This is a genomic window from Enterococcus sp. AZ163, from assembly GCF_050498925.1.
GTDB lineage: Bacteria > Bacillota > Bacilli > Lactobacillales > Enterococcaceae > Enterococcus_A > Enterococcus_A ferrettii.
The window spans coordinates 1-57,671 of record NZ_JBIPAO010000003.1; the positions used below are offsets into that span (position 1 = coordinate 1).

General features: G+C 40.5%; 47 protein-coding genes, 1 pseudogene and 2 other annotated features. Of the genes and pseudogenes, 8 read left to right on the top strand and 40 right to left on the bottom strand.

Annotated features, from left to right (window positions below; all coding sequences use genetic code 11):
* Nucleotides 1-193: 193 nt before the first annotated feature.
* Nucleotides 194-1,246: an ornithine carbamoyltransferase gene (gene argF, locus IGI46_RS21680; protein WP_429965774.1), complete on the bottom strand. Its 1,053-nt coding sequence runs from the start codon at nt 1,244-1,246 to the stop codon at nt 194-196.
* Nucleotides 1,247-1,329: 83 nt separating this feature from the next.
* On the opposite strand from argF, the gene IGI46_RS21685 reads away from it, so the two are divergent.
* Complete coding sequence (locus IGI46_RS21685; RefSeq protein ID WP_429965773.1) at nt 1,330-2,106, top strand: MurR/RpiR family transcriptional regulator; 777 nt, start codon at nt 1,330-1,332, stop codon at nt 2,104-2,106.
* Here IGI46_RS21685 and arcC read toward each other — a convergent pair.
* The 5 genes and pseudogenes from arcC to IGI46_RS21710 form a co-directional block, all read right to left on the bottom strand.
* A pseudogene (gene arcC / locus IGI46_RS21690) lies at nt 2,084-3,015 on the bottom strand (carbamate kinase). The gene IGI46_RS21685 and the pseudogene arcC sit on opposite strands and share 23 nt — an antisense overlap.
* 12 nt (nt 3,016-3,027) lie before the next feature.
* Nucleotides 3,028-4,035, bottom strand: a complete 1,008-nt coding sequence (gene ptcA, locus IGI46_RS21695; RefSeq protein ID WP_429974229.1) for a putrescine carbamoyltransferase — start codon at nt 4,033-4,035, stop codon at nt 3,028-3,030.
* 14 nt (nt 4,036-4,049) lie between these two features.
* Nucleotides 4,050-5,144 (bottom strand): agmatine deiminase, encoded by a 1,095-nt coding sequence (aguA, locus tag IGI46_RS21700; RefSeq protein WP_429965771.1) that lies wholly within the window; start codon nt 5,142-5,144, stop codon nt 4,050-4,052.
* Between the two features lie 39 nt (nt 5,145-5,183).
* Entirely contained in the window at nt 5,184-6,560 is a 1,377-nt protein-coding gene (locus tag IGI46_RS21705; RefSeq protein WP_429965770.1) for an APC family permease, read from the bottom strand.
* Between the two features lie 474 nt (nt 6,561-7,034).
* Nucleotides 7,035-8,555: a hypothetical protein gene (locus IGI46_RS21710; RefSeq protein WP_429974230.1), complete on the bottom strand. Its 1,521-nt coding sequence runs from the start codon at nt 8,553-8,555 to the stop codon at nt 7,035-7,037.
* Between the two features lie 403 nt (nt 8,556-8,958).
* Here IGI46_RS21710 and IGI46_RS21715 point away from each other — a divergent pair, with 403 nt between their 5' ends.
* Together IGI46_RS21715 and IGI46_RS21720 are read left to right on the top strand one after the other, a co-directional pair.
* Complete coding sequence (locus IGI46_RS21715) at nt 8,959-9,270, top strand: hypothetical protein (RefSeq protein ID WP_429974231.1); 312 nt, start codon at nt 8,959-8,961, stop codon at nt 9,268-9,270.
* 60 nt (nt 9,271-9,330) lie between these two features.
* Complete coding sequence (locus tag IGI46_RS21720) at nt 9,331-9,537, top strand: hypothetical protein (protein WP_429974232.1); 207 nt, start codon at nt 9,331-9,333, stop codon at nt 9,535-9,537.
* Between the two features lie 100 nt (nt 9,538-9,637).
* On the opposite strand, the gene IGI46_RS21725 is transcribed toward IGI46_RS21720, so the two are convergent.
* The 15 genes from IGI46_RS21725 to IGI46_RS21795 all read right to left on the bottom strand — a co-directional run bounded on the left by IGI46_RS21725 (nt 9,638) and on the right by IGI46_RS21795 (nt 32,791).
* A complete protein-coding gene (locus IGI46_RS21725; protein ID WP_429974233.1) occupies nt 9,638-11,095 on the bottom strand; it encodes an NAD-dependent succinate-semialdehyde dehydrogenase in 1,458 nt (485 codons plus the stop codon).
* 218 nt (nt 11,096-11,313) lie between these two features.
* Entirely contained in the window at nt 11,314-12,882 is a 1,569-nt protein-coding gene (locus IGI46_RS21730; RefSeq protein ID WP_429974234.1) for a C39 family peptidase, read from the bottom strand.
* 156 nt (nt 12,883-13,038) lie between these two features.
* Entirely contained in the window at nt 13,039-15,075 is a 2,037-nt protein-coding gene (locus IGI46_RS21735; protein WP_429974235.1) for an ABC transporter permease, read from the bottom strand.
* Nucleotides 15,068-15,832: an ABC transporter ATP-binding protein gene (locus tag IGI46_RS21740; protein ID WP_429974236.1), complete on the bottom strand. Its 765-nt coding sequence runs from the start codon at nt 15,830-15,832 to the stop codon at nt 15,068-15,070. The genes IGI46_RS21735 and IGI46_RS21740 overlap by 8 nt, the downstream gene beginning before the upstream one ends.
* 88 nt (nt 15,833-15,920) lie before the next feature.
* Nucleotides 15,921-16,934 carry a sensor histidine kinase gene (locus IGI46_RS21745; RefSeq protein ID WP_207701954.1) on the bottom strand — a complete coding sequence of 338 codons (1,014 nt, stop codon included), beginning with the start codon at nt 16,932-16,934 and terminating at the stop codon, nt 15,921-15,923.
* A complete protein-coding gene (locus tag IGI46_RS21750; protein WP_429966087.1) occupies nt 16,931-17,602 on the bottom strand; it encodes a response regulator transcription factor in 672 nt (223 codons plus the stop codon). Before IGI46_RS21750 ends, IGI46_RS21745 begins: the two co-directional genes overlap by 4 nt.
* Before the next feature lie 140 nt (nt 17,603-17,742).
* Nucleotides 17,743-23,148 (bottom strand): SpaA isopeptide-forming pilin-related protein, encoded by a 5,406-nt coding sequence (locus IGI46_RS21755; RefSeq protein WP_429974237.1) that lies wholly within the window; start codon nt 23,146-23,148, stop codon nt 17,743-17,745.
* 342 nt (nt 23,149-23,490) lie between these two features.
* The gene (locus IGI46_RS21760) at nt 23,491-24,453 is read right to left on the bottom strand and encodes a siderophore ABC transporter substrate-binding protein (RefSeq protein ID WP_429974238.1); all 963 of its coding nucleotides are present in this window, start codon (nt 24,451-24,453) and stop codon (nt 23,491-23,493) included.
* A gap of 16 nt (nt 24,454-24,469) precedes the next feature.
* A complete protein-coding gene (locus IGI46_RS21765; protein WP_429974239.1) occupies nt 24,470-25,228 on the bottom strand; it encodes an ABC transporter ATP-binding protein in 759 nt (252 codons plus the stop codon).
* On the bottom strand, nt 25,225-26,193 hold the full coding sequence (locus IGI46_RS21770) for an iron chelate uptake ABC transporter family permease subunit (RefSeq protein WP_429974240.1): 969 nt from the start codon (nt 26,191-26,193) through the stop codon (nt 25,225-25,227). The genes IGI46_RS21765 and IGI46_RS21770 overlap by 4 nt, the downstream gene beginning before the upstream one ends.
* Complete coding sequence (locus tag IGI46_RS21775; protein ID WP_429974241.1) at nt 26,190-27,137, bottom strand: ABC transporter permease; 948 nt, start codon at nt 27,135-27,137, stop codon at nt 26,190-26,192. The genes IGI46_RS21770 and IGI46_RS21775 overlap by 4 nt, the downstream gene beginning before the upstream one ends.
* Before the next feature lie 495 nt (nt 27,138-27,632).
* Entirely contained in the window at nt 27,633-28,172 is a 540-nt protein-coding gene (locus tag IGI46_RS21780) for a methylated-DNA--[protein]-cysteine S-methyltransferase (RefSeq protein ID WP_429974242.1), read from the bottom strand.
* 15 nt (nt 28,173-28,187) lie between these two features.
* On the bottom strand, nt 28,188-29,636 hold the full coding sequence (locus IGI46_RS21785) for an AlkA N-terminal domain-containing protein (protein ID WP_429974243.1): 1,449 nt from the start codon (nt 29,634-29,636) through the stop codon (nt 28,188-28,190).
* A 284-nt stretch (nt 29,637-29,920) separates the two neighbouring features.
* Nucleotides 29,921-31,438, bottom strand: a complete 1,518-nt coding sequence (locus IGI46_RS21790; RefSeq protein ID WP_207704071.1) for a PTS transporter subunit EIIC — start codon at nt 31,436-31,438, stop codon at nt 29,921-29,923.
* A 27-nt stretch (nt 31,439-31,465) separates the two neighbouring features.
* On the bottom strand, nt 31,466-32,791 hold the full coding sequence (locus tag IGI46_RS21795) for a 6-phospho-alpha-glucosidase (RefSeq protein ID WP_429974244.1): 1,326 nt from the start codon (nt 32,789-32,791) through the stop codon (nt 31,466-31,468).
* Nucleotides 32,792-32,965: 174 nt separating this feature from the next.
* Between IGI46_RS21795 and IGI46_RS21800 the strand changes: the two genes are divergently transcribed.
* Both IGI46_RS21800 and IGI46_RS21805 read left to right on the top strand, forming a co-directional pair.
* Nucleotides 32,966-33,748, top strand: a complete 783-nt coding sequence (locus IGI46_RS21800) for a MurR/RpiR family transcriptional regulator (protein WP_429965754.1) — start codon at nt 32,966-32,968, stop codon at nt 33,746-33,748.
* Nucleotides 33,741-34,508, top strand: coding sequence for a MurR/RpiR family transcriptional regulator (locus IGI46_RS21805; RefSeq protein WP_429974245.1), 768 nt, complete (start codon nt 33,741-33,743; stop codon nt 34,506-34,508). Before IGI46_RS21800 ends, IGI46_RS21805 begins: the two co-directional genes overlap by 8 nt.
* An 88-nt stretch (nt 34,509-34,596) precedes the next feature.
* Here IGI46_RS21805 and IGI46_RS21810 read toward each other — a convergent pair whose 3' ends face one another.
* The 15 genes from IGI46_RS21810 to IGI46_RS21880 form a co-directional block, all read right to left on the bottom strand.
* Nucleotides 34,597-35,433: a MetQ/NlpA family ABC transporter substrate-binding protein gene (locus IGI46_RS21810; RefSeq protein WP_429965752.1), complete on the bottom strand. Its 837-nt coding sequence runs from the start codon at nt 35,431-35,433 to the stop codon at nt 34,597-34,599.
* Nucleotides 35,434-35,463: 30 nt separating this feature from the next.
* On the bottom strand, nt 35,464-36,678 hold the full coding sequence (locus IGI46_RS21815) for a M20 family metallopeptidase (protein WP_429965751.1): 1,215 nt from the start codon (nt 36,676-36,678) through the stop codon (nt 35,464-35,466).
* Between the two features lie 15 nt (nt 36,679-36,693).
* Entirely contained in the window at nt 36,694-37,530 is an 837-nt protein-coding gene (locus IGI46_RS21820; RefSeq protein WP_429974246.1) for a MetQ/NlpA family ABC transporter substrate-binding protein, read from the bottom strand.
* 15 nt (nt 37,531-37,545) lie between these two features.
* Nucleotides 37,546-38,226 carry a methionine ABC transporter permease gene (locus tag IGI46_RS21825; RefSeq protein WP_429974458.1) on the bottom strand — a complete coding sequence of 227 codons (681 nt, stop codon included), beginning with the start codon at nt 38,224-38,226 and terminating at the stop codon, nt 37,546-37,548.
* The gene (locus IGI46_RS21830; RefSeq protein ID WP_429974247.1) at nt 38,226-39,302 is read right to left on the bottom strand and encodes a methionine ABC transporter ATP-binding protein; all 1,077 of its coding nucleotides are present in this window, start codon (nt 39,300-39,302) and stop codon (nt 38,226-38,228) included. The genes IGI46_RS21825 and IGI46_RS21830 overlap by 1 nt, the downstream gene beginning before the upstream one ends.
* Nucleotides 39,303-39,356: 54 nt before the next feature.
* Nucleotides 39,357-39,594 (bottom strand) — a binding site (T-box leader).
* Between the two features lie 40 nt (nt 39,595-39,634).
* Nucleotides 39,635-39,871, bottom strand: a binding site (T-box leader).
* A gap of 162 nt (nt 39,872-40,033) precedes the next feature.
* Nucleotides 40,034-41,662, bottom strand: coding sequence for a hypothetical protein (locus IGI46_RS21835; RefSeq protein WP_429974248.1), 1,629 nt, complete (start codon nt 41,660-41,662; stop codon nt 40,034-40,036).
* On the bottom strand, nt 41,659-42,372 hold the full coding sequence (locus IGI46_RS21840; protein WP_207704115.1) for an ATP-binding cassette domain-containing protein: 714 nt from the start codon (nt 42,370-42,372) through the stop codon (nt 41,659-41,661). Before IGI46_RS21840 ends, IGI46_RS21835 begins: the two co-directional genes overlap by 4 nt.
* Before the next feature lie 1,469 nt (nt 42,373-43,841).
* Entirely contained in the window at nt 43,842-44,876 is a 1,035-nt protein-coding gene (locus tag IGI46_RS21845; RefSeq protein WP_429974249.1) for a hypothetical protein, read from the bottom strand.
* 774 nt (nt 44,877-45,650) lie between these two features.
* Nucleotides 45,651-46,271, bottom strand: a complete 621-nt coding sequence (locus tag IGI46_RS21850; protein ID WP_429965747.1) for a histidine phosphatase family protein — start codon at nt 46,269-46,271, stop codon at nt 45,651-45,653.
* A gap of 81 nt (nt 46,272-46,352) precedes the next feature.
* Entirely contained in the window at nt 46,353-47,387 is a 1,035-nt protein-coding gene (locus tag IGI46_RS21855; RefSeq protein ID WP_429965746.1) for an NADH:flavin oxidoreductase/NADH oxidase, read from the bottom strand.
* A 15-nt stretch (nt 47,388-47,402) separates the two neighbouring features.
* Complete coding sequence (locus tag IGI46_RS21860) at nt 47,403-48,023, bottom strand: endonuclease III domain-containing protein (protein ID WP_429965745.1); 621 nt, start codon at nt 48,021-48,023, stop codon at nt 47,403-47,405.
* 123 nt (nt 48,024-48,146) lie between these two features.
* A complete protein-coding gene (locus IGI46_RS21865; RefSeq protein WP_429965744.1) occupies nt 48,147-49,109 on the bottom strand; it encodes an ABC transporter substrate-binding protein in 963 nt (320 codons plus the stop codon).
* A gap of 577 nt (nt 49,110-49,686) precedes the next feature.
* A complete protein-coding gene (locus IGI46_RS21870; protein ID WP_429965743.1) occupies nt 49,687-50,343 on the bottom strand; it encodes a CatA-like O-acetyltransferase in 657 nt (218 codons plus the stop codon).
* Nucleotides 50,327-50,929 carry a helix-turn-helix domain-containing protein gene (locus IGI46_RS21875; protein WP_429965742.1) on the bottom strand — a complete coding sequence of 201 codons (603 nt, stop codon included), beginning with the start codon at nt 50,927-50,929 and terminating at the stop codon, nt 50,327-50,329. The genes IGI46_RS21870 and IGI46_RS21875 overlap by 17 nt, the downstream gene beginning before the upstream one ends.
* Nucleotides 50,930-50,995: 66 nt before the next feature.
* The gene (locus IGI46_RS21880; RefSeq protein ID WP_429965741.1) at nt 50,996-51,820 is read right to left on the bottom strand and encodes a class I SAM-dependent methyltransferase; all 825 of its coding nucleotides are present in this window, start codon (nt 51,818-51,820) and stop codon (nt 50,996-50,998) included.
* A gap of 337 nt (nt 51,821-52,157) precedes the next feature.
* Here IGI46_RS21880 and IGI46_RS21885 point away from each other — a divergent pair, with 337 nt between their 5' ends.
* Nucleotides 52,158-52,469 carry a DUF2316 family protein gene (locus tag IGI46_RS21885; RefSeq protein ID WP_429965740.1) on the top strand — a complete coding sequence of 104 codons (312 nt, stop codon included), beginning with the start codon at nt 52,158-52,160 and terminating at the stop codon, nt 52,467-52,469.
* Nucleotides 52,470-52,527: 58 nt separating this feature from the next.
* On the opposite strand, the gene IGI46_RS21890 is transcribed toward IGI46_RS21885, so the two are convergent.
* Nucleotides 52,528-53,112 (bottom strand): DJ-1/PfpI family protein, encoded by a 585-nt coding sequence (locus IGI46_RS21890; RefSeq protein ID WP_429974250.1) that lies wholly within the window; start codon nt 53,110-53,112, stop codon nt 52,528-52,530.
* Between the two features lie 143 nt (nt 53,113-53,255).
* Here IGI46_RS21890 and IGI46_RS21895 point away from each other — a divergent pair, with 143 nt between their 5' ends.
* The gene (locus IGI46_RS21895) at nt 53,256-53,684 is read left to right on the top strand and encodes an Lrp/AsnC family transcriptional regulator (RefSeq protein WP_429965738.1); all 429 of its coding nucleotides are present in this window, start codon (nt 53,256-53,258) and stop codon (nt 53,682-53,684) included.
* On the opposite strand, the gene IGI46_RS21900 is transcribed toward IGI46_RS21895, so the two are convergent.
* The 3 genes from IGI46_RS21900 to IGI46_RS21910 form a co-directional block, all read right to left on the bottom strand.
* A complete protein-coding gene (locus IGI46_RS21900; protein WP_429965737.1) occupies nt 53,681-55,366 on the bottom strand; it encodes a hypothetical protein in 1,686 nt (561 codons plus the stop codon). The two genes, IGI46_RS21895 and IGI46_RS21900, sit on opposite strands and share 4 nt — an antisense overlap.
* Nucleotides 55,367-55,698: 332 nt before the next feature.
* On the bottom strand, nt 55,699-56,292 hold the full coding sequence (locus IGI46_RS21905) for a hypothetical protein (protein ID WP_429974251.1): 594 nt from the start codon (nt 56,290-56,292) through the stop codon (nt 55,699-55,701).
* On the bottom strand, nt 56,282-57,034 hold the full coding sequence (locus tag IGI46_RS21910) for a DUF4947 domain-containing protein (RefSeq protein ID WP_429974252.1): 753 nt from the start codon (nt 57,032-57,034) through the stop codon (nt 56,282-56,284). The genes IGI46_RS21905 and IGI46_RS21910 overlap by 11 nt, the downstream gene beginning before the upstream one ends.
* A 40-nt stretch (nt 57,035-57,074) precedes the next feature.
* On the opposite strand from IGI46_RS21910, the gene IGI46_RS21915 reads away from it, so the two are divergent.
* Nucleotides 57,075-57,203: a hypothetical protein gene (locus IGI46_RS21915; RefSeq protein WP_429974253.1), complete on the top strand. Its 129-nt coding sequence runs from the start codon at nt 57,075-57,077 to the stop codon at nt 57,201-57,203.
* Nucleotides 57,204-57,671 lie beyond the last annotated feature (468 nt).

Sequence of the window (57,671 nt, forward strand, 5' to 3'; positions counted from 1 at the left end):
GCCCAGCTCGGCACAAATCAATCCATGAGATAAAAAGAAGGTTGCTCCTAACACAACAAAGCAAAAGATTAATGAGGGGCCCATGGATGCCTGAGAAGCAATCAATTCCAGTGAAAACACTGCCGCAAAGGACAGCGAAACAATGTCAATAAACCCCAGTTTTTTTACATCTTCTATTGTTCACTCACTCCTTTTAGTTGAGTCTTTGATCTAGAAAGGCACGCATTTTCCCTTCGTAATACGCCTTAGTCTGATCATCTGCCCGTTTCAATTGTGGATACAAATACCATGCCAGTAATCCCCGCTGAACATGCAAGCGGTTTTCTGCCTCCTGGAAGACCAATGAGCGTGTTGGATGATCTAGAACCTCACTAGTAATTTCCACTTCGCGATTAGCTGGCAAACAGTGCATAGCTTTACAATGATCGGGAGCCATTTCCAGCATTTCCATGTTTAATTGATAACGAGGATAAAAGGCTGCTGTTCGTTCCTCTTTTTCATCCTCATACCCATAATAGTACCAAACATCAGGAATAATAAAATCGGCTTTTTTTACAGCTTCTTCCACATTTTCAGTAACGGTCAGTGTTCCACCAGTTTTTTGCATTTTCTCCTCTACCTTTTTGATTTCTGCATCGCTGATAGAATACTGCTTTGGTGAAGCAATTGTATAATGCAAGCCTAATGACGCAGCCAAATGTGCATGTTCCATTGCCATGATACCGTTTTCGCCAGAATCGCCGACAAAAACTACTTCAACTTCCTCCAACGATTTACCTTTTGGCAGATGTTCCATCATGGTCAGTACATCAGCTAAGCCTTGCGTCGGATGAATGTAATAAGTCATAGCATTAAACACTGGAACAGAAGCGTATTTAGCCAAGGTTAATACCAGCTCATGATCCTCTGTCCGCAGCATAATTCCGTCACACATACTGGACAGAACCTGTGCAGTATCCTTAATGGCTTCATGAGACCCAAAATGAATCTCCCCTGGTTTTAAATAAAGACCATGTCCACCAAGTTCGGCCATAGCAGTCTCAAAAGAAACTCGGGTTCGGGTGGAAGGCTCTTCAAAAATCATCGCTAAGGTTGCTCCCTTTAATAATTGCGGCACTGCATTTTGATGGGCAGCTTCCTTTAGCTGAATGATCGTCGTTAAGATGTCCTGGATTTCCTCTTTGGCTAAATCATAATTATCTAAAAAATGCTTAATTGGATATGTTGGTGTATGTGATAGTTTCATTTGTTACCCCTCCAGTTTATTGTTGTAGGCAGTTTCGCCTCAAAAAGAACTACGCTATAATGAAATAGAAAGCGGGTGATCGGATGACAGCGACCAAAGATTTTTATTCAGCAGCGAATCAGCATTTTACGGAGCTCAATGATTCAGAAAAGCGTATCTTTAATTACATTCTGAAAAATTTTGATCAGATAAAATTCTACAGTATTCGCGAATTAGCCTTAAGATGCTACGTCTCCTCCACCACTATTTTTCGTTTTGCTAAAAAATTGGGCTTCAACGGATATAGTGATTTTATTGAAAGTTTGACCGTAGTACCCGAAGCTCCGCAAACGATTCCCCATTCGATTAAGCAAAAAGATTTTAAAGATGAATATTTAAAAAACATTGTTGAATCTGTTCGAGTCACTGACCAAACCAAAATTGAACAATTTAACCAGCTATTAGATTTGAATCCGGTACTTTACTTAATGGGTGAAGACCTTGATTTACAAGCCTTGCATTATGTTCATTGGTTGTTTACTGCACAAGGTTTTCGCGCAGTTTTGTTGCAGGATCAGGCTGCCGTTCAAAATGCATTGCGACATATTACTGACCAAGATATTTTCTTTGCCTTTGCCTATACTGGCGACAATAGTTCGATCGTCGAAGCGATTGAACGAGTGAGGCAAAATTCTCGTGCTACCATTGTCACCTTTACACGTGCCGTAACCAATGTTATTCAAAATTTGTGTGATATTGATTTTTACGTGTTCAGTGACGAAATTGGGCTGGATCACTTGGATCTCACTTCACGCATTTCCATGCTGGCTATTGTCGAGCTGATTTTCTATCATCGCTTCAATCGCACGCTTGACGAATGATAGTACCCGTTTCAGCTGAAATTGCTTGCGCCACCTGCTCCAAGTCGGCAATAATTGCGGTTTTCCCCGATTCGCTGGCCACAAACTCACAGGCTGCTTCTACCTTTGGCAGCATACTACCAGCAGGAAATTGTCCTTCTGCAACATATCGCTGCATTTCCTTTAGACTAACTTCTTTTAAAGCTTGCTGATTTTCTTTTCCAAAATGAATATAAACATAGTCCACCGCTGTCAAAATGATAAAGGTATCGGCATCGATTAAGGTGGCCATTTTGGAAGCCGCAAAGTCTTTATCAATTACGGCATCCACTCCTTCATAGCGATTCCCATGATAAACCACCGGAATCCCCCCCCACCACAGGCAATCACCACCTGATTAGCATCTACCAATGTTTTCAAACTCACTTTTTCATAAATATCTACCGGCTTAGGTGAAGAAACCACCCGCCGCCAGCCCCTGCCTGCATCCTCTTGATAGATTTCCCCAGTTTTAACCATCAACTCTTTGGCTTGCTCTTCAGAATAGTAGCTGCCAATCGGTTTTGTTGGTTTTTGAAAGGCTGGATCCTTGCCATCCACCACCACCTGAGTCAACATAGATATGACTGGAATATCATCTACGCTTCGGCTAACCAGTTCTTCGTCAATCGCCTGCTGCAAATGGTACCCAATATATCCCTGACTCATGGCAATACACTCTGCAAAAGGCATGACTGCTTCACTAATCATTGCTTCAAAGGCTAGTCGGATTTGACCAACTTGAGGCCCATTGCCATGAGCGATCACTACCTGATGCCCCGCTACAATCAAATCAGCAATTGAACGAGCTGCCAACTGTGCCCGTGATAATTGTTCATTAGCGGAATTTCCTAAAGCATTCCCCCCTAAAGCCACTACAATTTTTGCCATTTTATTTTTCGCCTATTCTAAGGTTTCTAAAAAACTATCCAGCTTCTCTTTAGCCGCCAGCTGTTCGTATTCTGTTCCAACATTTTGATACTTAGTTAAATACACTAGCAGTCCTCGCATTGCTGTTAAGCGGTTTTCCGCTTCGTCAAAGGCTAAGGAAATCGCTGAATCCAACACTTCATCCGTCACTTCTTCTCCACGGGTTGCTGGTAAACAATGTAAAAATTTTACTCCAAGGCTGCATTGCTCTAACAACTCACGATTCACTTGATACTTCGGCATGAAAATCTGATGCCGTTCTTCAGGCGACAATTCACTTTCATACAGACCGTACCATACATCTGTGTAAACAAAATCGGTACCTGGCAAAGCTTGCAATGGATCATCGGTAACCAGCCAGCTGCCGCCATTCTCTTGAACATTCTTTTCTAAAATTGCTCGGTAGTCAGCATTTAATTGATACCCCTCTGGACCATAATGAACAAAATGCATTCCAAGCTTAGTAGTTATAAAACCTAATGAAGCACAAACCTGTGTTGCGTCACCCACAAAGGTTACTTTGCAATCCTCTAAACGTTTCCCTTCTGGTAAATGTTCAACGATGGTACACAAATCGCCAATTTCCTGGGTTGGATGATTATAATCACTCATGGCATTCAGTACTGGAACACTCGAGGCTTTAGCTAAATCGACTACGGTTTGATGTTCAATCACCCGTGCCATCACCACATCAACTAAACGGGAAATAACTTTTCCTGTATCTTCAATCGTTTCATGTCCACCTAGCTGAATCATACCCGGTCCCAAATATTGCGCATGTCCACCCAGCTGTTCCATGGCTGTCTCAAAGGAAACACGGGTTCGAGTCGAACTTTGTTGGAAAATCATGCCTAAGGTTTTCCGTCGCATCAATGGCGGATAGTAGCCTTTTTTTACACAATCTTTGATTAAAAGTGATAAGTTGATGGTGTCCAATAATTCTTTTTTTGAAAAATCCTGTGTGTCGATAAAATGTTTCATAGTCTGCCTTCCTCCTATCCTTTTGGCTGCTGCTGAGTAATGCAGTGAATATTTCCGCCGCCGTAAACAATTTCCCGCGTTTGTACTCCGACAATTTCTCGATCTGGGAACATTTCCTGAATTTGCTTCAACGCTAATTCATCGTTAGGATCACCATACTGAGGTGCAATGATGGCACCATTGGTAATCAAGAAATTCATGTATGAAGTAATGCAAATATCCTCTGCATGTCTAGGAATACTGCCTGTCACTGAATCTACTTCATATTCAGCTCCATAAGTCACCGGATTCACTGTCGTACATAACTTATGAACCTTCAGCTTCCGACCTTTCGCATCGGTTTGATTGCTTAAAAATTGATAGGTTTCCTGTGCCACCTGATAAAAAGGATGATCCTTTTCTTCGGTATAAATACACGCAGCCTCACCTGGTCGAACGAAGCAGGCAACATCATCAATATGTCCATTGGTTTCATCAGGGTCAATACCATCTCTTACCCATAGGACTTTTTCAACGTTGAGATACTCTTGCAGCATATTTTCTATTTCTTCCCGATTTAAATGTGGATTACGACCTTCTGACAATAGACACATTTCCGTGACCATCACTGTTCCTTCGCCATCAACATGAATCGAACCACCCTCTAAAATAAATTCCGGGGTGTGATACGTATCCACATATTCAATTTCACAAACCTTCTGGGCAACTTTTTGGTCATAATGCCAAGGAAAATACAAACCATCTACTAAACCGCCCCAAGCATTAAAGTCCCAATCCACCGCGCGAACATCTCCTTGGTCGTTCACCACAAAGGTTGGCCCACAATCCCGCATCCAGGCATCGTCGGTGGTAACCTCCACTACTCGAATATCCTCTGACAAGCTGTTGCGGCAATGTTCAAATTGATTGGCCGATACACACATGGTCACCGGTACAAATTTAACAATTGCCTCAGCCACCGAAACAAATGCTTTTTGCGCATCCTTCCCGCCATTTTTCCAATTGTCAGGTCGTTCTGGCCAAATCATCCAAATTTGTTTGTGGGGTTCAAATTCTCCCGGCATACGGAAGTTGTCCTGTTTAGGTGTTGATGAAAGTCGCTTTGCCATGTAAAACACTCCTATTCTTTAGTTAAAATTTATTTTTGATTAGATATCCAAAATCTCCGTTTTAGCCGATTTCATAGCATAATGGATCAGCCATTCTCCACAACCAATTGAAAGCAGCAACCCTATTATTAAACTGGCTACGTATAAAAGCGGCTCCTCTCCCTCTGGTGGTAATAGAAAAGAGAAACTGCTGAAGATTAGAAAGAAACAATGTACCCCCGCCACTAGATAGGCCACTGGTTTACCAAAAGGTACTTTAAAAGGTCGTTCAATAGCAGGGTCAAGCCGACGTAGTTTTAAAAAGGTAAAGCTCATTACGATATAGGGTAAAAAGAAAATAATTGAAGTAAAAGCCAATAATGTCCAAAACAGGTTCTCACTAGTACTGGCAGTGACCCCGTAAAAAATCAGTAAAGCCGTTGAAACAATTCCTAATAAAATGGCCGAGCCGACGGGTGCATAGCTTTGATTGGTTTTCGCAAAAAATTTGGGTAGCTCTCCACCTTCTCCGGCTTCCAAAGCAACTTTATTTCCACCCAGTGCCCAGCCAAAAACATAGCCTAAAAAGCCAACAAAAGTTACCATACCAATCATGTTTACCAGCCATTTACTGCCAAACATGGCTACCACCGTATCGAACAAGCCGGAGGTTTCACTAATCGTCGAAATCGGCAAAACAACTAAAATAGCGGTAGCAGCTAATATATAAAAGAGAATCGTAAAAAAGCCGCTGAGAAAAACTGTTTTTGGAACATTTTTGCTCGGATTATCCATTTCTCCAGCTGAACAACTGATCAAATCAAATCCGGTTACGCTGTAAACATAAACTGGAATCAATGCCACAAAGCTTAAATTAAAGCTTGGTAAAAATGAATCGCTGGCAAAAGAATGGTTTACCCCTTGTGTAAAGGTGTAATACAGCCCCCCAACCAACAAGACCAAGGTCACTGCAATTTTGCTAATAGAGCTGATAATTGGCAGCCACTTGGCTTTTTGCAGATCAATACAATTGAAGAAAACGACAAACCAAACACACAAAATACAAATTCCGACAATCCCCCAGACTGAAAGATTCGGTAAAAACATTTCCTTGATAATTGAAACCATTACCACTGCAGTGGCAGGAATGAACCCTGCGACATTCAGCCAATACCACCAGGTCGTACGTGCTGCCCACTTATCCCCATAGGCTCGTTTTACCCAGACATAAATCCCCCCTTGATCTGGATAAGTAGAACCTAACTCGGCACAGATCAAACCATGGGACAAAAAGTACGTTAAACCGATAAATAAAAAATTGAAAATAAGTGAAGGCCCCAACTTTGCCTGTGAAGAAATTAGTTCCAGTGAAAACACCGAAGAGAAGGCTAAGGCTAAAATATCAAAGAAACCCAATTTCTTTTTTGCACCACCCATCTAATCACCTCTTTTCCTTTTTTGAAAGCGTTTGCTTTTCTTTCTTTTACTTTAGCATTGCCGAAAGTGCTCGTCTATTGTCTAGGCAGGGAATGTATCAACGAAACATTTTTTGGAGATCGTTACTTAATGAGTAACGTTGTAGTAACACCATTAAAAGTTGACTATAAAAGCTTTTTTTATTATCCGTTGTTATTCCACATATTTTTTTATAGCTGTTTCTTAGGTACAAAAACAAAAAGAGATACAGGATATCCTGCACCTCAGTAAGTGTATTAGAAAAATATTTTTATTCTTCTTCCTTTGAAGTAACTGCCAGTACCATAAAGGAGAGGGTTGCAATCAAATAAAAAATAAACGATTCCAGTCTGATTTTATCTTAACAATCGAACCAAGAATCGTTTATGTTTTTTGTGCTTTGTTGTAAAAGTAAACGCTTAATCTTCGCTGCCATTACTCAAAAACTATTTTTACTTAGCTTGTTCGTCTACTTAATGCCGCTTCAAGATTATCAAAACAATCATCCACTTGTTGTTGTGAGAGATTTTCGTCTGCAAGAACATTCCAAGCATCTCCCATTGCGTTATGATAAGCTGTGTAATCTTCACGAGGTCCAAAGTCTGCTGGCCCCAGCCCTTGAGACGAATCATATAATGCTTGAAGATCTGTCTTATCTGCTATTAAAATCAGATTATCTAATGCAACTTGTAGCTTATCCAATACTGGTTGTGTCGTTTCTTCTATTGGACGTTCACTATCGAGAATACCTTTCGCTGCATTTAAACAGTTATTTAGTTCGTTCCAAGAAGCTAACGTATAGTCGGCCGAATTCTTGGTCATACCTGTGTCATATAGTCTCTGTAATTGATCTAACAATGTCTGCGATGCATCTGCTTTTGCTGAATCTACCATTCCCTGCAACCTATTCAAGGCCTCATCAACTTCAGATTGAGAACTATTTAAATCATTCATTCTCATATACGCACCCGAATATGCTTCATGAAATAATAAATAGGTTGGTCGATCCTCATAATGGTGTGGTCCTATGCCTGTTGCACTTAGATGAAGATCTTTTAGCGCCTGGAACTTTGCACGTCCAACTAATTCATTAATCCTTTCATTCAGATCATTTAGACTGTCATTTACCTCTTTTTGGGTCGCATCTTCTCGAGCTTCAATGTCCTTGGCCGCATCTTTCGAAGCCATTAATTTATCCCAAGAAATTGGTGTATAGTCGTCTGCTTTTAAACCGTCTAGAGATTTTAAAGCATTCGTCAGTTTGTCTTTATTCACTTTGTTGTAATTAAAGACGATTTCCTTACTGGAAGTGATGTTTTTGATTTCTTGCCTACTACTCCCCACAAGCTCGTAGCCAGAGAAATTCTCGGCATTCGCAATATAGTTAAATCCTTCCTTAACTCTAGTAGTTGATTCTTTCAGTACTTTTGTCCCACTTTTATGAACAGTTTTTATATTGAAATAATCATTGGACCCGTGATGTGCATAGAAAGCGACTTTTTCGTCTTTCCAGCCAACTTGAATCAAATGCCTCTGCTCATTTAGATTAATTGTAAAATTATGGGCACCCGATTTAGTATTGGGGTTATATGCTCTGTAAACAGGAATTCCAATAGGCTTTTCTTTGTTGCTGGTATCAACTGATTTGAATGCTTCTCCTTCTTTGCGCCAGCCTGCTTTTTCCAAATGGTTATATTCATTTACGTCCATCGTATAATGGTGATCTCCGGCATTTGGATTATATAATCGGTAAACGGTTATTCCGCTGCCAGGAGTTTCCCACGCTATTCCTTCATCATGCCAACCAACATTTACTAAAAGGTCTCTTTCACTTGAGTTCTGCGTATAGAAGTGTTCTCCGCTGTTGGGATTGTATACCCGAAATAGTGTCTGAGAAGCTGCCTGTGCCTCATTTGAAGTAAAAAATAGTGCCAGTCCAGAAAGAAAAAGTATGCTCAGCAACAATTTTTTTCTCATAAAAAGTCCTCCAATTTTTATAAGCATTTACACTTAAAATAATATATGTTGCATTTATTATTGTCAATACATGGTTAAATATTCAATTTCATTAAATAAAATTAATTAAATGGCAAATTATCCTACTATGAACTAGCTTATTTATAAAGAACATCAAAGAAACTACTTTATTGCGCATTTGAGCACATGTTCTTCAACTTCTTCAGCTAACTGTTGGTTATTTAAAAATCTTCTCATGCTAAAAAGAGTTTCTTAGAGACAGATACTCTTTTAATCTGAAATTCTCCTATTCAAATCGCACGAAGCATAAAGTGAAATTTTTTAAAAAAATATATTTACAAAGATTTCTTTTGTGTTACAATTAGGTTACAAAAAAATTACTAAAAAGACAAGGAGTAGAAACATGAAAAAACTAGGAAAAGTAGGACTTATTATTGCGATGATTTTTGTATTGGCTGGGTGTCAAACAAAGCAGAAGGAAGAAGCAAAAAAAGCTGAGCCAAAGATAACTCAAACAAAGAAAAAAGCGAAAAAAACGACCACTACGTCAACTTCTGAAAAACAGCAAACGGGTGATACAACACTTGTGCCACAAGCACCTGTTAGAAATGAACCCGCAGCAAACCCGGAGGCAGTAGTAGACAGCCAAGTAAACAACACCAACCCTGTAAACACACCACAGGACCAAACAGCAAGTCCTGCTCAACCAGTGTAGCCAGAAGAGTTTGAAAAGCCTGGTGTTTATTCTCGTGAAGAGTGTATTCATTTTGCACGGATGACTATTAGCATGGGCGGCGTTGATGCAACTCAATTTACTGAGGATCAATTATACAATTATTACGATCAGTGCGCACAGCTCGGTGCAGACTATAGCTACCTTTTGGGATTAGTCGCTCAAGATACTGGTGGTGATAAACAAGCCATGATTGAAAACTATCATCTGGTACATGGCTTGAATCCAGATGGAACAACACCGGAGTAAATCGATTTTTCTTTATAGGACTCTCGTTAAAAGCACCTTTATTTTGTAAAAGATAAAAGCTTCCTTATCCCGAATTTTTGGGATAAGGAAGCTTGATGAATTATTTTGCTGTTCGAATCGTTACAAATTTTACTACCACGTATTCTTCCACGCCATAGATTCCATTTTCGCGACCGAAGCCTGAGTGCTTGATTCCGCCGAATGGGGTAGCCGAATTAGAAATTTCTGTATCGTTTACACCTACCATGCCATATTCCAATTTGTTGCTGACATTGTCAATGGTATGGATATTGGTAGCGAAGAAATAAGAAGCTAGACCAAATTCGCTGTCATTTGCATCCTCAATTACTTTTTCTTCGTCTTCAAATTCGATTAAAGGAATAACTGGTCCAAAGGTTTCTTTATAAAAAATATCCATTTCTTTGGTCACACCATCAAGAACAGTTGGTTCGAAGAAGAAGCCATTTGCATATTCGCCTTCATTCATTTCACTGCCGCCAACCAAAACCTTTGCTCCTTTGGCTGTCGCATCTTCCATTTGTTCGACAACCTTTTCGACACCTTCTTGATTAATCAGTGGTCCAGTCGTTGGATCATCCAATCCATTACCCACGGTCACCTCTTTAACCTTTTCAACGATCATCTTCGTCGCCTTCTCTTTAATATCTTTGTGAATAAAGATTCGATTTGGCGAAGTACATACTTGTCCGTTGTTGCCGAACTTAGTTTCAACTAATGTTTCAACTGCTAATTCTAGATCAGCATCTGGGAAAATAATAAATGGTGCATGTCCGCCTAATTCCATCGATACCTTTTTTAAGGTTGGTGCAGATTGCTCATTTAATGTTTTACCTACTTCAGTTGAGCCGGTAAACGTGATTTTCTTCACCGTATCTGATTCAGAAAGAATTTCGCCGATCGTAGCTGCATCTCCTAGCAAAATGTTAACTACACCTTCAGGAAATCCTGCCTTATCAAAAAGTTCCATTAAAGCTAAGGCTGAAAGTGGTGTATCCTCCGCTGGTTTAAGCACAACCGTACAACCAGCCGCGATTGCAGGAGAAATTTTTCGAACAATCATGTTTGACGGGAAGTTCCACGGTGTAATTGCACCAACTACTCCAACTGGCTGTTTGCGTACTTGCCATTGGTTGGTTGATGGTGAGGGGATAATTTCTCCCATTACTCGCTGACCTTCCGCTGCATTCCAACGCAAGTTCTCAACGTTGGTTTGAATTTCTCCTTTGGCTTGTGAAAGCGGCTTGCCTTGTTCCATCGTCATGATAGTTGCCAGACGTTCCGCATCCTCTTCCACTAAATCTGCCATTTTATTCATTAATTCAGCTCGTTTTGCTGGTGCCATAGCCGACCATTTAGGTAATGCAGCCTCCGCTGCTTCAATTGCTGTATTCGTTTCTTTTTCTCCGCCTTGATGAACCTCAATCAATGTTTCACCAGTTGCCGGATTAATAACAGGCCGTTTGTCTTCTGAGCCTTCGATCCATTTGCCATTAATATAGAGACGAGTTTCGACTTGTGGTAAATCTTTTTTTGCCATATGTCTAATTTCCTCCTTATTATTCGGTGCTTGGTACGTTAATCACCGTAACATGGATAAAATGAAAGCACAAAAATGATGCCTGTTATTGAATAAAAACTCGTTTCCTCTTAATAACTTGGAAAAAGTTTTTTCTACTTGGTTAACGTTTAAGCGCCAAATCAAAAGCCAATCAAACAGATGAATTTCTGCTTAATTGGCTTTTGTGTACTTAGCTTTTAATTAATCCCGATGGCTCTTCCATCCCATTCGCGATTAAAATCTGCGACTGAAACCCAGGCAACCGCTCCCTTGTCATAGGCCATGTTTTTACCACCAGTACCCGCACCGGCATTAGCACTATAATACAACGGATCATGTACCAAGAATTTATTGTCTTTGTAACCAACAACTACCTTGCAATGGTTTCTGTTCGTGTCGTTTGGTTTTTGATAAGAAGAGTAGCCATAATAAAGTACAGGATTACCACCCATAATTCGGTCTACAATTGCTTGTGTATTCGTACCCGTAATGTTGGACACGTTGTTATACCAGCGTTTAGCATAATTAGTCAGTGATCCTGGTGTGATGACCCAACCAAATCCAGCTCCAGTATAAACATTCCCCTGCTGTCCACCTTTATCACTAGGATACATTGGAAGATTATCTTGTACATATTTCAAATCAACATTTGCTCCTTTATAACGCAGCAGCATCGTCATGGCCGCACCGGCACAGCCCCATGGTGACATGACGGGAACATATTGACTCACGTAAGGAACTGACAGCGCTCGTTCTACTGGAGCAATCGGTTGTGCTCCTCCTAGTGTATGCCAGGAAATCCCTTCATAACGCCAACCAGCACGAGTCAAAAAGTCTCGTTCATTGGCATCCATTGTATAATGATGAGCGCCTGCGCCTCGTGTATTCGGATTGTACACCCGATACATAGGCATCCCAGTCCAAGGTGTATGCCAGGCAATTCCCTCATACCGCCAACCGACTGATTTAAGATGATCTCGTTCAGCACCATTTAAGGTAAAAAAGTGTTCGCCAGAATTCGGGTTATAAATCCGGAATAATTCTCTTCCAGATCCGAGTACCCGCATACTAATACCTTCGTAACGCCATCCTAGTCTTACTAAGAAATCTTTTTCGTTGCCGTTCATAGTATGCAGATGTTCACCAGAGTTCGGATTGTACACTCGATAAATCGGAATCGTCGCTTCTGCTTTTGGTGCTGCCGCTTGAGGAGCAGCTTTTACCGCTGGAGCCGCAGCAGGAGTTGTACTGTTTGTCGTTGCTTGAACAGCTGTTTTATCCGTACTGTCTTTGTTATCGGCCGGTTTATTTAAAGTTTCCTCATTAGTTTCTTCAACTGGTGCTTCTGCTTTTTCTTCTGTAGTATCAGGAACTGTTTCTGCTGATTCATCCATTGATGGGTCAACGGTTTGTTCCTGTTTATCTTCAGCTGGAAGAGACTCTTGTTCATTTTTTGGTGCTTCCTCAGTAGAGTCATCTGTAGTAGGCGTCTCTACCGTTGGTTGTTCTATCACAGGTATTTCTGGCAGAACTGCTTCCTTGGAATCCTCTGCGACTGTTTCACCAACACTTTCCTGAGAGTCAACAGTCGTTGGTGCATCAGTGGGCGGTGTTTCTACCACTGTCTCTACTGTCGTTGCTTCTGCTGCATGAACTGTTTGTTCCTGAACAGCTAAACCGCCAACCCCTAAAAGCCCCAGAAATACAATAGGTGCTACTAACCAGGTTTTTCCCTTTTTGTACATTTTAAACCGCTTCTTTTCCATAATAACCTCCTTGTTTTTTAACAAAATAAACACCCTAAAACTATTATACATTATAATATGGGTTTCTATTAAAAAACAAAAGGCAATTAGCGAAATTGTTTATAAACAGCCGCTGTTTTTGAAAGGGAAACCTAATCGAGAACGATACAAAGACGATTATCTGTGCTTTTCAATATTTCTCGTAAACCCGATATAAGTTACTAGGAAGTAGGCCAAGTAAATGATTAAGAAAACCAGCAATGCCAAGCCATAAAATCTAACGGGCGTTCCCTGAACACCTGTGTAATAAACGAAACGTTCACCAGCAAACATGCCAATAAATATACTCAGAATTATCGAAATCAGCAGTGGACACAAGTAATAAATACTTAGCTGCTTTAACACCACTTTTTCCGTTTCTTTTTTGTTTAATCCCAACTGGCGTAAAATGTCGTAACGTTTTTTGTGCTTGGTAGAATCACTTAATTGCTGAACTGCCAAGATGGTCAAGGCCGCACATAGGAAGACGATCCCTAAATACGCCAACATGAAACAGATTGATACAATCACAAAACTGGCTTCCTTTTTGATATTGTCTCTAACGATTGTTGTCCCGGACATCGTTAAAATCTGATCACTGCCATTGCCATAACCCATAGCATAAAGATCCCCATATTGATCCGTTTCAATGAAATTCTTATCTAAGGCTTCCAAATTCTTCTGCAAATTCGCTGGTGCCTCATCAGTAAGATTGGCAATCATTACCCCGTAATAAGGTGTCATTTGGTCAGCTACTTGATCTGGTACCACCAGGATGTAGTCTGCACCATTCATTCCGTTCTGAGCAAAAGGTTCCATATTGGTATCCTGCAGTGATAATGTTTTGTGATTAGCAGTAATAGTAACCGCCTTTTTTACCGACTGCCATTGTTTTTCTAATCGGCGTTTGCCATGTAAAATATAATTTCCCGATTTCAGGCGAACTTGGCTGTAACCAGCTTGCTTTCTTAGGTGATTGTAGTCACTAAGTCGCATAAAAGTATCTTCGCCAAAATAAGTGCCATCAGTCCAGCGACCGTCGATTTTTTTCCCCTTTTGCGTTCCATCAACATGCTGATACAGATAGTCGTTCATCGTTGCCGTCCCATCACGGTAAATCTGGTATTGATAAAGTTCTTTAATGGAAGCTTTTTTTTCAATAGTAGCCCTCTCTTTAGTAAATGCATAATTAGGATTGGAGTTAGCTATAGAAATGTCAAAGGGCTGCTCCAAGGTTACTTGGTTCTGTTGATAATCTGCAAACATCATTACTACCATCCACGTTAGTAATGCCCCGGTGAATAAAATCGTCAAAGTTCCCATGGTAACACGCATTGTTTTAATTTTTGATGACAGCTGCCGCAGGACAAACAGAGTATCTTGTTTATAAATCAACGGCGATTTCTTCTGAATGAAGCGAATAAAGAAAGCCGATAAGCCAAAATACAATAAATAAATGGCGAGAACTAAGCCCAGCGAATAGAACACGCTGCTCTTTAAAGGCATATTCGAAGTTAAGATCAGGACATTGAAGACACAAATGTATATCAGTGAAAGAAAGACCAAAATGCCTTTACGCGTATTTTTCTCGTGAACAATTTTCTCATTTTGCTGATCCGCATGCAGCAGCTGACGGATGCTCATCTTTTTGATTTTTCGTCGGACGTTTTTCATTGCTAGTAAATAAGCCAATGCTTGAATGCCAAAGGTCAGCAAAAGACACCAAGGATTAAAATCTGGAGAAATCTTGTACTCCGCATCCAAAATAGAATAAAAAATGTTTACAAACAACAGCTGAAACAAATACCCAGGGATAATTCCTAAAATAATCGACAGAAAACCTAGCAGATAGTTTTCTCTCCGAAAAAGTTTGATTATTTCCTTTTTAGTCATTCCCAGCAACAAATAGGTGCCGAATTCCTTACTGCGTTTTTCCAGCATGAAGTTAACAATATAGCGAACCAGCCACATGACAATTCCAATAATGAAAAAGGAAGCCATACCAATCATGACGCCAAAAACTATCATATCAGCATACAAAGCTCGCATATCTTTGGAGAAAATCATACCGTGAAAGGCAAACATCAGACTGGAAATAATCGTCATGGTACCCACGTAAATCATATAATCCTTGGCAGAACGCTTAGTATTGCGCCAAATGAGGGTATTAAACATTGCCCCCACCTCCGCCAAACACTGACAGCACATCTAAAATATCATTCAAAAACTCCCGGCGGCTTTTGGTGCCACGGATTAATTCATGAAAAATCTGACCATCCTTTAAGAATAAAATTCGTTTGCAATAACTGGCGGAAAAAGCATCGTGAGTCACCATCAAAATTGTTGAATGAAGATTTTCATTCATAGTTACGAAGGTCTCCAGTAAGGTTTGGGCCGATTTCGAATCCAAGGCACCCGTTGGTTCATCTGCCATAATAACTAGCGGTTGGTTGGCAATTGCCCGGGCACAGGCACAGCGCTGTTTTTGGCCACCGGAAACTTCATAGGGAAATTTATCCCCAATCGTGTCAATACCCAGCTGCTGCAACAAACGCTTCACCTTTTTTTGAATATCTTTGGCCGGGCGACTTTGCAGGCTCATCGCCAGCATAATATTTTCTTCAATTGTTAAGGTATCCAGCAGATTAAAATCCTGAAAAACAAAGCCTAGATTTTCCTTACGAAAGGTCGCTACCTGTTCCTCATTTAAGGTGCTAATGTCGCTGTCGCGAAAATAAATATGGCCTGCTGTCACGGTATCGATAGTGGAAAGGACATTCAATAGCGTACTTTTCCCGGAACCGGAAGCCCCCATTATGCCAGTAAATTCTCCTTCATTCACGGCGAAGCTCACGTTGTCCAGTGCTTTTGTGACATTGTTTTTAGACCCATAATATTTTTCGATTTTTTCAACTTTTATCAGTGTGTTCATTTTTCGCTCTCCAATCTATATCCTGTGTTGTTAAGTTCAGTTTATAGATTTTCTTAGTTAGTTAATATAGAACTAGCTGTAGTGAAGATTACAGTTTTGAAAGATAAGTATTTTTAGGGAAGCTTAAGGTAACAATAGTATACGCTCCTTCTTTAGAGTCGATTTCTAAGCCCAGCTCCAGTTTTTTACAGAGTTTTTGGCACAAATACAAACCGATACCAGTGGTTTTTTCCCGCTTACGGCCGTTTGTTCCAGTGAATCCCTTGTCAAATACTCTTCTTAGCTCTGTCTCAGGGATTCCGATGCCATTATCCTTTAAAGAAAGTCGAGTTGCGTGATCCGTTTCTTCTATTATAAAGGCGATTGCACCTGATCCATCTTTTTTGTATTTCAGTGCATTAGTAACCAGCTGGCCTAAGATAAAGGCTACCCATTTCTCATCGGTTTGAACGAAGACCGAATTTACTAAAGGGTCTACAGTCATTTGATGTTGAATCAGCAAGTATTTGCTTTTCCCCAAAACTTGCAGTACCACTTGACGTAGATCCGTTTCCTTAATAGCATAATCCTTATAGACCTCTTCAGAACGAGCATAGAAAAGGGCCTGCTCAACCATTTCGTCCATTTCAGTTAAATAAATTTCTAGTTTGCGGCGCAATTCATTGGTTTGATTGTGAGCCGTTAAACGCATCCCGGTAATCGGCAGCTTTACCTCATGAATCCATCCTTCAATAAATTCTCGATAATCCTGCTGTTCTTCCTCTATTGCCTGAATTTTTTCAATTACAGCCTTATTAGATTGACGCAAAATCTGCTGATACAATTGATCCTCCAAGCGCCAGCTTTGACCCATGAACTCTTGAATCAAATACGGTTTTTCCAAATTATCCAAAGTGTTAATAATATCTTGAAAATACCTTCTCCGCTGATGATAACTGATAACTAGCCAAACAATTAAAATTGTCAGCCAAAAGCAGGTGATTAAGCCACAAGTCAGCCCGCTGTTGCCGATTGCCAGCAAATACAGCAGCAATAGAAACAGACTGATCCCATTTAACAGCAAAATAAGCAGCTTATCTCTCAAAAAGTTTGCAATTGTCATTCTCTGCTCCTTAATTTGTACCCGGCACCTCGTTTAGTTTCAATAAAGTTAATCACATCAATCTCGGACAGGCGTCCACGAATACGATTGACAGTGACGCTTAAGGCGTTGTCATCGATGAACACTTCGTTATCCCATAAATATTCAATTAAATCTAAGCGCGGGACTACTTCCTCCTTATGTAAAAACAAATAATGCAGCAGCTTGCATTCATTCTTAGAGAGCTCTACAGTTCTAGTCCCTGCTTGTAGTTTGTAGGATCGGATGTCCAGCCGTACCCCGTTATGCTCCAAAACTGACTCCTCAGGCAATTTTGTCCGACCCGTCCGCTTCAAAACAGCCGAAATCCGCGCCAGTAAAACCGATGGATGATAAGGCTTGGCAATAAAGTCATCGCCGCCCATTAAAATACTATTGGTTTCAGTCATCGCATTGCTGTCACTGGTCAAGAAAATAATCGGCACCTCCATAGTACGACGGATTTCTCCACACAAAGCCTGACCATCCTGTTCCGGCAAATGAATATCTAACAAAATTAGATCTGGTGCTAACTGCTGAACCTGCAGAGCAACAGCTTCAAATTTTTCAATAGCAACCACTTCGTACAGTGAATTCCGCAGCAAAGCAGCCAGTTCTTCTCGGATTTTAGGTTCGTCCTCAATAATCATGATTTTCAATCGGTATCCCTCATTTCTCGGCAGCCATTATCTTTTATTCTATGATAGCATTGGCTTTTGTAAATGAACATCCTTTTCCAGAATCAGCCAAAAAGAACCATCCAGCAAAAAGTGCTGGATGGTTCTAAGGTTTAATGACGTTTTCTTCTTACGTAAACTACTCCAACTACAATTATCAATAGAGCTCCGATAATTAATAGAATTGGTGCATTTTGACTCCCTGTTTTAGGAAGATAGGTGCGGTTCAGGCGCTGAGTACTTTGGGTACTTTGCGTACTGCCGCCAGATGTTGTTGGAAGCTTTGTTTCTGTTTCTTCCTTCGTATTTTTCTTCGTTAATGTCAGTGATTCTTTTTCATCTTTGACTTCGAAGGTTACTGGCGTATTGTCTAATACGTAACCTGCTGGAGCTTGTGTTTCTACCAGCTGATATTTACCCGGTGCTAAGTCCTCCAGCACGAAGGTTCCGGCTTCATTAGTAGTCAGATTCTTTTGCAAAGTTTTTCCTTTGTCATCCTGCAGCTCAAAATCGGCTTTGGCCAGGCGTTCAGAGGTTTGACTATCTATCTTGTTCAGAACAACCGTGTTAGGCAGAAGCTTATTGGTTTTCTTGACTTGGACTTCATCTTTTCCTTTAATCGTAAAGGTTACTGGCGCAGCATCTAGTTTATAACCATCCGGTGCTTTAGTTTCTATGAACTGATAATCTCCTTCTGGTAATTCCTTGACTGCTAAGCGTCCGTTGTCATCTGTTGTCATTTTATCAACCATGGTTTTTCCCTTAGTTGACTTCAAGGTAAATTCTGCTCCCGGTAAAGCTGCTCCCGTCACATCGTCTACTTTTTCTAAAAGAACACTGCCTTCTATTCGCTTATTCGTTTTCACCAGCTCAATTGCTTTCGCTTCAGTAGTCACTGTAAATTTGACTGGTGTCTGGTCGGCTTCATATCCGGTTGGTGCCTGGGTTTCTACTAGCTGGTAGTCCCCTGCTGTAAGATTTTCAAGCGATAATTTGCCTGATTCATCGGTTGCTAAATCTGATTTAAGCTGTTTCCCTTGTCCGTCTTGCAATTCGAAAACGGCTCCGGACAATGCTTCGCCAGTTTTGGCATCCGTTTTGATTAATATAGCTGATCCTAGTTTAGCTGGTTCTGCCTTGTTAATCATCTGAACTTCAGCAGCTTTTGCTTGAGCTTTAGTGATAGTAAACTCAACCGGCGTTGCATCGAGTTCATATCCTGTTGGTGCTTGGGTTTCCACTAGTTGATAATCTCCCGGCGCCAAATCCTTAATTGTTAATTTGCCGTTCCCATCGGTAGCCAGATTCGATTGCATCTCGGTTCCGTCACTGGAGTTCAACTGGAAGATTGCACCTTTCAGCATTTGATCCTGTTGTTCATTTGTCTTGGTTAAAACAACGGAACCTGTAGACAGAGTATTGGTTTTCTTCAAATTAACTACTTGGCCCTGCCGTTCAGTAATAGTAAATTTAACCGGTGTTACGTCTAGCTGATACCCTTCTGGTGCCTGGGTTTCTACTAGCTGGTAATCTCCTGCTGTAAGATTTTCGAGCGATAATTTGCCTGATTCATCGGTTACTAAATCTGATTTAAGCTGTTTCCCTTGTCCGTCTTGCAATTCGAAAACGGCTCCGGATAATGCTTCGCCAGTTTTGGCATCCGTTTTGGTTAATATAGCTGATCCTAGTTTAGCTGGTTCTGCCTTGTTAATCATCTGAACTTCAGCAGCCTTTGCTTGAGCTTTAGTGATAGTAAACTCAACTGGCGTTTCATCTAGTACATATCCGGTTGGTGCTTGGGTTTCCACTAGTTGATAGTCTCCCGGTGCCAAATCCTTAATTGTTAATTTGCCGTTCCCATCGGTAGCCAGATTCGATTGCATCTCGGTCCCGTCACTAGAGTTCAACTGGAAGATTGCACCTTTCAGCATTTGATCCTGTTGTTCATTCGTCTTGGTTAAAACAACGGAACCCGTAGACAGAGTATTGGTTTTCTTCAAATTAACTACTTGGCCCTGCCGTTCAGAAATAGTAAATTTAACCGGTGTTACGTCTAGCTGATACCCTTCTGGTGCCTGGGTTTCTACTAGCTGGTAATCCCCTTTTGTTAAACCAGTGATTACAATGCTTCCATCGATATCCGTCGTATATTCGTTGTCGTCTGCTGCTGTTCCATCTGCTTTTTGCAGCTGGAAGACGGCATTTTTAAGTGGTTCACTTGTTAATTTATCGGTTTTAACTAACTCAACACTATTAGGAATAGTTTTAGCATTAGTCACCTTAATAGCATTCATATTCTCCGTTAAATTAATCAATTTGCCAGTTGCATACTCGGCATTGATTTCATAACCGTTTGGTGCCTTGCTTTCCTTCAGAAGGTACTCTCCTAATGGTAACCCAGTGAAAGTAACTTTCCCATCCACATTGGTGTCGGCCTTCAAGCCGGTTTCATCGCCGTCAGCTGTCAGGATTTCAAAGGTAGCTCCTTCTAATACTTTGGATTCATCCTCTTTATCTACTTTTATAACGGATAAATCGGCTGTTTTCACCACACCAGAACCGCTGCCGCTAGTAAAGTTTAGATTTACATTGGCACTGGACTGACGATAGTAAATATTCAATCCGCCATAGCTTGCAGAATCCACCTGAGATTGGTTTTTCACCAAGCCTGGGAATTCGCTAATCGTATTGTAGGTAACTTTGATATTATTTTCAGCTTTGTAATCAGAGAACGTCAGCTTGAAGGAGTTATCTCCAAAGGTTAGACGGTAATGATCAGTACTAATTTTTTCACCAGTTGACGCGTCTGTAACAACAAAGGAAGTCGGATCATAGGCTGCATTGGTCGTTCCTTGTGTTAAGGTATCGGAAATCACCGGATCTTCCACTGACATATTGGAAGAAATATTTCTCGTTTGCAGTGTCCAGTTAGCGACATTCTCCTTAGTTGGATCCTTAGCCGCTGATTTCTGCAGAGCATAATCATAATTGCTAGCATAGACAGTATACTGATAATCCACCGGTGTTTGCGAATCATACGTCACTTCGGCCTTATTATCTAAACGTTGATAAACATACCAGTCTCGTTTCACACGGGTTTTGTATTTTACATACACCCGTTTTTCTCCAAGCTTGGCAAATTCCAAATTGACTTGATTATTCTCAGTATCAATTTTGGTTGGGTAAGCATCATCGCCTTCTGGTACTAAGTTGTAATCATAACGCAAATAGTTTTGAATGTTGGTCAGCATTGATTCACTGGTCACTTCTTCAAAGCGTAGAGAGCCTGGTACCAGCTCAGTGCCAGCTGGCAAAGTATCTGCCATTTTGGTCATGTTGAACTTGGTTCCTTTCGAGTTCAACAAAACCAGCCAGTCTTGATACAAATACTGATCATCCATTGTAGAAGCTCGGCCTAGTTTAGCACCGCCAGTGTAATAAGGATCGGTAAAGACGCCTTTAGCTTCATACTCGATCACGCCTGGTGTATCTCCATAATTTAATGTTGCTTTATTTTTAATATCTGTACGCTGATCTGAGGTTTCCAGTTTCGTCTTAATTGTAATGACTAAGGTATCATCCAGTTGCTGATAATCTCCCAAGAAATCAATTCGAACGCCGCCGTTGAAGCTGTCTGGTGCCCCATTCACATTCGGTTGTACACCGGCTGGAGAACCATTCTCATCAAACCCTGTCAGCTTGTAATCCACGTTTTCGGTTAAAGGAACAAATTCCGTATCAGAAACTTTTTTCTTCACCGTTAAATCAGTATAGGACTTAACTGCCCCAATAAAGTAATCGTGAACTACCGGATTCTTCATGCGATATTTTTCGGCATTGATCGTAATTGTCCATTCCATTGTACGATTGAAAACATCAATTGTTCCAGATTCTTTGGATAATAAATTAGGAATTAGACTAACCTGTGCTTCTTTGTTAACTGTTCCATTAGAGATTTTGTTCTTGATCACTCGTTCTGTCGGATCGGTGATCTTCGTAGAATATCTGACAATATATGCCTGAGTAGTATTCGCTTTCGGTTGCAGGGTTAACGACCCATCTGTCTTAGAAACGACCGATAGCTCATTAGTACCGTCCCCTTGAGTGTTGACCTCGTAATCATTGCCGCCATTATATGTGAAGCCTACCTTTTCAACAGATAAGGAGCCTGGTACAAATTCGACCCCTTGGTCAGCTAAGTTAGTTGTTAACTGAGAGGCAGTGGTCAATGGCTGCTCGTTGAAGTTGTACTTAATTTCCCAATCAATGTTGCCGGTATCCTTGTTGATAGTTCCCTTTGCCTCCAGTGGCTGCAAGGTTACAAAGCTCTTGCTTGCTGAAGAAGAACTGATATTGGTGGTATCTTGATAGGTATACCCATACGCATATAAATAGTTATACTCGGCGCCAGCAATGGATTCGTCCACGTAATTCTTACCATCTACACCAGTAACAATTGATTCAACAAAAACTGCCTTCTTATTCATTGGTTTCGTCAGTTGAATTTCCGCGGCAACCTGATTGGTACCCGCATTTTTTAACGATACCTTGTAGTCGCTGTCAACTGTCAGCAAAGTTTTTTCTCCAACCAAGGCACCGTTGAAATCCACGTCGCTGGTATATACCTTAATGGAATCAAAAGAAAGTTTACTAGTATAATTGTACGCTTCCACTCGAAACATTCGATTATCTTTATTGGTTCGATCTAAATTAAAAGCAGAATTGATTTGAACAGATTTAGGATTCAAATCGTCCATGGCTACTGCTGTAGTATTTTTCCCAGTATCTACACTAGAGGTCATTTCTAAATTGAAAATAGTTTGTGTAGGTGTTGTGTCAAATACGACTTTTTGTGTCTCTTCATCAATGCCGTTAACTTTCTCAAGAGAAGTCGTCAAGGTTAATTCATATTCTTCCGCTGCGACATTATCCTCTAAAAAGGTAATAGTTAATTCTTTTGTAGCAGCATTGATTTTCCAGTTTGCTGATGTCATAGGACTGAAATCACCGGATAAATCCTTGGCGATGGCAATCTGTTGAGGTAATTGGGTCGTGAAGGTATCCCCAGCCTGATAATTCTTATTAGCAAACGAGAACTTCAGGTTTAGTTTAATCCCTGACATGTTAGGCAATGTATCTGATGGTTGAACCTCATCGCCATTAATTTTATAAAGCTTCGCAGACGTAAAGATATTATCCGTAATGGCTGTACGTAATGTTTTAGTTGCAGCAGCAGGTGCTTTCTCTTTAGCTGCAGATATCGACGGTTCTGTCGTATCTGTGCTGCTTTCTTTGGTTAAACTGCTACTTTCCTTATTCACACTGCTGCTCGCTGCTATACTCCCCTGACTGCTGACAGTCGTAGAAGCAGTTGTTGTCTCTGTCGATTTCGTTACTTCAGAAACCTGCGAGTCCTTTGTTCCAGATTCGTCTGTTCCCTGTGCATAAGTGAACGTTGGAACAATGACTTGTAAAATTAACAAAACTGTTAAACTTATAGCTATAAATTTTCTTTTCACTTCCCCACACCTTTCTAACTCTCTGTATATTATATTTAACAATAAAATAACTTTTTTGTTCGCTGATTAACATGTTTTATTATCATTTACTAATTCAGCGATTCTTTTTCTATGTATAAGAAATAAATAAAAAACCACAATTCTCAACCGATAAAAGTTATATGCAAGTATCATACTTTGATTTCCCCTTTTTTTATGAGTTTCTCCTCTAAAAATAAGTTATTTATACATGCTAAAAAAGCCGTTCAATTAATCACTTTAAACAGCTCTAGCCTTATTTTCGATTGAAAGCTATTCAAAAAGGCCAAAACAGTTGTTTTGGCCTCCCTAAGTATAATTTTCCTATTCGAACGCTTTGTTTACATCCTCAAGCATCAGTTTTACTGATTCTAGTCCCCCTCCGCTTAAGTACCAAACATCTGGCTGAAGTGTGATCACTTTGTTTTCTTTGCCAGCAGTTGTTTGGGCAACTAATTCGTTCCCAGCCACATCATTGTCAGTGCTATCTCCACCAATCGCTTTAGTGCGATCTACAACAAATAAAATATCTGGATTTTTATCTAAGACATATTCATAGGAAACGCTTTGGCCGTGAGTAGATGCTTCAATTGCATCATCAGCTTCGGCAAAACCAAAGGTGTCATAAATAATACCAAAGCGAGAATCTTTACCATAAGCGGAAAGCTGGCCTTCATTCACCAAAACAGTTAAGGCTTTATCTTTACTTTCTTCAGCTTTAGTTTTGGTTTCCTTGATACTTGTTTCTAAAGCAGCCAATTGTTCTTTGGCTTCAGATTCTTTGTCAAAGATTTTTCCTAAGGTTTCCACGTTGTGCTTAATAGAGTTCCAAGTGTCAGAAGTGTCTACCTCCAAATACATGGTTGGAGCAATTTCTTTTAGTTGATCTTGGAAATCGCTTTGACGACCGGAAATGATGATCAAATCTGGCTGCATTTGATTGATTTTTTCCAAATCTGGTTCCTTGATACCTCCAGCTGAATCAATCCCTTTGTAATCTGACAAGTAAGCCGGCAGGTTATCTGTTGCTGCACCTACGATACTGTCACCAGCGCCCAATGCATCGATCGTATCCAATGAACCATTATCAAATACCACAACTTTTTTAGGATTTTTAGGTACAGTTATTTTCCCGTTGCTGTCGGTAACCTCTAAGGTTTCCGCTTTAGCTGCGCTGCTTTGCGCCGTTCCGCTGCTTGAATCCGCGGTTCCATCATTGGACGACCCGCATCCTGCTAAACCAAATCCTAACAATAAAATTGACAAACTAACCATATATTTTTTCACATTTATTTCCTCCAATTTAATTAAAATACATACAAAAGCGCTTGCCCTCAAGCTCGCAAATTTTGACGTTCATTTCATATAAAGGATCCAACACACTGCACTGGATCATTTCATCGGTGGTACCATGAGCAAAAATCTGTCCTGCCTTCATAGCTACAATTTCATCCGCATAACTGGCAGCAAAATTAATGTCATGAATCACCAAAAGAATCGTTTTTTTCTCCTCATCGACTAGACGCCGTAAAGTTTGCATCAGCTGAACCGCATAATTCATGTCTAGATTGTTCAACGGCTCATCCAATAAAATGTACTCCGTATCCTGAGCCAAAATCATAGCAATATAAGCTCGCTGCAGCTGACCGCCAGATAAGGTATCAATTGTATCATCAGCCATTTCAGTTAAGCCCAGCTTGTCCAGCGCATGATCAATCAATTGATAATCTGCTTGGTTCAGGCGACCTTTGCTGTAAGGAAATCGACCGAAGCTCACTAGTTCACGAACAGTAATTCGTAGACTTAAGCCATTGCTTTGCTTAAGAATCGACAGCTTTTTTGATAGTTCATTGGATCGCCAGGCTTTTACCTCATTGTGATCCAAATATATTTCACCAGTATCAATCTCAATCAAACGACTAATCATTGACAGAAGCGTACTCTTACCAGCACCATTGGGACCAATAAAAGCGGTCAGCTGTTTCTCTTTAATCGGCAAACGAACTTCGGTAATAACCTGCTTGCTGCCGTAATTTTTCGATACATCTTTGACATCGATCATCCTTGACGCCTCCTTTCACGAATAATTTTCCAAATAAAATAGACGCCGCCGATAAATTGCGTTACGACACTGACCGTTGTTTTCAAATGGAAAACCTGCTCTACTAGAAACTGACTGCCGACTAGAAAAATGATTCCTAGCAGTACCGCCGTTGGAAAAAGGTAGCTATGGCGATAGGTTGGCATCAGCTGATAGGCAATGTTAGCAACAATAAACCCCAAAAAGGTTATTGGTCCTACTAATGCTGTAGCGGTTCCTGTCAACAGACTAACCAAAAATAAAATTAGAATCTGGAAGCGATTTAACGAGAGCCCTAGATTGGTAGCCTGATCTGCTCCTAAATGCAGAACATCCAAGTAGCGATTTACCCCATATAATAGAAGCGAACCCGTCAAAATAATCACTGCTGCCAGAATCAAATGGTTGGTGTTGACGTTGCTGAAGCTGGCAAACAGCCGACCTTGCAGCAGGTCATACTCATTCGGATCCATCATCACTTGAAGGAAGCTGCTGGTGCTGCTGAATAATGTGCCAAAGATCATCCCTAGCATCAGCAAAATAAACAGATCATTTTGCCGCCGCTGCAAAAGCACCTTGGCCAGCAGTAAACTTAACAATGCCATCAGTAAAATACTGATTAAAAATAAGGGCGTTTGTTCCTGTGACAGCATTTTTACACCGCCAACCGTAAAAAACAAAATGGTTTGGATTAAAACGTATAAAGAATCCAAGCCTAAAATATTCGGAGTTAAAAATTGATTCTGGGTCAGCGTCTGAAAGCTGACCGTTGCCATACCTGTTGCCAGCGCTACTAGTAAAAAGGCCGCAACCTTTTTGCCCCTCAGCATCCAGGCAAATTGAAAATTCCCATAGGTGTTATAAGTTAAGTAAAGCCCGCACAACCCAATGGCCACCAAGATTAATACCGCAATCGTTGTTCCTTTTTTTAAGGGAAAAGCTCTCATGCCTGCCGCCTCCTAACCAGTAGATAAATGAAGATAATACTGCCTAGAACGCCTACTGTCAGGCTGACTGGAACTTCGTAAGGCGCAATGACCACTCGCGAAATCATATCACAAACTATTAAAAACAAACTGCCCGACAAAGCAGTAATCCACAAGGTTTGCTTTACGTGATCGCCATAAATCAACGAGACAACGTTGGGTACGATGACTCCTAAAAACGGTACTGTTCCTACCATTATCAAAACCAAACCACTAGCTGCCGCTACTAAGGCAATGCCAAAGGTTTGAGTTAGCTGATAGTTGATTCCCAAATTGACAGCTACATCTTCACCCAAGCCTACAATTGTGAAAAGATAGGCAAAAATATAGATCACAAAGAATAGTGGAATAGTCAGATACAACAATTCATAGCTTCCCTTGGTTACTAAAGAAAAGTTGCCCTGCAACCAGGAGGACATGTTTTGAATCAGCTCAAACTGGTAGGCAAAGAAAGTTGCTACCGAGCCGATGATGTTGCCAAACATTACACCTAACAGTGGAAGGAACACCGGATCTTTTCCCGGCAGTAGCCGACTCAATGCCAGAAAAACCATTGTTCCTAAAAAAGCAAAGACAAAAGCTGCTAAGGTTCGCATCGGGGTTGAAGCATTTGGTAAGAAGAGCATCACCAATAAAATCCCCAGACGTGCACTGTCCATTGTCCCGGCCGTAGTCGGCGAAACAAACTTATTTTGGGTTAAATGCTGCATAATTAAACCACAAATGCTCATGGTTGCTCCTGCTAGAATCAAGCTAACGGTTCGCGGAATCCGCGTAGTTGCCAAAACCAGCCATTGCTCCTGATTCCCCTGAAGTAATTCCTGCAGCATTAAATCCTTTACACCTAAGAAAATCGAGAAACCACTCAAGAGGAATAAAAGAGCAACAATCCATCTTTTTTTCAACGAATCACTCCTTATCTAACTGATAATGATTCTCATTCTCCCTCTCATTTCTAAAGTTTAGGTGAATTTGTCTGAAAATGCAAGATTTTTTTTGCTATTAGGTGAGAATTGTTGTAGGTAACTTTTTGAAATACTCTTTCGTTTACAATTCCAATTAGAATAAAAAATATTTTTAAATCCAAGTAAACATAGCATTAAGCCCTATAAACAGCAGCTGCTATTAAAGGTGCCTTGTTCCATCGAATCGTTGAATTTGATACAGAGATACGAGTTCTAAAGCGAAGAGAGCATGAGTATTAAGTTAATTGATACTATCGATGAATGAGCATAACCACTGCGTACTTGATAAATTAAATCGCACTTATTACAAAAACTTAAACGACGACAGGAAATTCAAATGAAATCACCGATATTGCAGGTGGTTTTCAAAACAGACAAAAAAAACAGACATGAATTCAGCATTCACGTCTGTTAATAAACTCTCCGTTTTTTAAGTCACAAAGCAGTACCTTTAGTAGGAATCAAAAACTTACTAGTATCCACACCTTCATGTTGAAGAAGATAAATTTTTTTAGTGAGTCCCCCGGCGTATCCAGTTAAACTGCTGTTTGTTCCCACTACTCGATGACAAGGAATGATGATCGAAAGCGGGTTGTGACCGACAGCTCCGCCAATTGCCTGAGCAGACATGGAAGTTTTGTTTAATTTTTCGGCTGTACGTTGAGCAACCTCCTTATAGGTCATCACTTCACCATAAGGAATTTGACACAATACTGTCCAAACAGTTTGCCGAAATTCGTTGACGACCGGCTTCAAAGGCAGGTCGAAAATAGCAGGTTTTTCATTGGCAAAGTAAGCATCCAACCAATTTTTGGTTTGAAGAAAAACCGGCAGCTGCTGATTTTGAGTGATTGCTTCCGATAAACCTGCACCATAATATTTTTGATCCTTCATCCATACCCCCACTAGCGTTTGGTCGGTTGCAGCTAAGGTTAAGGGTCCAATCGGTGAAGAATAATCCGTCACATAATGCATCTGCATCTTCCCTTCTTATAATGAATTCCACAAGCTGACTGTAGCGTAACTGCGCCACGGTCGCCAATTTTCGGCTAGCTGCAGCATTTCTTTCGGCTTTAATGGTGCTAAAGCCTTCTTAATTCCAACATCCGTTTCCAGAAAAGCATCCGGCCAGCTCAATGCACGCATTGCTAAGTAATGGGCGGTCCAGTGGCCAATACCGGGAATCGCCAACAGCTTTTCTACTTCTGCTTCAGGAGTGGCTTGAGGGCCAAAACGAATCGTCCCTGCTGACAACCTTTCAGCCAAACTTTTAATCGTTCGCGAACGCGTGGCAATTACACCCAATTGGCCCAAATTTTCTTCAATTGTTCCTTCCAACGTCAAAACCGTTTGCGGCGTAGGAAAGGTGTGCGTTAATTCAGTGAAAGGTGTTTGAATTGGCGTTCCAAATTTTTGAACAATTCTGGCAGCCAATGTACTAGCAGCTTTCACTGTGATTTGCTGTCCAAGAATCGCTCGCACGGCCATTTCAAACGGATCAAGGCAGCCAGGAATACGCGTCCCGCAAGCAAAATTTTCCATATGATTAAGGGTCTCATAAACAACTGTCGGATCACAATACAAATCAAACAATTGACGAACTCTGCTTAACACCTGCGGTAAAACTGGCAGCAAGCTTTCACTAAGGGTTACTGCCAACAAATTTTTGCCTTCCATGGGCTGTATTTTTATCCAACCCGAGCATTCTTTTCCTTCAAAGTTCGCGAGTCGAACGGTTCGCAGATAAGTATTATCCTGGACCCTTTCAACCCCCTCAATCGCCCGTTTCTCAAGAAAGTTTAGCAGCTCCTGCCAACGATAAGGCGGCCGATATCCCAGTGCTAAGGTAATCTTATCCTTTTCCCGCTGATCACTGATGCTTTCTTTACGCAACGCGGTTGGTGTTAGTTGGTAGTGTTTTTGGAATAAAGCATTAAACCGGCGTAAACTGCCAAATCCAGAGGCCATTGCCACTTCTATGACTGACAAATTCGTATCTGTCAGTAAGCTTTTTGCCAGCAGCAAGCGACAGGTCTGCAAATACTGAATCGGTGAAACATGGTATTCTTCCAAAAATACCCGTCGCAAATGGCGGTCTGTATAGCCTAATTCTTCGGCCAGCTCCTTCAAATGAATACCACTACCGCAATGCTCCTCCAGCACTTTGGCAACTTGAGCCGCCAAATTTGTCTGAGCATCCGTTACCGAATTTCCTGGCGCTTGTTCAGGACGGCACAATAAACATGGACGAAAACCTGCCAATTCCGCTTCGGCAGCCGTTTTGAAATAGCAGCAATTCTCAGCCTTTGCCTGCCGTGCGCGACAAACTGGACGACAATAAATCTGAGTAGTAGTGATACCGATAAAAAAGCGGCCATCAAAACGAGTATCCTTCGCTTTAAAGGCACTGTATAGATAGTCATTTGTTAACTGCTCCACAAAACTCACCTCCATTTTAAGTTAGTTTACAGAATTTAAAAATCAAAGCCTTAGTTACTTTTTTATATTATCAAGAAACTTTAACACAAACTAGCCGTTTTCGGACATGAAATCACTTTTCGTTTGTGGAGGCCTGTTTATCATTAAGACAAGTTTTCATTAGGAAAAGGAGCAAAAGGAGCAGTATAGGATTTTTTTGTCCTATACTGCTCCTTTAGTCAATTCAGAATTGCTGCGCAGTGGCTTAAAAGGAAATTCTGCTAATCTTCATCCATAGCAGCTATTTACAGCGCCTTGCGCACTGCATCGGCAATCTTTTCAATTTTTGGTCCATAAACTACCTGAATATGCGTTTCTGAAGGCTTGATAATCCCCATGCTGCCGGTTTGCTTTAGAATATTTTCCTGTACTAGATTCATATCGTCAACATCTACCCGCAGTCGAGAGATACAGTTATTGACTACCTTGATATTTTCACGACCACCTAAGCCGGCAATTACCTGCATTGCCAAGGAATTATCACCAGCCAGCGATGAAGCACCTACTGCTTCATCCTCATCCACTTCTTCTGCAACATCAATCGACAAGTTTTTAGCTGTTAAGTATTTTTTAAAGACAACATAGTACAGTACGGCATAAACAGGTCCTACGACCAAAACCATGTACCAGCGGGAACCCGGCTGCATGACACCCCAGACAATATAATCAATCAAACCGCCACCCGTATTTCCAATTGCCACACCCAGAACGGACATCAACAAGAAGGAAACACCGCCCATAAAAGCATGGAAAAGAAACAATACTGGTGCAATAAACATAAAGGAGAATTCCAATGGTTCAGTGATTCCTGAAATGATGCTGGCTGCTACACCGGCAATCATCAAAGCTTTCACTCGATCTTTTTTGTCAGAAGGACTAGAGCGGTAAATGGCCAAAGCGGCGGCTGGCAAGCCGAACATCATAAATGGCATTTTTCCTTGTCCTAAGAATTGAGTAAACGGACGTAACGTATCAATATCTACTTTATCAAAGAACTGAAGGAAAATATTCAAGCAACCTTCCACACCTTCATAAACGCCCCCTACTGCAGTAGTTCGGAAGATACTATTCAACACATGGTGCAGTCCCGTTGGAATCAACAAACGTTCCAAGAAACCAAAGAAGAAAACACCCAACGATCCAGCACTGCCAATCAGTGTTCCTAAAGCAGTAATTCCGGCAGAAATTGGCTGCCAAACAAACGGCGCTACCTGTCCCAACAAACCCATAACTAAAATAACAACAATAGCTACAAAACGTTTTCCGCCATAAAAGGCAATTGCCACCGGAAATTGAATCTTATGGTATTTATTATGGAGAAAAGCTACAATAATCCCAGTTAAAATCCCCGCAACCGCTCCCATATCAATCGTTTCGACACCTAAGATCGGCGCTACCCGTAGCGATTCAAAGTTACCAAAGCCGGAATTCACCACTGTGCTGGCACTCACCAAAAAAGTATAATAGCCGACAAAGCCTGCAAAAGCAGCGATTCCTTTATCTTCTTTAGCCATCCCCAATGAAATCGAGATCGCAAACAAAACTGGAATCAAGGTAAAGACAACCCCAGAGATCGTTCGCAGCGTATCAATTACATAAAAAACGGCTGGGGTCTCTAAAATCGGTAATGCCGCTACTACCTGATCCTTCAGCAGAGCCCCTGAGATTCCCAAAAGAATCCCACAGGCTGCCAAAGCGGCGATCGGCATCATCAAGCTGCTGCCTAATGTCGAGAAAAAATCCATTATTTTATTCTTTTTCATTCCTTTTTCCTCCTTGTATCGCCGGCTTTATCGTAGCTCAGGCCACATACCTTTATTGGCTTCTATTAAAGCATCCAAAACCTTACGTGCTCTTTTTCCATCATTTATTAAGCGGTTTAGGGTAAAGGCTTCTAACGCTTTTTGATAAGAGTTTTCGTAATAAGCATCTACTAACAGCTTTTCACTAGAAACCTGGTTAACTAATAAGCCAAGATAAAATTGTGGAATAATGCCGACACCCATAGGCCGCGGACCATTAGCGCCCAACTCGCAGACAACCTCCACCATAGCATCGTCCTGCATGTTAGCAATTGCTCCATTGTTTTCAACAATTAAAATGTGTCGATTATTTTTGTTAAAGGCAATTGCAACCGCAACTTCAATCATCATTTCAGCATGAGCGTCACTGATATCATCAAACTTATCTCCCAGTGTCCCTGCTGAGATAATTTCCTCACATTCCGCAAAAACCCGTTTTTCCCGGCCAGCCATGACTTCATCAGCTCGTGTGAAATTGGGATCTAAGGTTGCTGCTTTGTATTCTGGATATAAGTAATACTGGTCATACGTATTTGGTAAAAATTCTGGAAAATCCTTCATCATCGTTTCCACCATGCCATAAGTATCTAACCAAGAAGGATCTCGCTGCTCGGCATCCTGTGGCAGAAACCCTTGTTTTTTAATCAGCTCCTTAATCTTCGGCAGCAAGTCTTCACCAGTAGTTTTATCGTAAATATGAGTAAACCAACCGTAATGATTCAGACCAAAGTAAACCGGATCCAAATCTTCCCATGAACAGCCCAACAAGCGGCTGCAAGAGCGGACAACATTTTCCGGCTGATCACAAATATTTAAAATTCGTCGATCCGCAGGAAATTCTCTTCGCAAAGCTTCAGCGACGATCGCTGCTGGATTGGAATAGTTGAGAATCCAAGCGTCCGGTGCGTACTCTCGAATCTCGTGAACCGCTTTAATCATTTCAACAATCGAACGCAAACCATAGGCCATGCCACCAGCCCCACAGGTTTCTTGCCCAACTAGTCCCATACCCAACGGAATATGTTCATCCTGCGCCCGCATCGGCAAACCGCCCGCCCGCATTTGCATGAAAACGAAATCCATTCCTTCGTAAGCTTCTTTGCTGTCTGTGGTGTACGAAAAGTCCAGCTCAGGAAATTGTTCCCGATACAAAATCTCACCAAACTTGCCGACTAAATTCTGACGCTCCTGGTCAATATCAAACAATACTAATTTTTTTAACGGAAAGTCCTTTTTCATCCGAACAAATGATTTTAAAAAACCTAAAGTAAAGGTACTGCCTCCACCGACGATACATACGTTAAATTCTCTCATGATTTATAGTCCCCTTAGCTTGAATTGAATTCACTATTAATGGCCAGTTAATATAGTCTTACTATGCCATCGATTGAAAACGAATACAATATCCTGTATTATTTTACTAAGTGATTACCGATTTAGTGCTTTGTCACAAATAATGTAACAAATTTCAACCAAAGGAGTATAAGTATGTTAACAGACCTTTTAGATAATAGAATAATGACCAGCCTTAATCCTAATGAGCAAGCTATTTTTCAGTATATTTATACGCATCCTCAAATAGTTGAGACAGCTACAATTCGCGAATTAGCCAACCAACTAACGGTTTCCACCACAACTATTTTGCGCTTTTGCAAGAAAATCGGTTTATCTGGCTACAGTGAATTGAAGTATTTGACCAAACAAGCCAATTCCTCCATTCCTCAGCCTATCCTTAAGCAAAAATCTGATGCAGCGCTTTTGCAGGAGATGGCACAAGATATTGAAAACACCTTGTTATTGATGAAAGAACAAGATGTCCATCAAATGATTGAGCTCTTGAACAGTTCCAAACACATCCATCTTTACAGTGGCGGTGGTATTTCCGCGCGGGTGCTGGATTACTGGGAAAAAATGCTGTTTTCTTATGGCCGGCAAAATGTCTATCGCTATGAAGCCTCTCGTCTGGCCTTTCATATTGCCGAAACCTTGACCGATCAAGATGTGCTGTTTGTTATCAGCTGCAGCGGAACCTATGAACCGACCATTCGTATGGCTAATCTAGCCAAAATGCGAGGAGCCACGGTTGCAGCTATAACGCCTTACACCGATAATGTTTTGGCAAAAACTGCAGATCTGAACTTTCGGTTTTTCGGGCGATCACGGCAAAATAAAAATACTGAATTTACTTCACGATTGCCCATTTTTTTCGTAATTGATACTATCTTTAAGGCATACTACACTTCATCAGAGGAGGGTATTTCCCATGAATGATTTTTTCGCTGCCATTGAGATCGAAAAATTATCAGAAAATGAGCAAACCATGTTGAAATACATTCAAGATAATTCGACGTTAATCGCTCAGATGAAACTTCATGATTTAGCCAGCAAACTATTTGTATCAGACACCCTTGTAGTTCGTTTTTGTCAGAAGCTGGGACTGACGGGTTTTAGTGAATTAAAATACTTAATCAAAAACGAACTGGTATTGCAAAAGAAACGCCAAACGGTTTTTCGCGAGCAGATCGATCAGCAGATCAATGATTTTAAATACTTTTTAGCGTTTGCACCTTTGGATCAGCTGCATACGATTGTTCAATTGCTTTGCAATGATCAGCCTTTGTATATCCACGGACGAAGTCTCAGTTCGATTCCCGCTAAGTACCTGCACACCGTTTTAAATACCTTGAACCGCCGCTGTATTCTAGTCGAAGATTTGCATTTGCTCAAAAGTATTAGTCGGACGATTCATCCAGGGGCTACCATTTTAATCACCTCTGCAAATGTTCCACTGGCCGTATATCAGGAAGTTTTTGACAATAGTCGCCAGAATCAGGCTAAAACTATTTTGATTACTTCGCAGGAAAATGATCAAACTGCAAATTTAGCGGATTTTTGTTTATTTAGTAACGATACCCCTCTGAGCTATAATGAAACGGATGCTAACTCGCGAATCAATATGCTGAGCCTGATCCAAATCATTATTGAGTTAGCTAGTAAAGAACTGCTGGCTGAGGAACCCACTGCTTTCTAACAGTAAAAAATACCTGGCTATAATTGAAAAGCTCCGCCAAAGGATGGATTGCAAGCGTCTTTTCGTTATAGTCAGGTATTAAACGTTATTATTTTTTGTCCCAAACAGGAATGCTGGAATTTTCAGTTGTCTCGGCAATGATTTTGGCAACCTCGTCTGTCTGATAGGCAGCGATAATTTTTTGATACACCTTTGAATCTTTTTCCTCTTTACGTGCAGCAATCACATTATAATATGGCTTAGAGCTGTCCGCAATAGGCTCCAAGAAAATTGCATCCTTGGTAGGAATCAGTCCCGCATCTACGGCCATACCATTATTGATTAAGGAAATATCAACATCAGCCAACGCACGAGCAGTTTGATTAGAGTCCAGCGATTTAAAGGTCAATTTTTTCGGATTTTCGATAATATCACTAATATCGGGCAGCAGTCCTTTGTCAGGATTTACCTTGATTAATCCAGCGGTTTGCAATAAAAGCAGCGCTCGACTTTGGTTAGAAACATCGTTAGGTACAGCAACAATTGCTTCATCCTCTAATTCTTTAAGATCCTTAATTTTATTGGAATAAACACCTAATGGATTTAGCGTCGTATAAGCGATTGTTGTATTGTCATAGCCGCTTTCCTCATTAACTGTGTCCATAAAAATTTCGGTTAAACACGCATGCAAATCGATTGAGCCATCTTCCAAGGCTGTAATCGGGGTGCGATAATCGGTAAATTTTACCAGCTCCAGTTGGATATTTTCTTTGTCAGCTAATTCTTTTTTCACATATTCCCAAGGTTCATTGTTTTCACCAACGACTCCTAGTTTGACCACCTTTTGATCTTCCACTGTTTGACTTTTGGCCTGTCCGCACCCGGTTAAGACAAGTACTCCACCTAATAAAACAACTCCAATTGAGAGCCACTTAGTTAACTTCATTTTTTTCTCCTTTTAGTAGTTTTTTATGACTTAAGTATTCTGCGCCTCCAGATTTTCCTGATGCTGCTCTTTAATGGCTTGCAGCAGCTCTGGATTTTGGATTAAGTCCAACGCCGTTTTTGCCAACAATTCAGCACCGATAGCAATTGATGCTAAGCCCTTTTCACTGCGAGCGGCCGCTTTGAATTCCTCACTATGTCCCGCAATGTAATCATCTGAAATCGATACGGTCGGCTGAATGGTAGGAATTACCTGACTCACATTTCCTACGTCTGAAGAACCATAGCTATCAGGAATTTCCGTACTGATTTCCGTTGCTGGTATGTCTAACTCTGTTAAATGTTTGAAAAGAACTTCATCAAAAAGCGGTGTTAAAACCGTATCATCCACCGAGTTTTGGAAGAGCCCAAAATCATACGTACAGCCAGTAGCTAAGGCCGCCCCCTGGACAATCTGATCAAACTTTTGATAAACCTCGTTTAAGGTTTTACGGCTTGCTGCCCGCAGGTAAAAACGAGCTGAAGCGAATTCAGGAACGACATTGGCGGCCACACCACCATTGGTAATTACTCCATGGATTTTTACATCCAGAGGTAAATGCTGTCTCAGCGCATTCACACTATTGTAAACCTGTAAAATCGCATCTAAAGCATTAATCCCTTTTTCAGGTGCCGCTGCTGCGTGAGAAGCTCGTCCGTAAAACTTCACATCGACCGGATCATTAGCTAGTGAAGGTAAAGTCTGACTGTAGCGATGCGCTGGATGCACACACAAAGCTGCATCCACGTCAGTGAAAAAGCCCTCTCGTACAAAACTACCTTTAGCTGAGCCGTTTTCACCGCCTTCCTCTCCCGGTGTTCCGTACACGCGAATTTCACCGCCTGTCTGATCAATTAATTTCTTAAGTGCGCTGGCTGCTAAAAGAGAGGTAGTTCCAAATAAATTATGTCCACAAGCATGCCCAATTCCTGGCAGAGCATCATACTCCGCTAAAAAGACAATCGTCGGTCCAGGTTTTGCGCTTTTATAACGTGCATCAAAACCAGTGCGGTGTCCGGCAACGTCAGTTTTAACCGCAAAGCCCTCTGCCTGCAGCTGTCTGCCTAAAACATCTGCTGCGTGAAACTCGTAATTGCTGACCTCCGGATGGTCGTGAATATCCAACGCCAATTCTTGATAATGGACTAAACGATTTGCAATAAATTCCTGGATAATTTGTGTTTCCTCTAGTGTATTTGTCGTCATAAAAAATTCCTCCAATTATTTTTTGCCAAAGGTTTCCCAAGCTGGGACATTCGAACCCTTTGAGGTACTCTCAATATCTTTAGCCGTTTCTTCTGTTTGATAAGCGGCCACTACTTTTTGATAAACATCGTTGTCTGCATCTTCTTTACGAGCTACGATAATATTGACGTACGGCTTTGCTCGCTCATCAACTGGTTCCAGGAAAATCGCGTCCTTCTTCGGTGCTAAACCAGCATCCACAGCCATACCGCTGTTGATGACTGAAATTGCTACATCTGATAAAGATCGGGCTGTCTGTGAAGCATCCAATTCAGAAATTTCCAGCTTTAGAGGATTATCAGTAATATCAGAAACAGTTGGGGTTTGACCTGCGGCTTCATCTACCTTAATCAAATCTGCGGATTGCAGCAGCAATAATGCCCGACCACCGTTAGTAACATCATTAGGAATCGCAACCTTATCGCCTTCTTTGAGTTCCTTTAAATCCTTAATCTTGTCGGAATAAATACCTAGCGGTGCACTCACTGTATTACCAATAGAAACTAAATCTGTCCCGTGCTCTTCATTGTAGTTATCTAAGAAAAACTGATGCTGAAACGAATTCAGATCAATCGAACCATCAGACAAAGCTGCATTAGGCTGATTATAATCGCTGAATTTTACATATTCTAAATCGATCCCCTCTTTACTCAAGCGTTCCTTAACACCGTCCCAAACATCAGTGTCCGCACCAATTACACCTAGCTTCACAACTTGTTGATCCTTAGCTTCTGTTTTGCCATTCCCACTGGAGCAGCCGGTGATGGCCAGTAATAACACGGCCCCTAAAATAAATGTACTGACTTTTTTCATCTAATTTTCCTCCGTTTAATGACTGATTTTTTTAATAACTAAATTACTAATAAATTGACTGATAAAAACTAATACTAGGATTAACAGTGTAGCGACCAAGGTAACATCGGTTTGAAATCGATTATATCCGCGAGTGATGGCCAAGTTGCCTAATCCACCAGCCCCTACCGCTCCGGCCATAGCTGTCAAGCCGATGACATTGATGATAGTGACTGCAGATGCTCGGATAATTGCGGCTAATCCCTCCACAAGATAAACGCGAAAGATAATACCAGCTGGACTAGTCCCCATCGCCTGAGCGGCCTCAATCACCCCAGGATCAACCTCCAATAAAGCATTTTCGATTTGCCGAGCAAAAAAAGGAATTACCCCAATAATTAGCGGTACCAGCGCTGCCTTTTCACCAATAGTTGTTCCTACTAAAAATCGAGTAAAAACTGCTAACAGCGTCAGCAAAATAATAAAAGGGATCGAGCGAACAATGTTGATCAGTTTATCCAAAATCTCATAAATACCACGATTAGCCAATAGTCCATCCGGACGGATCACCACCAGCAGTACGCCCAAGGCAATTCCTAAAATTCCGGCAACTAACGCGGTCCAAAAAACCATGTACAAGGTTTGCCAAGTAGCCGTCACGAATTCCTGTGGTATTTCACTGACATTTGGTAAATACGTTTCTAACAAATGCATTATTATTCTCCTCCCCTTTCAACCAACCGAATCGGTGATGACTGTTCTGGTCGTTTCAAAATCGTTGCCTCGACTTGGTACTGCTGTAAAAATTCCAACGCTTTTTTCCGTTGGTGCTGTTCTCCTGTCAGGCGAACAATCAAGCGGCCAATTGGTACCTCCTGTAAAATTTCCACATTTCCGTATAAAATATTGGTGCTAACCTGATAGCGGCTATACAGTTGGGTAATCAGTGGTTCACTCGTCTCATCTCCTACGTAAGCAAACTCTGCCAAAATTTCATTAGCCGCCAGCTTCGAGAATTTTTGATGATTCAAAATAGTAGTTAAGGCCTGATCCACATGCAAAGCCGTTCGGATGAAATCTTTAGTTAAAGGCTGCTGCGGCTGACTGAAAATCTGAATGCTTTCGCCCTTTTCAATAATTTCTCCATTTTCCATTACCGCTACCTTATTACAAATTTCTTTAACCACTTGCATCTCATGAGTAATCAAAACAATTGTCAGACCCAGCTTCCGATTTAACTCCTTTAACAAATCCAATATTTGCAAAGTTGTCTTAGGGTCTAAAGCACTAGTCGCTTCATCACATAAAAGAATAGTTGGGTCATTCGCTAAAGCCCGGGCAATCGCAACTCGCTGCTTTTGCCCGCCTGAGAGTTGACTAGGATAGGCCTGATGTTTATCAGAAAGTCCTACCAGCTCCAAAAGCTCGGTCACTTTTTGATAACGCTCCTGTTTGGTTTTACCTGAATATTTCAAGGAAAAATCCACGTTATCAAAAATAGTACGAGCATCCATTAAGTTAAAATGCTGGAAAATCATGCCAATAGACTTCCGCTCCTGCCGTAATTCCTTTGGCTTCAACTTATTCAGCTGGATTCCATTAATCAGCACCTCCCCTTCAGAAGGCTTCTGGAGCAGGTTAATCACTCGAACCAAGGTACTTTTCCCAGCTCCTGAATAACCTACAATGCCATAAACATCTCCCTTTCCAATCCGCAGGTCTACCTGCTTTACCGCAGCGATGGTTTTATTCTTTTGCTGAAAGGTCACTGATATATTTCTCAATTCAATCATTCGCTTCACTCCTTTTTATAAAAAAGACGCCCTCAGATCCCTATTGATTACGGATCTGAGGACGCCTGTCGCGTGTTACCACCTCAATTTAAGTGACACTTTCATGCCACTCCTCTTCGAGTACTATCATACTCTAGCAAGATAACGGCTGCTGCCGTTGCCGTCTCACGTTCTCCGCTCGGGGCAAATCACTCAATGGCCATTTTCCAATTTGCTGTTTCCTATCTCTTTTCAGCTGCCGAGATTCTCTGTAAGGGAAGTCAAACTGTACTTACCATTTCATCGTTTTTCCTATTTTAAAACAAAAAAGCCCCTTTACCAGTCTAGACTGATAAAAGGGCGAATGCTCGCGGTACCACCTTTTGTTTCGAAGTTTCCTTCTGCTTAATCCAACGTCTTAAATTCAAGATATTGGTGTTCCGGGTAACGGTGGAACCGACCGTGCCTGCCTACTTATCGACACGCTATCCTCAGAGGCCATTGTTCATCTTTTCTTCCTTGGTTCTTTTCACCAGCCAGAACCTCTCTAAAAAGTTTTCCAAGATTACTTTTCTCTTCAACGGAGTTGTTTATTAAGTTGATCCAAACTTTACACGAAGAAAAATTCACTGTCAACCAAAAAAATTAAGAATAACGACTATTTTTACTCTCAAAAATCTAAAAGGGTATTTTATCAAAGTTTCTTACCCAATTTTTTTTTGCGAAATAACGATTCTTTTTCCCCAAAAAAATCACTCTTTGATACGAAAAGTCTGAGGGGCTTTTTTCCATAAAATGACTAAACCGATCACTATATACAATAAACTCAGACCTGAGACTAGCAAGGCATAGCTCAATCCAGTAACATTCAGCTGCAGGTTCAAATAGGCAATCCCGTAGAAAATCCCGGAAATAATTTTGTATAGAGGGTTCATCACTTCCATCTCACTAGTAAAGGGCTGCAGCACATAATAGATAAACAGCTCATGAAAGGAGAATAAAACTGCCAGGCTAAATAGTAGTAGTACTAATACCATAAAAAATTGCAGTGATAGGATTTCCGGGTTTAACAAGGTAAAGGTAATAAAAAGCAGTAAAATACCCAAAATAATGGAGCCATTGTAAAACAAGGTTTTTCGGAAACGATAGAAAAATCCCGACAGAATTGTTGAAGCCTCACGATAAAAGGGATAATAAAGCATCGCCACATCACAATTCACGAAGACCATTTGTACGATGGTTTTACCAAAGGAAGCTAAATACATGGTGAAAAACAGCAACGGCAATAAGCCGATCAGCTCAGCTTCTTTCGCGTCCTTCAATACACCAAATAGTGATCCGCCAATCACTAATAACCAGGTAACCCCTATCACTGCCAAACGGATAAACAAGTTTCGCTGCAAAATGCGATGGTACCGTTTGAACAGAAGATCGTTCAAATACTGACTACCGGAAAGTGTTTCGTTGCTGTCAGCTTCCAGCTCTAATTTCTTTTGCATTGACAAGCCTTGTCCCAGATATTGTGAATTCTTGGCTTCCGGTGCAGCAGCGTCCAAATTACGAAGCCGTTCAACCTGCCAAATCAAATAGCCACCCTCATCATCAAAGTACAAAAGCTTATAACCACAAAGAATTGTTAAAATTAGTAAGGGGAGCCAGCAGACAGGATGTAAGAGCACCGACATGACCTTAGCAGTTGGATCAAGCCAAAATTCAGCCGCTACCAGCAAAATGATAGCAAAAAAAATTGTCCATGTGATTCCGCGACGCTGACTAAGGGTCAAGGTATATGTTTTTCTTCCCAACCAATAAAAGAACAAACTAATAGCCAAGTAAGATAAGCTTCCAACAATAATTACTGTTAACGGATTTCGCAGAAACAAACCGTAAATAAAAAAAGCTGGCCAGTATTTCACAGTCTCAACAATGTTAAGCAGCATCAGCCTCCCCCGGACAAAACACTGTCGTGGTAAAGAAAACTGGTCCAAAAAATTCACTTCATTGTTATCCATCGAATACCATATTCCGTTGAAGATGCTCATGATCCCCAGCCAACCTATCCAAAACAGCAAACCCTGTTTTACAATGGTCTGATCTAGGGGTATCAAAACGAATGGCCCTCCCGAAAAAAAACGAATGGCAAAAAAAGAAAGGACATAGCTTAACCCCAGCCACAGAAATTTTGCCCCCAACGTCATTAGAGCCTTCCAAATGAAAATTAGTACGGTCAAAATCTTTTTCAATTCATAGCTGTTGTAGACTGTCACAGGAATTTTTTTACCAATCAATGGCAACTTTCGCAAATAATAGAGCAAGCCGTTAACCTTTTGAGTTGTTTTGACCACGGAAAAAATCCAAGAGATTCTAATTACCTCAATCATGCCTGCTCCTCCTGCGGGTCCTGCAACAATTGAATAATCTCTTCTTCAAAATCCGCGTCATGTATTTTTTCCGAAGGGATTGACTGCAGCTGGTGATGATTCAGCAGCACAATCTCATCGCACAAATCCTGTGCCAGCTGCAAGATATGTGTCGAAAAAATAACAATTGAATTCTTTTTAGCAGCCACAATTAATTCTTTCATTTCATGAGCAGCAACGACATCAAAGGAAGTCAGCGGTTCATCCATCAAAAGAACTGGCGGGGTAATCATCAAGGAAACCACCATTTGTACCTTATTTTGCATTCCGTGAGAAAAATCCTTTAGTAACCGATGCTGGTCTTCTCCCTTAATCCCCACCATTGTTAAATATTCTGAAGGAGTTTTGCTACTCGTCATACGATCATTGTTAATATCCATAAAAAATTTCACGAATTCAATTGCTGTCATAAAAGCTGGCAAATGAGGAATCGTATAAACATAACCAATATCTGTATTAAAATAATCTTTCGGACCGGCTCCCTGATCCAACAAAATCTCTCCGCTGTTTAGCTGCATATTTTTGGCAATACAATTGAATAGTGTCGTCTTTCCAGAACCATTTCTTCCCAGCAAGCCATAAATCTTGCCCGCTTCAAAAGTAAAATCCGCCTTATCAAAAATAATCTTTTCATCAAACTGCTTGGCGATCTTATCTAACACTAATTTCATCATCCAACACTTCTTCCATTTTCGCTCTCTAAAGAACACTTTTTTTTATTGTATCAAACATCATTCGGCACTACGAGAAGATTCTCAGTAGGCTGCCCGCGAACTAACAATCCTGCTATTCTTCAAAAAGATATATAGTTAATAAGAGAGTGTACAACTAAGAATACTTTTTCATAGCTTTTTATTTTCTCTACCCCTTTATTAATAAGAAAGCCCTCTCTGTTGCAACTGCGCTTAACAATGGGCTCTCTCACTCATCACAAATAATAAATAGTTAACTTTGCACTCCGAGTCCAGTAGACTCCATTTCGTTTAAAAAGTTTATTTATCCATTTATTTAGGAATTCGTTGGCTTCAGATGTACGTTTAAAAGAGAAAAATTAGTTGATAAGAAAGAACTAAAATATTCTCATCTATACAGCTTTTTAGGTGAGAATTCCCACTGATTATCAAGTCAAATGACTACGTTCTTATAAAAATTTCGTTTTTTGAGAATATGTAAGGCACAATCTGTATTATTAAAGCCTTCAGCATTTTTAGAAAAAAAACTTTTCACCCATATCTTTTAGCAAGCACAATGATCAACTTATTCCTACTTTTCAATACTGCTGCATTGGTATAATGCACTATAAAAATTTCTAATATCCTTAAAATACGCAGCAACTTACTGTTTCCGGAGTTGATGCCTGCCATACCATACCTTTATGCTATGTACCAACCGTCTCTTATTATTTTTCTATCAAGTAACCAATTAGTACATCCTAAACAGAAAATCTTTATCCTCTTTTAGCTTGCTCTTAAATATTTCTATGTCTAACTAAAAAATAAATGGGCATAGATGTGAGTTCAAAAAAAAGCCCGCGGAAAACCGCAAGCTTTCTCTATGATATATGTGAAAAATAGGTGTACAAGGTTCTTCCCCAAAAACCTTGCTCATTATAAGAAAAGCTCTCATAATGATCTATCAAGATCACACATATCAGATAACTTAATTATACGACAAAAATTAAATAAATAAAGCTATTTTTCGATATTTACAACTAAAAGCTTGGAATATATTTTTGAGTACAGATCAAAACAAATACTATGACCCTATCAATTGCCGCCATGACCTCCATTTGAGCATTGAAGGCCATGAAAATGACAACCCGCGGCTTATTAAAACGGGGATTATTTCAGTAAGTTATCTCGCAGTATTTTTCAGTATAACTTTTCAAAGTTTGAAAAGCTTCAATGACCAAGGACCAAGTTTAAATGCAGAATCTACTATTCTGCCTATTCCTCTATTATTAGCCTTCAGAGTTTTTATTCTTTAAAATTTGGTTCACTAAATAACCACCTTGCCAGCGTTATTATTGTTTAGGATAATCCCTTTCCGAGTGGTCTCAAGAGTCATTCTGTCTCATAAAAATTTATTCTATTCAAAGACAGGTCTAAATAAGCTATACTAACTAAACCAATTTAGAAAGCTATCTTCGCTTTTTCTTTCTTCGTTTTTTATTGACCTTCCGAACTAGATTCTGATTCGTTCGCCAATCCTTATTGGTTGATGGCGGACCGGCTCCATTTTCAGATTCAGAAACGGTTTCTTCTATTGAATCAACAAATTCAAAATTGAAATCTTTCAGCTTTGATCCTTTTGGCAGGGTACTTTTCACAAATTCCCGCAGCTCCTTCTTAGTCATTGAGGAATAATCGAAATCCTTCGGCAAATAGGTTTCCATAACTTGATCGCCATTTTTACAAGGTTTACCATATCTGCTCAGAACTTCCCCAGAGGGCACTAACGGCTTCACCGATTTCATTTGTTCACTTTCAGTTGTATGAGATGTCTTTTTAACTCGTGGTAAAGTCTCACACTGCTGTTTTCGAGCAGTCGTTTCTTCTATCGTTTTTCGGGTAATACTGGTTCGAAACAGACGGTATTTCACTTCCACAACTGTCACAAATCGACGAACACCATCTTTTTGGAGAATGTCAACGGTGCTTAGTAGGGATAAATAATCTTCATGTTCTTGGGTAGAAAGGGTCGGGTCAACATTGCTTAAGGTCCAATTGTGCTTTTTGCCGTTTTCGTCTTCAAAGGTCGAGATTAAGCTGGCTTTCGCTTCTACTTCTCGCTCACCAGAATGAAGCAAAGGGAATTTTTCCATATATAAAAGAGCTTGCTCTGTTAATTCCTTGCGTTTTTTTGAATTGGAGAATAATCGACGAAGTATAATATCCCATTCTTTGTCACTGAAATAAGGTCGAAAATAGACACACAGCTCTCTCACTTCTTGAAGATCTTTGCTTTCCATAAACAGTGAGCGAATTAGATCAGCCGCCAAATAAGAAAAATCAGCAGGACAAAGTGCATTGCGCAGAAGCACAATTAAGGCACACTGAATCACGTAAGCGCCATCATTGGTAATCTGATAAAAATCGCGTATTCTTTTTTCGAGCGAATTGCGCAACATATTATGAAGTTGTCGAGTACCAAGTGGTTTTGTAATCTTAGCCATGTTCACATCTCCCAAAAACGTTTTTTTATTTAATTACACCTTAATATAAAAAACTTACACAGTCAAGGAAAATTTCATTTTTAGTTATTCTATATTTCATCCCATAATAAAAAAACTCTACATAAAAACTTTTATCTAAAATAAACCATGAGAATCCCTTCAGTTTAAATCACTGAAAAAACCTTATATAGAAACAATTACGACTATCCTTTTATTAACTTTCAACAAAATAAGTTATTAAAAGAAGTTGCTTAGAATTCTTTAGAACCTAAGAAACTTTTTTCTATTTCGTTATATAACTAGTCGTATTTTCCATTAACTACAAGAATCTAATTAAAAAACCTAAATAATTAGTTATTTATATAAGAGAATTTGTTAAGTACTAATTAAGAATAATCTATGTCAAATTTGTCACGAATGCTCAAGAAAAGTCTTCCCGATGAATCATCAGTTCAACAACCGATAGTTTCAAATTGACCCTAAGTTAAGACTAGTATTGCCTTTTCACCCCAGCACTCTTATATCGATTTCAATGAAGTTGCTAAATTCTTATCCTTATACACATGAGACGGCGAAATAGTTAAACAAACCTTTCTCTCGTTCCGCAGAAAGGCTGATCTAAATAGTTAAAATTTTCCCTACCTCCGTAGAAACATCAGCTAGCTTTTGATAACGACCTTTCCTACCTGTTATCCGATCTCTTTGCTTTGTTGCGTATCGTAGATTTCAAGTTTTTTAAAAGTTCACTCAAAAAAAGGCGGCTATAGCCACCTTCTACTCCAAATGCTTCGAATAATTCCAGACCTTTTGCTGGAAAGCCTCTCCATCTTCTGAAGAAAAAATACTTAAGCTAGTATTCTTCAGCAAACCCTTTTGACGGATTTTTCGCAAATCTTGTTCTCTCAGAAAAGCCAGCAAAGATGACAGCATCACGCCATGGCCTACAATCAGATAATTTTTATCTCCCTGATAGTCCAACGACTGTAAGAAACCCAGACCTCGATCCAACAATTCTTGATAGCTTTCTCCAGCAAAACCGCTTGGATCATACAGCTCGGGTTGGTGCATCAAATGATCAAATTGGTCATGATCCTTTTGTGCCTCGATAGCGGTCCCATCCCAGTCACCAAAATCCATTTCTTTTAAGTCATCACTAATAATAATTTCCAACTGACTGTGTTGATTTTCACTCAGAATTGCCTGCATTGTTTTAATGGTTCTTTGAGTCGGGCTGACATAAATACTGGCAAAATCGATTTCCTCCAAATACGCTCCGAGCCTTTTAGCCTGCTGGATTCCCTCTGGCATAAGACCAGGATTGGAACGACTTCCGTTAAACAGTTGTTGCCGATTATTCTCGGTTACTCCATGTCTTACAAAATATAAAGTTGCCATATGCTGCCTCCGATCCTTTTATTAAGGATAGTTTCTTTTCGGCAGTTGTGTCAAATTACGGGCTTAGTTAATCATCTGATGTTAGAGCTGTCCTCGCTTATAAGAGTCGTTATATACTTGAAAATCCTGATCATGCAAGGAAATGGCCGCGTCAGCTAACCAGTTAACATTACGAATCAGTGCCCGTCCCTGCATGATTATATCCGCCTGCTTATTCTGCAAAATATACTCGCACAAGCCAGGGTTGTCTAATAGACCCAATGCCGTTACCGGTATCGAAACTGCCTGTTTCATTGCAATTGAAAACGGTACTTGATACCCGTCATGCATCGGAATGTTGGGCCTGCGGTTCAGTAGTCCGCCCGTAGAAATATCTAAACAATCGACACCTTCAGTCTCTAACCAACGGCCAATTTCTTGCCAGTCTTCCAAGCTGTTTTGTTCCCCCGCTTGGGCGTAATCAGTTAGAGACAAACGAACCCACAAGCTGCCGTGGTAATTTTTACGAACTTGTTCCACAATTTCTTGCAGGAAACGATAACGATTTTCCAGCGTCCCACCATATTTATCCGTTCGTTGATTGGTCGAGGGTGATAAAAACTGGTTAATCAAATATCCATGTGCGCCGTGCAATTGGATCATATCAATCCCAGCATCGACACTGCGTTTAGCTGCTGCAACAAAGCTCGCCTGCACACGATGAATTTCTTCAACCGTCAGTTGATTTGGTGTTGCATAATCCTCACTATAGGCAATTTCACTAGGAGCCAGGGGATAAACAGCATCTTTCGCTTTCCGACCTGCATGATTCAACTGAATTCCCACTTTAGTTCCAAAACTATGCAAATCAGCTACTAATCTTTCCAACGCAACTTTCTGTTCTTGATTCCAAAGCCCTAAATCCCGACTGCTGATTCGGCCATCCGGTTCAACTCCCGTTGCTTCAATAATAATCAGACCTGTCTGGCCAATTGCACGAGCGCCGTAATGAGCGAAGTGAAAGGGGGTTGCCACTCCGTCCTCTTTTATAACTTCGTACATACACATGGGTGACATCACCACACGATTTGCTAAGGACAGATTACCAATTTCTACAGGCGACAACAATAATGACATTTTTCTCGACTCCTTCTATTTTATTAACCAGCTTTCGTCCATGTTAGGCTGCTTGCGGTAATGCTTCCCATGAATATCAATTACCGCATGCCACTCCCGACACAATTCCCAGGAAATCTCTTCAGGAATCGGCAGTAAGGCATTACGCATTTCTTCATAGCTTAAATAATCACCTAAGCCTAGTCGCTTAAACAAGCGTTGTGCGTAAGTATCTGCAATAAAGGCTTTTCGCTTGAATATATATAGCAACATCACATCAGCCGTTTCTGGACCAACACCCTTTATGGATAGCAGCTCTTCTCTTAATTCCTTCGTTGAGAAGTGCTCCAAAGCTGACACTTCTCCACCATGGCCCTTAAACCAATCCAGCAATGCCTTGATAGCTTGACTCTTTTGACGATAAAAGCCGGCTGGCCGAATCAATTCCTCTAGCTGTTCCAGCGTTAACTGTTCCAATTGCTCAATCGTCAAATAGGGTTGAAGGTTTTTCAATGCTCGTTCCGCGTTGCCTTCATTGGTTCGCTGAATCAAGATCATTGTAAGCCAATCTGACAACCAATCATCTGATTCCCACCAGTATTGGAATCCGTAATGCGCCACCAACCGATTCAAGACTTCAACTATTTGATCAGTCATCTTCTTTACTCCTTCGTTCTTTCCAAAAGCTTGGTGCCTTCTTTTATTATTATAAAGCCTTTTTCTTAGCTGACAAAGCAAAAAGCCGACTTGTTCTTCCTTGTCGGCCTTTGCATACATCATTTATTCCTCTGGATTCTTAATAGTTGCTGGATCAATTCCCAATGCTTCACACATTTCTTTATTAACGTAGAATTCCAGATTTTCTGATTCCTCTACTGGCATGTCTGCTGGAGTTGCTTCGCCTCGTAAAATTTTAGCAGCCATTCTTCCCGTTTGTGCCCCTAATTCTTCGTAATTAATCCCAATAGTAGCAATGCCGGCTTCTTTGACATCGTTGATGGCTCCAGCAACTAAGGGAACCTTTTTTTCTTTCATTACATCCCCAACCAGTGTTTTTGCACTAGCAAAGGTATTGTCTGTCGGCAGGTAAATGCCATCAACTTCATCCGCAACTGTTTGAGAAACTTGTTGCACATCATTCGTGCTGGTAACTGTGCGAACAACCGGTTCTACCCCAGCTTTTTTCAACGCTTCGATCGCCAAATCTGCTTGAATTTTTGAATTGATTTCACCGGAATTGTACATGATTCCCACTTTTTTAGCATCGGGCACAATCGACAACAGTAATTTGATTTGTTTAGCCACTGGCGACATATTGGTTGTTCCTGTTACATTTCCACCAGGTTTGTCGTAACTGTTTACCAATTTTGCTTCCTTCAAATCAGTCACACAGGTTACAACAATCGGAATATCTGTTGTCGCTGTCAACAACGATTGACCAGCGACCGTGGTTACTCCCAACAATAAATCTGGATCTGATTTTACTAATTTTTCACTGATGCTCTTCAAATTATCCTGACTGCCTTGGGCATTGTGGTAGTCGATCTTAACAGTTTCGCCATCAATAAAGCCCTCTTCTTTCAAGCCGCGAACAAAGCCCTTGTATGAATCATCCAACGATTCATGCTCCACAAATTGCAGTGCCCCAACTGTTTTCATGTCATCTTCAGCTGATTCTCCTTGCCCACATGCACCTAATATCATCAAACTTAAAATACCAATTCCTGCTAATACTTTTTTCATTATTTCCTCTTCCTTTCGAATAAAAAAATCGTCCACCTAGATAGTCTAAGCGGACGATTGGAAATTACGAAAGAAATCAATACTATTTTCGCACTATTCACAGCCACTTAGAATTACCTACGTGGCTGGTGACGCGTTGAAGCACATTAGCCATCATAGATACAAACCTGTCCGTTTGTATCCAGATGAATACAAACGTATCTAATAATAGCTAACGTAATAGCGGTTATTCAGTTGTGAGAGTTTGTTCTTTGTCATGTTAATGACCTCCAACCGATGAGTTGAACATAGTATACAACAAGATAAATTAAATGTAAATGAGAAAAATGGAATTTGTATTAAACATTTTTTTAGCTAGACCAATAAAACTAGAAATCCAATCTTACTTTTTCTCTCGCTGCAGGTAGACTCCATCAACTTAAATTAAAGAGGATATCCTTGAATTTCATTAGAAAAAATTACTTATTCATTATTTTCACTCGGAGTTAAAGGCATGCTCGCTTCTTTCTAACTAGTAGACCAATTTCCTCCCCAAAGAAAAACATCAGAGTCTACTCTAAACTAGACTCTGATGCTATTAATCCAGCCAATCCTCCCCTTGATCCATCAATTCCTGCAGCTGCTCCAAAAATACTTTCAGCTGATAGCCATCCGTTGCTGCATGATGTGCATTAATCGCCAATGGCATGTACCATTCGTCATCCTGCTGAATAAATTTTCCAGCTTCAAAGCTGGGAAAATAATAATCCTTTAGTTGATGATGCTGCAAAGAAAAACTATCAAAACTGAACCAGGGGATACAAGAGATCACATACGCATTCTCTGGTGGCGGTCCTTTCTTCGTTAACATGCCACGATCAGTGCCAAATGTTTGAACATCTGCCAAATAACGCTGATAAAATTCCGAAAAATTGGTCGAATATTCAGTCCATAGCAGGGAAACCGTCTGATCTTCTGGATGAAACTGCGGATAAACCGGATTGAGATAGTCCCAAAAACCCAAAGTCTCATCCTTTATCGCCAATTTCAATTCCTGCAGTTGACTTATCACGCGACTCCCAGCATACAAATATGCTGGGAAAAATTTAATCTGTTTGTATTTGGCTTGTTGACGCAGTTTAGTAACCCGCAGCTTTACTGTAATTGAGTAGCTGGTAGGAGCCATTTGCGAATAATAGTAAAAAGATTCCGCTCTAGGCCAATTTTCCATCGATTGTTTATAAAAAGTGGCCATTGGTTTGCTCCTTTTTGAATAATCCATGCGTAGTACAATAAAAATACATAGTCGCATGACACATTCGCGGCAGTCGAACTGCTGGTTCCTGTTCGGGATACAGCTTTTTCAACTGAATTTGATCACCAGAGACTAGCGCCAGAAAGGACAACGAGTGCTCCTTTTTCATTTCATGGGCAAAGGTAGCATACCAGTCAGCTTCAACTTCTGTTACCTTCACCTGATGCTCCCCTTGTTCTGCCTGAGGCAATAAGGGTTCTAAATGTCTTCCACAACAAGTCATTTCAGTTTTCCCAAATGAAAAGTTGATGGTCTGGCAGGTCGAACAGACAAAAAAACTGACCTTAGTTATATTCCCGTTATTCAGTTGATTTTGAGTTAATTCCCCTGCCAGCAGTTGATTGGTTTCTACTTGAAACAACTGAGAAAGTTTTGTTACCAGTGATACATCGGGGTAACCTCGCCCCCGCTCCCACTTGGAAACCGTCCGATCGCTAATCATTAGAGCTTCGGCTAATTCTTTTTGTGTCCAGCCGCGTTCATTCCGTAAATTGCGAATTAATCGGCCAGTTTGTATACTATCCATCTTCTCACCTCTTACCTTAAGATTACGTGATTCCCACCGGCAAAACAACCAACGGAACGTAGAGTTTTACTGCTTACTGACCACAAAGCAGGCGGTATCGGAATTATCCTCCCACGGCTCACCGGCAATATTTTTATAAAGCTTGACTTGGGTAAAGCCTCCTCGCTGCAACTCTTCTGTCATTTCTTTCGGCGTAAAGACCGTCTCCCAAATATAAAAAGTCTTTTGCTCTTCTTCATTCAACAAATGATGGGCTGCTAAATAGGTTGACCCATATTTTTCCGTACGTTCCAAATGCAGACAGGGTTCTTGGCTCCAAAAACTATTTTCTTCCATTTGCCAGATTTGAGTTGGCTTAAAATCTTGATAACGAACAGGCGTAAACACATCAAAAACCAGTCGACCATCAGGCTTCAGTGCCTGATAAGCCCTTTCTAAAATAATTCGGCGATTCTCATGGGACAAAACACCTAAATCACAATAAATCATAAAGATCAGATCGTAGGATTCCTCCTGCCAATCAGTTTTAGTATAGTCTCCCTGAATATAACGAATCGGCAGGTTCTCCTCCTCAGCAGATCGTCGGGCATAGTCAATACTATTCTGGGAAAAATCAATCCCAGTCACTTGATAGCCAGCTCGTGAAAACTTCTCAGCATAGATTCCCGGACCGCAGCCTAAATCCAATACTTTTGGATAGTCTTCTGGTGGAAATTTTTCTGTCAGCCAAGCCACCGATTTTTCAACAAAATATTTGTTGCGAGTGGCTCCGTCTTCCTGCTCATTTAAATGAGCAGCCAGCATGTGGTTAGCTACATAAGGATCAAGCCAAATATTCTCACTGCTTTTCGTGAACAAAGGGATGTCTTGTCTTAATTTATTTAGATTCATTTTTAAATTCTCCTTTTTAGTAGTTGATCGTTGATTGGTTTTAGATATACAAGAATAGCAACGCAAAAAAACATGAAAAAGCCAACATCTAAACACAACAAATAAACTGATTTCACCATGAAATTTTTCAGTTTATTTGTCTTAGATGGCTTTTCCACGTTTCACTAGCTTACTTTATTTGTAATGCTTAGTGCGCCGGACTACATGCACTTCCTTTAATCAACGATCACTATAAGTTTAGCAGAGCCATTCAGCATGTGCAAGCCTGGTTTTTGTCAGCTAATTTTTCGACATTTCTTTCAAAACGTAGTAAACTACCTCCAAGGAAGTGAACGGAATGTCATTAACGCAACAACAAAAATTGGATACTATTTTAGAATTCCAAGAAAATATGTCTTTGGCAAATCTGACAATTGAAGCAGTTGCTGAAGACTTTCAAGTAGCACCAGAAAAAATTACCCGCATTCTTCAGCTTCAACAAAATTCCATTGAAGATCCATGGATTCTAAAAGAGTACTTAGCCAAAAAGGTTGAAGAAGCTGGCCAAGTTCCTGTACCTTTCACCGCTTTGGTCGGTGATCACCATCAATATTGGTTCTTAAATACTCGAAAAATTGATAAAATGAAGCTAAGCCGCGGAAACGCTTAAACAAAAAAACTTCTCTGACCACTCAGGTTAGAGAAGTTTTTTATCCTTGCAGCTTCACCTAAAAGCCCATTCGCCTTTTTACCTGTTGAACATTTTCTTGATTTGTTAGTTGTTCAAGCAGCCAAAACGCTACTTCCAAAGCTGTTGCTGGCGAAGAAGAAGTAACAATATTTCCCTCTTGAACAATGGACTGACCATGCTGCACCTCTACCCCAAAAGCTGCCAGCTGATCTTGCCGAGGATTGCCGGGATAGGTATAAGTTGTCGCTTTTTTACCAGATAAAACACCACTTTTGGCTACACTTAAGGCGGCCACACAGATTGAAGCGATCGGTTTACCCGCTCCTGCAAAATATCTAATTACAGTCAGAAATCGTTCATTGAACGCATCTGTGTAAAATCCTGCTTCTTCAAAACCGCCAGGAATTGCCAAAGCATCGTAAGAGTCCAGTTGGATTTCATCTAACCGAACATCGGGAATCCATTTCGGCCCCCAAGTACAAGTCAGTTCTGAATGCAGTCCCACCGATACCAGCTCGGTGGAACCATCTCCCTCATATAAATTCCAACCTAGAACATCTGTGAAAACACTTGCTTCATACGCTTCAAACCCATTCGCTAACAATAATAATGTTTTTGTCATTTTTCGTTCCTGCCTTTCCTTCCCTCTATTAATAGCATATAATGAAAAAATACTTGCTTCCATGTACAAAACAAGGTATTAGGGGTGTTTCACCTTATTTATTAAGGTAAAAGAGCCTTTTCACCTTAATAAAGGAGGTTTCTATGGATCAAACTGATTGGAAGATTCTCGACCTACTGGCAGAAAATGCCCGCATGCCGATAAAAGAGCTTTCTAAGAGGGTCGCCTTAAGTAATCCCTCAGTAAAGGAAAGAATTTTAAAACTAGAAGAACAAGGTATCATCGAGGGCTACACTACCAAAATCAACTATCAAAAGCTGGGGAAGAAGATTGACGTCTTTATTCTGATGGAAACCATAAATTGCCAAGCCTTTCGTGAGTTTTGCTGGAGTCATCCTGATGTTATCGAATGCCATCGCATTGCTGGAAAATACAGTTATTTAGTTAAATTTGCGACAGACTCGATGGCTTCATTAGAGGATTTTATTGATCAAACCCTCAAGTATGGCCATCCTTCGACACAAATCGTTTTTTCCTCTCATTACAATGAAAAAATGTTCAAAGCTCCTTAATTAGAAGCCTTGAACATTTTTTTGAGCCTTGTTTTTTTCACTACATAATAAACCGGACAAAGTAGCCAAAACAGTATGGCAAGCCAAATACCCACATCTACGTAAAACGGTGGATTGAACCACAGACGTACCTTGTTTACTCCACTTTTTGCCTGAACAGCAGGCGTGCCAATCTCAGATAGCGTCGGCGAAACTTTTTTACCATTTACCGCTATTCCCGAACCATGATACAGAACAATTGGCAATTGCGTTTGTCCCGCTTTCGACTGTGTCCATTTAACAATTAAAGAATTACCAGCCACGATCTTTTGAAAATCCGGATTGGGATCAACCACTTTTTGTTTGTATAAATTGTAATTGTTGCGGCCAGTTTCTTCATAAACCGGCAAGTAGTCCGGTGTACCTTTTTGCAAAAGTTCTAAACTCTTTTTCAAGTCACGACTGTAGAAGGAGTCACGAACCTGCTGGTCATCTCCATAAACATACGTATGAATTCCTTCTTTATTAGTGTAACGCTCAGTGTGCCAGCGCTGCAAAGTCTGATTCGTGGTATACAAAATCTGCACCGCACCAATCACAACCACCAGCATCGGAATTATCTGCTTCAAACGCTTGGGCCAATTGGTTGTACTGTAGACCTGAGCCGTGAAAAAAACAAACAAGACAGTAAAAGGTGCAAAGAAACGAAACGGAAACTGAATTAACGACACAAACGGAACCTGCTTCTGCACCCAGGTTGTCCAAGGCAGCAAATCACTGGATAAAATCAAGAAAATCAGCGATAAAGCACCCGTCAAATGAATTAAAGGCGTCATCTTCTTGCGACTCACTAGATAGATTGCCAGCATTGCGCCCATTAACGGCACAAAGGTATAAGGATAAAACAGCCAATAATCACTACCGCTGTCCACCGCAAAATTTGACATTTGCTGGTTTACAAAAGGACTAATCAGCTGATTGTTGGTGTATAGATAGAAAAGCGACCCCCACAGATTCGCCGTTAGCCCTAAAAACAGCAGCACCGCCAAACTGACGTCCTTCATCAGCTTCATTTTCTGCTCACTGCGAATGAAGGTATAAACAAAATAGAAGGCATAAATCCCTGCCAGCAGCAAGCTAGAAAATAAATGAATTTGCGTCATCAACGCCATCAGAATCGCCAGCTTCACCACTGGAATCCGGCCTTTTTCCACCATATCCAATAACGGTAACAGACACAGTGGCAAAACCGCCGTTCCCCAGCTGGTAAATCCCTGACGCTGAATCCAGTATTGAATCGAAAATGTCGTCATAAAGAAAATTGCCGCTGAAACCGCCAAACTCTTGGAAATCCCGGCCCGCTTCAGCAAACAATACATTGAACTACCTGATATCAAATAAATCAAAAAATTTGCCAGCACCTGATACCTAAACCAGCTGCCACCGATCAGGACTAACAAACCGTTTAGATAAGCCCACAGCGGACCGTAAAGAGCATTGACAATTCGTCCCGACTGCTGAAAACCATAAAGAGTAATAAAATATTCAAAATTTCCGTTTTTAATTTGCATCGCTGTATCATAAAAGCGATTGAAGTGAAAAACTGCATCCGAACCAACGATCATATCGCGGGTAATCAGGTTAGGCAAAATAAATAAAACCGCCATCAAGGGAATGACCCAGTACGGATAGTTTTTTTTCATGAAAACCAACTCCTCGTTTTTCATTATATGTCACACCTATGTGATTCATGTAATAAGAAGACTTGGTTCAAGAAGCTTTATTAGCAATTTTTCTTTTTTCTTTAATGATTTATGCCGATAAACACCCTCAATAAGTGCGATTGAGGGTGCTCAAAAGTAGTTTTTAAGTCGCTATGTTCTGAATAATTAAAGAAAATCATCTTAACATAGTTAGCACAAAGTTCTGCAGTTTGTCTTACCTTCTTGATATCAGACAGAAAATCCACTAAGTCAACTATTGATAACAGACTCACAATTGACGGATTACAAAAACCGAATGGGTTCATTAACAATCAGTAATGACTTTTATCAGTAATCATCAGTGTCTCTTTATCGTAAGTAACAGTAACAGAGTGGGGCTCGTAATCCCCATCACTGGTTTTATTCCAAGTAGCCATCGATCTTGGCGGCATACCATAGGATTCTTTTTCCCAGCTAGTAACAGTATCGGGCTTGCCCACCAACTTTTCTAATTCTTCATAACTTGAACCATTTTCAAAAGAATACTTTTCACTGTCAGCATCGTAATTCTCGGTAGCTACTTTTACAGAATCATAGATATTTTGTGTCCAACCTTCAGGGAACTCCCCTTTTGTAGAAGGATCTTCGACACCTGGCTCGATTGGCTGATAGGGAATTACACTCTCAGTATTGCTACTAAATACTGAATAACTCAATAGTCCAACCAGCATAATAATAATCGGAATTGCCGCACTGACATGTATCAAGTTTTTTTTCTTTTTAACTGTAGGCAACTCATCAACTTGACTGACGGTGCTCTTTTTTTTCGTGTTCAAATAAATTGTGCCGCAATATTCGCACTTCCAGCCATTTTTTACTTGGTGGAATTGCGTACTGCCACAGTTCATACATTCTTTATTTTTCATGATAAAACCCATCCGATCCATATTCTTCAGGAAAATCATCTGGGTATTTTCCTAACCCTTCTCGAGGATATTTTTCTGGCGAGCGGGTGAAGGATACGTAGCGCACGATCGGTGTCACATACCCCACTCGATCATCCTTAAAATAAACGTTTGGTTTTCCTTGTTTTTCGTAAACGAATTGTTTTGAGTACCCTGCATAAGAGTTGTCTTTAATAAATGCAATAAAAGCTTGAACTTCTCTCCAAGTAAGTTGTCCAGTTTGCCATTGCTCCTTTAAGGATTTAGCTTCGTAGTTGACAGGTCTGTTCTCATCATCAAATTCAAGTCGAATATTATTTTGGATTGCTTCAGAATTTGTGATGATTTCATCCGGCTGTCCCCAAATTCGCAAAATATCCGCAGTAGAATATTGTTCAAAATCTGGTCCATAAGCAACTAGAAAACCAGCTTCATGATAATAGGTTGTTACCGCGAACTCTGAATTAGGATCTTCGATGATCATATCTTTTTTAGGCGGTTTTTTTACTCTTTTCTTTTTTGCGATATCATGATCTTTTTGTGCCTCAGCCAATCGTTCTTCAAACTCATTTGTTCTCTCTCCGCCATATTCAGCAACTGAGGCTTTAGCTAATTTAATTTCCTCATCGTTGAGTGAGAGCTCTGCGATTCGAACAGCTCGTTCCGGATTGCTTAATTGACTTGACGAATAATCTGACTTGGGACTATCATTTGGGATTTCCACATCTTGTTTTGCAGGTATGTTCTCTCCTGAAAAAACTAGTATGAAACTGAAGACGAATAAAATGAGAAAAAGACTAATTATCGTAGGTTTTGCAACTCGTGTATTTTTAGTTGGAACAGGCGATTTCTTTGGTGTGACTGGTGCATCATCGAAATCATATTCTGCGTGACAGTAAGAACACTGGTACCCTCTCTTTGTTTTTTTAAATTGATTCCCACCACAGTATTTACAAATTAAACCTTTCATCTTATCTACCTAACTTTTCTTTAGATTGTGAACAGTCATTGCCTCAACCATAGATTCCCTCTCAACTACACACAAGCAACAATATCCAAGAAGTAACTACAGGAAGAGAAACTGTCGGCATCGTTGATTATTGATTAAATGACTATTTTATCGTGATTCCCCTAAGCATATTGTTTCATTTAAAAATAAGTGCGTGCAGAAAAAGCTGTTCTTCTGTCCACTCAATTGTTTAAGAAATTTGTCCATTTATTTTTAAGCATAGGTTCTGATTCTTCTTGTGTCAGAAAAACATCACCTTATCCTTATATAGTAGCAAAGAGGTCAGGAATCCAATTAAACTTCCCTTTTAGATGCAGGAATCACAAAAATTTTGTCCGCTCCAGTCTCTCAG

Bases quoted from the DNA above. Each gene is read 5' to 3' on its own strand.
- IGI46_RS21725 (WP_429974233.1), bottom strand. From the start codon at position 11,095: ATGGCAAAAAAAGATTTACCACAAGTCGAAACTCGTCTCTATATTAAT.
- IGI46_RS21850 (WP_429965747.1), bottom strand. From the start codon at position 46,271: ATGGCAACTTTATATTTTGTAAGACATGGAGTAACCGAGAATAATCGG.
- IGI46_RS21790 (WP_207704071.1), bottom strand. From the start codon at position 31,438: ATGAAAAAGAATAAAATAATGGATTTTTTCTCGACATTAGGCAGCAGC.
- IGI46_RS21710 (WP_429974230.1), bottom strand. From the start codon at position 8,555: ATGAGAAAAAAATTGTTGCTGAGCATACTTTTTCTTTCTGGACTGGCA.
- IGI46_RS21895 (WP_429965738.1), top strand. From the start codon at position 53,256: ATGGATCAAACTGATTGGAAGATTCTCGACCTACTGGCAGAAAATGCC.
- IGI46_RS21880 (WP_429965741.1), bottom strand. From the start codon at position 51,820: ATGAATCTAAATAAATTAAGACAAGACATCCCTTTGTTCACGAAAAGC.
- IGI46_RS21740 (WP_429974236.1), bottom strand. From the start codon at position 15,832: ATGAACACACTGATAAAAGTTGAAAAAATCGAAAAATATTATGGGTCT.
- IGI46_RS21715 (WP_429974231.1), top strand. From the start codon at position 8,959: ATGAAAAAACTAGGAAAAGTAGGACTTATTATTGCGATGATTTTTGTA.
- IGI46_RS21870 (WP_429965743.1), bottom strand. From the start codon at position 50,343: ATGGCCACTTTTTATAAACAATCGATGGAAAATTGGCCTAGAGCGGAA.
- IGI46_RS21845 (WP_429974249.1), bottom strand. From the start codon at position 44,876: ATGGCTAAGATTACAAAACCACTTGGTACTCGACAACTTCATAATATG.
- IGI46_RS21720 (WP_429974232.1), top strand. From the start codon at position 9,331: ATGACTATTAGCATGGGCGGCGTTGATGCAACTCAATTTACTGAGGAT.
- IGI46_RS21750 (WP_429966087.1), bottom strand. From the start codon at position 17,602: ATGATTATTGAGGACGAACCTAAAATCCGAGAAGAACTGGCTGCTTTG.
- IGI46_RS21685 (WP_429965773.1), top strand. From the start codon at position 1,330: ATGACAGCGACCAAAGATTTTTATTCAGCAGCGAATCAGCATTTTACG.
- IGI46_RS21815 (WP_429965751.1), bottom strand. From the start codon at position 36,678: ATGACGACAAATACACTAGAGGAAACACAAATTATCCAGGAATTTATT.
- IGI46_RS21800 (WP_429965754.1), top strand. From the start codon at position 32,966: ATGTTAACAGACCTTTTAGATAATAGAATAATGACCAGCCTTAATCCT.
- IGI46_RS21820 (WP_429974246.1), bottom strand. From the start codon at position 37,530: ATGAAAAAAGTCAGTACATTTATTTTAGGGGCCGTGTTATTACTGGCC.
- IGI46_RS21780 (WP_429974242.1), bottom strand. From the start codon at position 28,172: ATGCATTATGTGACGGATTATTCTTCACCGATTGGACCCTTAACCTTA.
- IGI46_RS21735 (WP_429974235.1), bottom strand. From the start codon at position 15,075: ATGTTTAATACCCTCATTTGGCGCAATACTAAGCGTTCTGCCAAGGAT.
- IGI46_RS21890 (WP_429974250.1), bottom strand. From the start codon at position 53,112: ATGACAAAAACATTATTATTGTTAGCGAATGGGTTTGAAGCGTATGAA.
- IGI46_RS21905 (WP_429974251.1), bottom strand. From the start codon at position 56,292: ATGAAAAATAAAGAATGTATGAACTGTGGCAGTACGCAATTCCACCAA.
- IGI46_RS21835 (WP_429974248.1), bottom strand. From the start codon at position 41,662: ATGATTGAGGTAATTAGAATCTCTTGGATTTTTTCCGTGGTCAAAACA.
- IGI46_RS21795 (WP_429974244.1), bottom strand. From the start codon at position 32,791: ATGAGAGAATTTAACGTATGTATCGTCGGTGGAGGCAGTACCTTTACT.
- IGI46_RS21865 (WP_429965744.1), bottom strand. From the start codon at position 49,109: ATGAAAAAAGTATTAGCAGGAATTGGTATTTTAAGTTTGATGATATTA.
- IGI46_RS21830 (WP_429974247.1), bottom strand. From the start codon at position 39,302: ATGATTGAATTGAGAAATATATCAGTGACCTTTCAGCAAAAGAATAAA.
- IGI46_RS21705 (WP_429965770.1), bottom strand. From the start codon at position 6,560: ATGGGTGGTGCAAAAAAGAAATTGGGTTTCTTTGATATTTTAGCCTTA.
- IGI46_RS21730 (WP_429974234.1), bottom strand. From the start codon at position 12,882: ATGGAAAAGAAGCGGTTTAAAATGTACAAAAAGGGAAAAACCTGGTTA.
- IGI46_RS21860 (WP_429965745.1), bottom strand. From the start codon at position 48,023: ATGACTGATCAAATAGTTGAAGTCTTGAATCGGTTGGTGGCGCATTAC.
- IGI46_RS21900 (WP_429965737.1), bottom strand. From the start codon at position 55,366: ATGAAAAAAAACTATCCGTACTGGGTCATTCCCTTGATGGCGGTTTTA.
- IGI46_RS21765 (WP_429974239.1), bottom strand. From the start codon at position 25,228: ATGATCGATGTCAAAGATGTATCGAAAAATTACGGCAGCAAGCAGGTT.
- IGI46_RS21885 (WP_429965740.1), top strand. From the start codon at position 52,158: ATGTCATTAACGCAACAACAAAAATTGGATACTATTTTAGAATTCCAA.
- IGI46_RS21855 (WP_429965746.1), bottom strand. From the start codon at position 47,387: ATGTCATTATTGTTGTCGCCTGTAGAAATTGGTAATCTGTCCTTAGCA.
- IGI46_RS21915 (WP_429974253.1), top strand. From the start codon at position 57,075: ATGAAACTGAAGACGAATAAAATGAGAAAAAGACTAATTATCGTAGGT.
- IGI46_RS21810 (WP_429965752.1), bottom strand. From the start codon at position 35,433: ATGAAGTTAACTAAGTGGCTCTCAATTGGAGTTGTTTTATTAGGTGGA.
- IGI46_RS21745 (WP_207701954.1), bottom strand. From the start codon at position 16,934: ATGACAATTGCAAACTTTTTGAGAGATAAGCTGCTTATTTTGCTGTTA.
- ptcA (WP_429974229.1), bottom strand. From the start codon at position 4,035: ATGAAACATTTTATCGACACACAGGATTTTTCAAAAAAAGAATTATTG.
- aguA (WP_429965771.1), bottom strand. From the start codon at position 5,144: ATGGCAAAGCGACTTTCATCAACACCTAAACAGGACAACTTCCGTATG.
- argF (WP_429965774.1), bottom strand. From the start codon at position 1,246: ATGAAACTATCACATACACCAACATATCCAATTAAGCATTTTTTAGAT.
- IGI46_RS21770 (WP_429974240.1), bottom strand. From the start codon at position 26,193: ATGAGAGCTTTTCCCTTAAAAAAAGGAACAACGATTGCGGTATTAATC.
- IGI46_RS21840 (WP_207704115.1), bottom strand. From the start codon at position 42,372: ATGAAATTAGTGTTAGATAAGATCGCCAAGCAGTTTGATGAAAAGATT.
- IGI46_RS21805 (WP_429974245.1), top strand. From the start codon at position 33,741: ATGAATGATTTTTTCGCTGCCATTGAGATCGAAAAATTATCAGAAAAT.
- IGI46_RS21875 (WP_429965742.1), bottom strand. From the start codon at position 50,929: ATGGATAGTATACAAACTGGCCGATTAATTCGCAATTTACGGAATGAA.